General features: G+C 65.3%; 48 protein-coding genes and 3 tRNA genes (2 of these 51 running past the window's edge). 18 read left to right on the forward strand and 33 right to left on the reverse strand.

From position 1 onward, the window contains the following. The 5 genes from tdh to hemB form a co-directional block, all read right to left on the reverse strand. Nucleotides 1–913, reverse strand: the 5' portion of a protein-coding gene (gene tdh / locus ACX17K_RS07285; RefSeq protein ID WP_021478204.1) for an L-threonine 3-dehydrogenase. The gene continues 113 nt to the left of window position 1, outside the view; only the first 913 of its 1,026 coding nucleotides appear in the window; the start codon lies at nt 911–913; its stop codon lies beyond the left edge, outside the window. A 56-nt stretch (nt 914–969) separates the two neighbouring features. Then, entirely contained in the window at nt 970–2,169 is a 1,200-nt protein-coding gene (locus ACX17K_RS07290; protein ID WP_493774297.1) for a glycine C-acetyltransferase, read from the reverse strand. A gap of 15 nt (nt 2,170–2,184) precedes the next feature. Next, nucleotides 2,185–2,276: transfer RNA gene (locus ACX17K_RS07295), tRNA-Tyr, on the reverse strand. Between the two features lie 25 nt (nt 2,277–2,301). Beyond that, a complete protein-coding gene (locus tag ACX17K_RS07300; RefSeq protein ID WP_493774298.1) occupies nt 2,302–2,502 on the reverse strand; it encodes a hypothetical protein in 201 nt (66 codons plus the stop codon). A 72-nt stretch (nt 2,503–2,574) separates the two neighbouring features. After that, nucleotides 2,575–3,579, reverse strand: coding sequence for a porphobilinogen synthase (gene hemB, locus ACX17K_RS07305; protein ID WP_493774299.1), 1,005 nt, complete (start codon nt 3,577–3,579; stop codon nt 2,575–2,577). A gap of 808 nt (nt 3,580–4,387) precedes the next feature. On the opposite strand from hemB, the gene ACX17K_RS07310 reads away from it, so the two are divergent. Continuing rightward, nucleotides 4,388–5,500, forward strand: coding sequence for a porin (locus tag ACX17K_RS07310; RefSeq protein ID WP_493774300.1), 1,113 nt, complete (start codon nt 4,388–4,390; stop codon nt 5,498–5,500). Between the two features lie 119 nt (nt 5,501–5,619). Here ACX17K_RS07310 and dnaJ read toward each other — a convergent pair whose 3' ends face one another. From dnaJ to grpE, 4 genes are all read right to left on the reverse strand, one after another. After that, on the reverse strand, nt 5,620–6,744 hold the full coding sequence (gene dnaJ, locus ACX17K_RS07315; protein ID WP_231151421.1) for a molecular chaperone DnaJ: 1,125 nt from the start codon (nt 6,742–6,744) through the stop codon (nt 5,620–5,622). Between the two features lie 13 nt (nt 6,745–6,757). Further along, nucleotides 6,758–7,867 carry a fatty acid desaturase family protein gene (locus ACX17K_RS07320; RefSeq protein ID WP_493774301.1) on the reverse strand — a complete coding sequence of 370 codons (1,110 nt, stop codon included), beginning with the start codon at nt 7,865–7,867 and terminating at the stop codon, nt 6,758–6,760. Nucleotides 7,868–7,985: 118 nt separating this feature from the next. After that, nucleotides 7,986–9,914 carry a molecular chaperone DnaK gene (gene dnaK, locus ACX17K_RS07325; protein ID WP_343481673.1) on the reverse strand — a complete coding sequence of 643 codons (1,929 nt, stop codon included), beginning with the start codon at nt 9,912–9,914 and terminating at the stop codon, nt 7,986–7,988. 114 nt (nt 9,915–10,028) lie between these two features. Continuing rightward, entirely contained in the window at nt 10,029–10,574 is a 546-nt protein-coding gene (gene grpE, locus ACX17K_RS07330; RefSeq protein WP_493774302.1) for a nucleotide exchange factor GrpE, read from the reverse strand. Nucleotides 10,575–11,016: 442 nt separating this feature from the next. On the opposite strand from grpE, the gene aceA reads away from it, so the two are divergent. Both aceA and rraA read left to right on the forward strand, forming a co-directional pair. Next, nucleotides 11,017–12,315, forward strand: coding sequence for an isocitrate lyase (aceA, locus tag ACX17K_RS07335; RefSeq protein ID WP_021478195.1), 1,299 nt, complete (start codon nt 11,017–11,019; stop codon nt 12,313–12,315). Nucleotides 12,316–12,409: 94 nt separating this feature from the next. Then, nucleotides 12,410–12,889, forward strand: coding sequence for a ribonuclease E activity regulator RraA (rraA, locus tag ACX17K_RS07340; RefSeq protein WP_493774303.1), 480 nt, complete (start codon nt 12,410–12,412; stop codon nt 12,887–12,889). A gap of 61 nt (nt 12,890–12,950) precedes the next feature. Here the strand turns inward: rraA and ACX17K_RS07345 are convergent, their stop codons facing one another. Continuing rightward, nucleotides 12,951–13,358, reverse strand: a complete 408-nt coding sequence (locus ACX17K_RS07345; RefSeq protein WP_021478193.1) for a GFA family protein — start codon at nt 13,356–13,358, stop codon at nt 12,951–12,953. Nucleotides 13,359–13,524: 166 nt separating this feature from the next. Between ACX17K_RS07345 and ACX17K_RS07350 the strand changes: the two genes are divergently transcribed. Next, complete coding sequence (locus ACX17K_RS07350; protein WP_493774304.1) at nt 13,525–14,322, forward strand: substrate-binding periplasmic protein; 798 nt, start codon at nt 13,525–13,527, stop codon at nt 14,320–14,322. 70 nt (nt 14,323–14,392) lie between these two features. Here ACX17K_RS07350 and panD read toward each other — a convergent pair whose 3' ends face one another. From panD to ACX17K_RS07385, 7 genes are all read right to left on the reverse strand, one after another. Then, nucleotides 14,393–14,773, reverse strand: coding sequence for an aspartate 1-decarboxylase (gene panD, locus ACX17K_RS07355; RefSeq protein ID WP_046168240.1), 381 nt, complete (start codon nt 14,771–14,773; stop codon nt 14,393–14,395). Between the two features lie 63 nt (nt 14,774–14,836). Then, nucleotides 14,837–15,670, reverse strand: coding sequence for a pantoate--beta-alanine ligase (panC, locus tag ACX17K_RS07360; protein ID WP_493774305.1), 834 nt, complete (start codon nt 15,668–15,670; stop codon nt 14,837–14,839). 19 nt (nt 15,671–15,689) lie between these two features. After that, entirely contained in the window at nt 15,690–16,478 is a 789-nt protein-coding gene (gene panB / locus ACX17K_RS07365; RefSeq protein WP_493774306.1) for a 3-methyl-2-oxobutanoate hydroxymethyltransferase, read from the reverse strand. Nucleotides 16,479–16,538: 60 nt separating this feature from the next. Continuing rightward, nucleotides 16,539–17,174 carry a deoxynucleoside kinase gene (locus ACX17K_RS07370; RefSeq protein WP_493774307.1) on the reverse strand — a complete coding sequence of 212 codons (636 nt, stop codon included), beginning with the start codon at nt 17,172–17,174 and terminating at the stop codon, nt 16,539–16,541. After that, on the reverse strand, nt 17,171–17,683 hold the full coding sequence (gene folK / locus ACX17K_RS07375) for a 2-amino-4-hydroxy-6-hydroxymethyldihydropteridine diphosphokinase (protein ID WP_493774308.1): 513 nt from the start codon (nt 17,681–17,683) through the stop codon (nt 17,171–17,173). Before folK ends, ACX17K_RS07370 begins: the two co-directional genes overlap by 4 nt. Then, nucleotides 17,680–19,032: a polynucleotide adenylyltransferase PcnB gene (gene pcnB / locus ACX17K_RS07380; RefSeq protein ID WP_221665226.1), complete on the reverse strand. Its 1,353-nt coding sequence runs from the start codon at nt 19,030–19,032 to the stop codon at nt 17,680–17,682. Before pcnB ends, folK begins: the two co-directional genes overlap by 4 nt. Before the next feature lie 117 nt (nt 19,033–19,149). Then, on the reverse strand, nt 19,150–20,079 hold the full coding sequence (locus ACX17K_RS07385; RefSeq protein ID WP_493774309.1) for a LysR family transcriptional regulator: 930 nt from the start codon (nt 20,077–20,079) through the stop codon (nt 19,150–19,152). A gap of 122 nt (nt 20,080–20,201) precedes the next feature. On the opposite strand from ACX17K_RS07385, the gene ACX17K_RS07390 reads away from it, so the two are divergent. The 8 genes from ACX17K_RS07390 to mobA all read left to right on the forward strand — a co-directional run bounded on the left by ACX17K_RS07390 (nt 20,202) and on the right by mobA (nt 30,092). Beyond that, a complete protein-coding gene (locus ACX17K_RS07390; RefSeq protein ID WP_493774310.1) occupies nt 20,202–21,215 on the forward strand; it encodes a zinc-binding alcohol dehydrogenase family protein in 1,014 nt (337 codons plus the stop codon). Nucleotides 21,216–21,391: 176 nt separating this feature from the next. Beyond that, on the forward strand, nt 21,392–21,688 hold the full coding sequence (locus ACX17K_RS07395; RefSeq protein WP_493774311.1) for an antibiotic biosynthesis monooxygenase family protein: 297 nt from the start codon (nt 21,392–21,394) through the stop codon (nt 21,686–21,688). Next, nucleotides 21,685–22,647 carry an alpha/beta hydrolase gene (locus tag ACX17K_RS07400; protein ID WP_493774312.1) on the forward strand — a complete coding sequence of 321 codons (963 nt, stop codon included), beginning with the start codon at nt 21,685–21,687 and terminating at the stop codon, nt 22,645–22,647. The genes ACX17K_RS07395 and ACX17K_RS07400 overlap by 4 nt, the downstream gene beginning before the upstream one ends. After that, nucleotides 22,644–23,417: a glycine betaine ABC transporter substrate-binding protein gene (locus ACX17K_RS07405; RefSeq protein ID WP_493774313.1), complete on the forward strand. Its 774-nt coding sequence runs from the start codon at nt 22,644–22,646 to the stop codon at nt 23,415–23,417. The genes ACX17K_RS07400 and ACX17K_RS07405 overlap by 4 nt, the downstream gene beginning before the upstream one ends. A gap of 232 nt (nt 23,418–23,649) precedes the next feature. Beyond that, nucleotides 23,650–25,167: an efflux transporter outer membrane subunit gene (locus ACX17K_RS07410; RefSeq protein WP_493774314.1), complete on the forward strand. Its 1,518-nt coding sequence runs from the start codon at nt 23,650–23,652 to the stop codon at nt 25,165–25,167. Nucleotides 25,168–25,250: 83 nt separating this feature from the next. After that, nucleotides 25,251–26,357, forward strand: coding sequence for an efflux RND transporter periplasmic adaptor subunit (locus ACX17K_RS07415; RefSeq protein ID WP_493774315.1), 1,107 nt, complete (start codon nt 25,251–25,253; stop codon nt 26,355–26,357). 9 nt (nt 26,358–26,366) lie between these two features. Then, a complete protein-coding gene (locus ACX17K_RS07420) occupies nt 26,367–29,423 on the forward strand; it encodes an efflux RND transporter permease subunit (RefSeq protein WP_493774316.1) in 3,057 nt (1,018 codons plus the stop codon). A gap of 72 nt (nt 29,424–29,495) precedes the next feature. Continuing rightward, nucleotides 29,496–30,092 (forward strand): molybdenum cofactor guanylyltransferase MobA, encoded by a 597-nt coding sequence (mobA, locus tag ACX17K_RS07425; RefSeq protein WP_493774317.1) that lies wholly within the window; start codon nt 29,496–29,498, stop codon nt 30,090–30,092. On the opposite strand, the gene fdhD is transcribed toward mobA, so the two are convergent. Next, nucleotides 30,089–30,901: a formate dehydrogenase accessory sulfurtransferase FdhD gene (gene fdhD, locus ACX17K_RS07430; RefSeq protein WP_493774318.1), complete on the reverse strand. Its 813-nt coding sequence runs from the start codon at nt 30,899–30,901 to the stop codon at nt 30,089–30,091. The two genes, mobA and fdhD, sit on opposite strands and share 4 nt — an antisense overlap. Nucleotides 30,902–31,013: 112 nt before the next feature. On the opposite strand from fdhD, the gene ACX17K_RS07435 reads away from it, so the two are divergent. Beyond that, nucleotides 31,014–31,295 (forward strand): hypothetical protein, encoded by a 282-nt coding sequence (locus ACX17K_RS07435; protein ID WP_493774319.1) that lies wholly within the window; start codon nt 31,014–31,016, stop codon nt 31,293–31,295. A gap of 149 nt (nt 31,296–31,444) precedes the next feature. Next, nucleotides 31,445–33,748 carry an FdhF/YdeP family oxidoreductase gene (locus ACX17K_RS07440; protein WP_493774320.1) on the forward strand — a complete coding sequence of 768 codons (2,304 nt, stop codon included), beginning with the start codon at nt 31,445–31,447 and terminating at the stop codon, nt 33,746–33,748. A gap of 28 nt (nt 33,749–33,776) precedes the next feature. On the opposite strand, the gene ACX17K_RS07445 is transcribed toward ACX17K_RS07440, so the two are convergent. The 5 genes from ACX17K_RS07445 to ACX17K_RS07465 form a co-directional block, all read right to left on the reverse strand. Then, on the reverse strand, nt 33,777–38,996 hold the full coding sequence (locus ACX17K_RS07445; protein WP_493774321.1) for a PAS domain S-box protein: 5,220 nt from the start codon (nt 38,994–38,996) through the stop codon (nt 33,777–33,779). A gap of 102 nt (nt 38,997–39,098) precedes the next feature. After that, the gene (locus ACX17K_RS07450) at nt 39,099–41,549 is read right to left on the reverse strand and encodes a GGDEF/EAL-containing response regulator (RefSeq protein WP_493774322.1); all 2,451 of its coding nucleotides are present in this window, start codon (nt 41,547–41,549) and stop codon (nt 39,099–39,101) included. Between the two features lie 312 nt (nt 41,550–41,861). Next, nucleotides 41,862–42,338, reverse strand: a complete 477-nt coding sequence (locus ACX17K_RS07455; RefSeq protein WP_493774323.1) for a hypothetical protein — start codon at nt 42,336–42,338, stop codon at nt 41,862–41,864. A gap of 66 nt (nt 42,339–42,404) precedes the next feature. After that, nucleotides 42,405–43,916: a tyrosinase family protein gene (locus tag ACX17K_RS07460; protein ID WP_493774324.1), complete on the reverse strand. Its 1,512-nt coding sequence runs from the start codon at nt 43,914–43,916 to the stop codon at nt 42,405–42,407. Nucleotides 43,917–44,193: 277 nt separating this feature from the next. Further along, nucleotides 44,194–44,439 (reverse strand): hypothetical protein, encoded by a 246-nt coding sequence (locus ACX17K_RS07465; protein WP_493774325.1) that lies wholly within the window; start codon nt 44,437–44,439, stop codon nt 44,194–44,196. Nucleotides 44,440–44,491: 52 nt separating this feature from the next. On the opposite strand from ACX17K_RS07465, the gene ACX17K_RS07470 reads away from it, so the two are divergent. Then, nucleotides 44,492–44,944 (forward strand): MarR family winged helix-turn-helix transcriptional regulator, encoded by a 453-nt coding sequence (locus ACX17K_RS07470; protein WP_493774326.1) that lies wholly within the window; start codon nt 44,492–44,494, stop codon nt 44,942–44,944. 111 nt (nt 44,945–45,055) lie between these two features. Here ACX17K_RS07470 and ACX17K_RS07475 read toward each other — a convergent pair. From ACX17K_RS07475 to ACX17K_RS07485, 3 genes are all read right to left on the reverse strand, one after another. Continuing rightward, nucleotides 45,056–45,146: transfer RNA gene (locus tag ACX17K_RS07475), tRNA-Ser, on the reverse strand. Nucleotides 45,147–45,198: 52 nt separating this feature from the next. Next, nucleotides 45,199–45,289, reverse strand: a tRNA-Ser gene (locus ACX17K_RS07480). A 58-nt stretch (nt 45,290–45,347) separates the two neighbouring features. After that, the gene (locus ACX17K_RS07485) at nt 45,348–46,475 is read right to left on the reverse strand and encodes a GNAT family N-acetyltransferase (protein WP_493774327.1); all 1,128 of its coding nucleotides are present in this window, start codon (nt 46,473–46,475) and stop codon (nt 45,348–45,350) included. Between the two features lie 73 nt (nt 46,476–46,548). On the opposite strand from ACX17K_RS07485, the gene ACX17K_RS07490 reads away from it, so the two are divergent. The 3 genes from ACX17K_RS07490 (at nt 46,549) to lolA (ending at nt 50,159) form a co-directional block, all read left to right on the forward strand. After that, the gene (locus ACX17K_RS07490; protein ID WP_493774328.1) at nt 46,549–48,141 is read left to right on the forward strand and encodes an NAD+ synthase; all 1,593 of its coding nucleotides are present in this window, start codon (nt 46,549–46,551) and stop codon (nt 48,139–48,141) included. A 143-nt stretch (nt 48,142–48,284) separates the two neighbouring features. Continuing rightward, a complete protein-coding gene (locus ACX17K_RS07495; RefSeq protein ID WP_493774329.1) occupies nt 48,285–49,436 on the forward strand; it encodes a hypothetical protein in 1,152 nt (383 codons plus the stop codon). A gap of 102 nt (nt 49,437–49,538) precedes the next feature. Then, nucleotides 49,539–50,159, forward strand: a complete 621-nt coding sequence (gene lolA / locus ACX17K_RS07500; protein WP_493774330.1) for an outer membrane lipoprotein periplasmic chaperone LolA — start codon at nt 49,539–49,541, stop codon at nt 50,157–50,159. Nucleotides 50,160–50,213: 54 nt separating this feature from the next. Here the strand turns inward: lolA and ACX17K_RS07505 are convergent, their stop codons facing one another. The 7 genes from ACX17K_RS07505 to hrcA form a co-directional block, all read right to left on the reverse strand. Beyond that, nucleotides 50,214–51,014: a class I SAM-dependent methyltransferase gene (locus tag ACX17K_RS07505; protein ID WP_493774331.1), complete on the reverse strand. Its 801-nt coding sequence runs from the start codon at nt 51,012–51,014 to the stop codon at nt 50,214–50,216. 266 nt (nt 51,015–51,280) lie between these two features. Beyond that, nucleotides 51,281–51,877 carry a recombination mediator RecR gene (gene recR / locus ACX17K_RS07510; RefSeq protein WP_104946642.1) on the reverse strand — a complete coding sequence of 199 codons (597 nt, stop codon included), beginning with the start codon at nt 51,875–51,877 and terminating at the stop codon, nt 51,281–51,283. Nucleotides 51,878–51,935: 58 nt separating this feature from the next. Beyond that, entirely contained in the window at nt 51,936–52,379 is a 444-nt protein-coding gene (locus tag ACX17K_RS07515; RefSeq protein ID WP_493774332.1) for an Rv1443c family protein, read from the reverse strand. Between the two features lie 40 nt (nt 52,380–52,419). Continuing rightward, nucleotides 52,420–52,746: a YbaB/EbfC family nucleoid-associated protein gene (locus ACX17K_RS07520; RefSeq protein ID WP_046157513.1), complete on the reverse strand. Its 327-nt coding sequence runs from the start codon at nt 52,744–52,746 to the stop codon at nt 52,420–52,422. A 5-nt stretch (nt 52,747–52,751) separates the two neighbouring features. Further along, complete coding sequence (gene dnaX, locus ACX17K_RS07525) at nt 52,752–54,689, reverse strand: DNA polymerase III subunit gamma/tau (RefSeq protein WP_493774333.1); 1,938 nt, start codon at nt 54,687–54,689, stop codon at nt 52,752–52,754. Between the two features lie 97 nt (nt 54,690–54,786). Continuing rightward, nucleotides 54,787–55,827 (reverse strand): lytic murein transglycosylase B, encoded by a 1,041-nt coding sequence (gene mltB, locus ACX17K_RS07530; RefSeq protein WP_493774334.1) that lies wholly within the window; start codon nt 55,825–55,827, stop codon nt 54,787–54,789. A gap of 32 nt (nt 55,828–55,859) precedes the next feature. Beyond that, nucleotides 55,860–56,749, reverse strand: partial view of a heat-inducible transcriptional repressor HrcA gene (gene hrcA, locus ACX17K_RS07535; protein WP_231152944.1) — the 3' portion only. 133 nt of this gene lie beyond the right edge of the window; only the last 890 of its 1,023 coding nucleotides appear in the window; its start codon lies beyond the right edge, outside the window; its stop codon occupies nt 55,860–55,862.

The raw sequence follows: 56,749 nt of genomic DNA on the forward strand, positions 1-56,749 counted from the left end.
CGGACTGGATCAACGCCACCATCTTGTACCAGGTCTCGAACATCTCGCGGCCGTAGATGCCCTTGATTTCCAGGCCCTTGAAGATCACCTGGTTCCAGTCGATGGCGGTGTTGGACGGCGGAATGCCCAGCAGCGCCACCTTGCCGCCGTGGTTCATCGTTTCCAGCATCTGGCGGAAAGCCTGCGGATTGCCGGACATTTCCAGACCCACATCGAAGCCTTCGGTCATGTGCAGCTCCTGCATCACTGCCTTCAGGTCTTCGCGGGCGACGTTGACGGCGCGGGTGGCGCCCATCTTCTTCGCCAGATCCAGACGGTAGTCGTTGACGTCGGTGATCACCACGTGGCGCGCGCCGACATGCTTGGCGATGGCCACCGCCATGATGCCGATCGGGCCGGCTCCGGTGATCAGCACATCCTCGCCCACCAGGTTGAAGCTCAGCGCGGTGTGCACGGCGTTGCCGAACGGATCGAAGATGGAGGCCAGATCGTCGGAAACATCATCCGGAATCGGGAAGGCGTTGAAGGCCGGGATCACCAGGTATTCGGCGAACGCGCCTTCGCGGTTGACGCCCACGCCGGTGGTGTTGCGGCACAGGTGGCGGCGGCCGGCGCGGCAGTTGCGGCAATAACCGCAAGTGATGTGGCCTTCGCCGGACACGCGCTGGCCGATCTTGAAGCCCTGCACTTCCGAACCCATGCCGGCGACGACGCCGACATACTCGTGGCCGACGTGCATCGGCACCGGGATGGTCTTTTGCGACCATTCGTCCCAGTTCCAGATGTGGATGTCGGTACCGCAGATCGCGGTCTTGACGATCTTGATCAACAGATCGTTGTGGCCGACTTCCGGCAGCGGAACGTCGGTCATTTCCAGGCCGGGAGCGGCCTTCAGCTTGGCAAGCGCCTTCATGTCTCTATCCTTGGGCGCGCGGGCGTCTTGCCCGCGCCGCCTGTCATGCGGTCAAATCAGATTACGCCCAGCTCGCGACCGACCTTGGTGAACGCGGCCACGGCCTTCAACACCTGCTCTTCGCTGTGCGCGGCGGACATCTGGGTGCGGATGCGGGCCTTGCCCTTGGGCACCACCGGGTAGGAGAAGCCAATCACGTACACGCCTTCGGCCAGCAGCTTGGCGGACACTTCGCCGGCCAGGCGGGCGTCGCCCAGCATCACCGGGATGATCGGGTGCTCGCCCGGCACCAGGGTGAAGCCGGCGGCGGACATTTCCTTGCGGAACAGCTCGGCGTTGCGGCGCACCTTGGCGCGCAGCTCGGCGCCCTCGCCGCTCTTCAGGATGTTCAGCACTTCCACGCTGGCGGCGGCGATGGCCGGGGCCAGCGTGTTGGAGAACAGATAGGGGCGCGAGCGTTGGCGCAGCAAGTCGACGATAGGCTTGTGCGCGGCGACGTAGCCGCCGGACGCGCCGCCCAGCGCCTTGCCCAGCGTGCCGGTGTAGATGTCGACGCGGTCGGACACGCCGCAGTATTCCGGGGTGCCGGCGCCGGTTTCGCCGATGAAGCCGACCGCATGCGAATCGTCCACCATCACCAGCGCGTCATGACGCTCGGCCAGATCGCAGATGCCCTTCAGGTCGGCGATGATGCCGTCCATCGAAAACACGCCGTCGGTGACGATCAGCTTGAAGCGGGCGCCGGCGGCTTCAGCCGCCACCAGTTGCGCCTCGAGATCGGCCATGTCGTTGTTCTTGTAGCGGAAACGCTTGGCCTTGGACAGGCGCACGCCGTCGATGATGGACGCGTGGTTCAGCTCGTCCGAGATCACCGCGTCCTCTTCGGTCAGCAGGGTTTCGAACACGCCGCCGTTGGCGTCGAAACAGCTGGAATACAGAATGGTGTCGTCGGTGCCCAGGAAATCGGAAATCGACTTTTCCAGTTGCTTGTGGATGGACTGGGTGCCGCAGATGAAACGCACCGATGCGCAACCGTAGCCGTACTGGTCCATGCCGGATTTGGCCGCCAGCACCAGGCGCTTGTCGTCGGCCAGGCCCAGGTAGTTGTTGGCGCAGAAATTCAGCACCTGCTCGCCGCCGGCCAGCGCGATGCCGGAACTTTGCGGCGTGGCGATCACGCGTTCCGGCTTCTCGAAGCCGTCGGCCTTGATCTGGGCCAGCGTCGCCTGCAGGTGGGCAAGATAAGTGTGGTTCATGGCAGTCCTTTGGATTGGCGGGACGCGGGAATCGAACCCGCGTCCGCAGGCACCGCGCGCCGCTTATGGCGGCTGCGCGCCGAAACTGTCGCCATTTTAGCCCAGCCGCATGCGCGCTAGCAGTGACAGTTATCAGTGTTTTGGCGGCTCTCTGTCACCGTCATGTAACTTTTCCGAGGCATCGTCCTCCTCGTCCCAGTTCAGCGGCTTGACGCCAGGCGGCAGCTTGACCGGTGGCTCGCGTCTGGCCAGCCTGGCCAGCACGCCGGCCGCGGTGATGGCCGGCGCGGCGATCACCGCCAGCCAGAACCAGGTGGAGTGCAGCACATCCATATATCGCCCTTATATAGACAAACACCCCTCGCCGCTGTCTTGGCAAGGGGTGCGGCTCATCTATTCATGATATCAGCGCTGGCGCAGCAAGCGAGCCGCATCCATCGCGAAATAGGTGAGGATGCCGTCGGCGCCGGCGCGCTTGAAGGCGAGCAGGCTTTCCATCATGCACTTCTCTTCGTTGAGCCAGCCATTCTGGAACGCCGCCTTCAGCATCGCGTACTCGCCGGACACCTGATAGGCGAAGGTAGGTACATGGAAGGTGTCCTTGACGCGGCGGATCACGTCCAAGTAAGGCATGCCGGGCTTGATCATCACCATGTCGGCACCCTCCTCCAGATCCTGCGCCACTTCCTGGATCGCCTCTTCGATATTGGCCGGGTCCATCTGGTAGCTGTTCTTGTCGGCCTTGCCCAAGTTGGCGGACGAGCCCAGCGCGTCGCGGAACGGGCCGTAGAAGCCGGACGAATACTTGGCGGAGTACGCCAGAATCTTGGTGTGGATGAAGCCCTCTTCCTCAAACGCCTCGCGGAGGGCGCCGATGCGGCCGTCCATCATGTCGGACGGACCGAACACATCGACGCCGGCCTCGGCATGGCACAGGCCCTGCTTGATCAGGATTTCGGTGGTCTCGTCGTTCAGCACGTAGCCGTTGGCGTCAATCACGCCATCCTGGCCGTGGATGGTGTAGGGGTCCAGCGCGCCGTCAGTCATCACCCCCAGCTCCGGAAAGCGCTTTTTCAGCTCGCGCACCACGCGCGGGATCAAACCGTCCGGGTTGTAGGCCTCGCTGCCTTCATTGTCCTTGTTGCCGGTGATCACAGGAAACAGCGACAGCATCGGGATGCCCAGTTCCAGCGCCTCTTCGGCCACCGGCAGCAGCCTGTCCAGCGTCAGGCGCGGCGCGCCCGGCATCGACGGCACGTCCACCACCTGATTGCTGCCCTCCATCACGAAGACCGGGTAGATCAGGTCGTTGGTGGTCAGCACGTTCTCGCGCATCAACCGGCGGCTGAACTCGTCCTTGCGCATTCTGCGCATGCGGGTCACCGGGAAATAGCGATTAGCAAAAATCATGACGACAGCCCCTTAAAAAAGACATCGGCAATTGTACGCCCAATCCCCACGATGCGGCAGCGGGCTTTACGCATCGCCCCGATGCGTCCGCGCAGCGGCGGCCTTTCCGCCACGCGCCACCCGTGACGGCGCAGGACATCCTCGACTCGTTATCATGGCGAAAAAGCGAAACCGCCCATTTTTCAAATTCATTTAAGCATCCATCAGTTTTCCCAATGCCTGCCCTCACACTTCCGCATTCCACGCCGCAGGCCGACTCCAGCCTCTCCTCCCGGCGCAAGCGCTTGATCAAGCGACAACCATGATCAAGACAGACCCGTTCAACCATAGACGACATCCTTGATGACAAGCCTCCGCAGCGCATATCCGGCCACCCGCTGGCACTCATGCGCAGCGGAGCCTGGCTGCCATCAGCCCTGCCCTCATTCCCGAGCCATGGCTCTGCATGAACAAAACTCAATCATCATTAATTGTGCAATTGCAGCAAAATGCAAAAAAGCAACAAGCATTATCATTATTAACTAAAATTTTTATATTCCATACAAATCAATTCTTGCCAAAAATGCCATCCCCAGCATTAAAAACAAAAATAAATCACTGAATAGAAAGAAAATACCAATAAAGATTGAAATAAAGGCCTAAAAAATACACACGTCATTACAGCAAGCCATCCTGATATGTTAAGAAGTATGTCTTGACGGAAAACTCATCCCTCCCACACACTGCCGAACCTATCACGGCGGAATAAAAACAACACCGTCGGAAGGCGCCCCAGGGCAAAAAATCGAAACAAAGGGTTTTAGAGAAAATGAAGAAAATCGTACTCGCCGCCGCCGTGGCAGCGGCCATCCCGGCATTCGCCCAAGCCGATGTCAACATCTACGGCTCGCTGCGCACCGGCGTCTCCATCACCAAGAACAGCACCAACAACTACAGCTCCACTTTCGGCGTCGACGATTTCGGCAGCCGTATCGGCTTCCGCGGCAATGAAGATCTGGGCAATGGCCTGAAAACCATCTGGCAGGTAGAGACCGGCTTCTCAACCGACGGAACCAATGGCTTTGCCAGCACCGATTCCGGCACGCTGGCCAATCGCCAGACCTTCGTCGGCCTGGAAGGCGGCTTCGGCAAGATCCGCATGGGTTACATCACCGATGTGCTGGGCGACACCGAATCCACCGACAACCTGTACGGCCCGTACCGCGACAACATGGGCGCCGGCTTCCCGCTGTACGAAGCCACCGACGTGTTCGGCGCCTATGGCGACTCCCGCTTCAAGAACAGCGTCCGCTACGACTCCCCGGATTTCTACGGCTTCAACGCCTCTCTGCAATACGGCGCGGGCGAAAACAGCACCGCCGGCCAGATGAAGCAAGGCGATAAATACGGCCTGCGCCTCGCCTACCAGAATTCCGGCTTCTTCGGCGCCTGGGCTTATGCCGGCGCGATGAACACCAAGGGCGGCAGCAACAGCTCGACCAACCGTCTGGAAGGCGGCTACACCAGCGACGCGCTGTACCTGGCGGCGAGCTATCAGTGGGTTACGCTGTATGGCGACGCCCACGCCGCCAACAAGGACGGCTCGCTGAAACTGCCCGGCGTCGCCAGCCTGAGCCCCATCATCAATACCGGCATCAACAAGCTGGAAAACACCGGCTGGGCACTGAACGCCGCTTACACCATCGGCAACTTCAAGCCTTCGATACTCTACTCGAAGCGCAACGACGCCAAAGTGGACGGCATCCGCTACAGCCTGGGCGCCACCCAATGGGCCATCGGTCTGGACTACACGCTCAGCAAGCGCACGCTGCTGGAAGCCGGCTACGGCCAGGTGAAGGAAAACCGCGACGCTCAAACCATCAACAAGCACGCCAAGGACACTTCGTCCACCATCTGGGCGATGATGAAGCACAACTTCTAAGTCATCCCGGTTTCAGGAATGTGCGAACGGCCGCCCAATGGGCGGCCGTTTTGCTTTGCTGCGGCCAAACAAAAACGCCAGCCTGAGGCTGGCGTTTGGCACCGCTGGCCAACAGCGGCTTATTCGAAGAAATCGCGCAGCTTGTCCATGAAGGACTTGGAACGCGGGTTGTGGGTGGCCACATCGCCCTGGCTGATTGCCTCGAACTCGCGCAGCAGCTCTTTCTGGCGTTCGGTCAGCTTGACCGGAGTCTCCACCACCACATGGCAATGCAGATCGCCGAATTCAGCGCCGCGCACCGCCTTCACGCCCTTGCCGCGCAGACGGTAGACGCGCCCGCTCTGGGTTTCCGGCGAGATCTTCACCTTGGCCATGCCGTCCAGCGTCGGAATTTCCACCTCGCCGCCCAATGCCGCGGTGGAGAAGGAAATCGGCATCTCGCAATGCAGGTCCATGCCGTCGCGCTGGAACACCGCGTGCTGCTTGATGTGGGTGACCACATACAGATCGCCTGCCGGGCCGCCATTCTGGCCTGGTTCGCCCTCGCCGCCCAGACGGATGCGGTCGCCCTCGTCGACGCCGGCCGGGATCTTCACGTTCAGCGTCTTGGTGGTCTTCTTCTGCCCCGCGCCGTGGCAGCTGGTGCATGGATCGGTGATCTGCTTGCCGCTGCCGTGGCAGGTCGGGCAGGTCTGCTGGATCGAGAAGAAGCCCTGGCTCATCCGCACCTGGCCGTGGCCGCCGCAGGTGGCGCAGGTCTTGGGCTGGGTGCCCGGCTTGGCGCCGGTGCCGCTGCAGGTTGTGCAGGACTCGTGCGACGGAATGCGGATCTGTTTCTCGCAGCCGCGCGCCGCTTCTTCCAGCGAGATCTCCATGTTGTAGCGCAGATCGGCTCCGCGGTAGACATTGGAGCGCCCGCCGCCGTTGCCGCCCCGGCCGCCGCCGAAGATGTCGCTGAAGATGTCGGCGAAATCGCCGAAGCCGCCGAAGCCCTGGCCGCCGCCCGCGCCGGCCTGCGGGTCAACCCCGGCATGGCCGAACTGGTCGTAGGCGCCGCGCTTCTGGCTGTCGGACAGGATCTCGTAGGCTTCCTTCACCTCCTTGAACTTGTCCTCCGCTTCCTTGCTGTCCGGATTGCGGTCCGGATGGTACTTCATCGCCAGCTTGCGGTAGGCTTTCTTGATGTCGTCGTCGGAGGCGTCGCGGTTGACGCCGAGCACGTCGTAATAGTCTCGTTTGGACATCTTGCTGTCACTCTCAAATTCTGGTTGCCGCAGCAACAGGACCCACGCTCAGCGCGGCCGGTTGTCGCCCCATCTGTTTTAAAAAGCGGAAATGCGCCCTCATCGCCGACCACACCGACTGGAACGACTGGTAGGGCATGCCATGCTCGCGACAGGCTTCGGCGACTATCCTGCTCAGCGCCGGATAGTGGACATGGCTGGTCTTGCGGAACAAATGATGCTCGACCTGGAAATTCAGGCCGCCCATGTAAAAAGTCACCAGGCGGTTACCGCAAGCGAAATTGGCCGTGGTTTTCAACTGATGCACCGCCCACTCGTCCGCCATCTTGCCGTCGTCGCCCGGCAGCGGAAACGCCGCGCCTTCCACCGTGTGGGCCAGCTGGAACACCACCGACAAGGTCAGGCCGAACAGCAGGTGCACGCCCAGGAAGGCCAGCAGCACATGCGAAAACGGATGGTACAAAGCAGGCAAAACCAGCGCATAGCCGATATACAGCAACTTGGTGGCCACGAAATAAGGCCATTCCCACCATGCCCGCTTCGGCAGCGGCGTGTCGCCGATCTTGCCGCGTATCATCTTGTGCCAATCGCTGAACAGCAACCAGAACAGCGTCAACAGGCTATACAGGACCACCGCGTACCAATGCTGCAGCCGGTGCCAGGGCCGCCACGGCGTGGCGGGCGACAAGCGCATCAGGCTGCCCAGCGCGATGTCGTCGTCCTTGCCGTCGACATTGGTGTAAGTGTGGTGCAACACATTATGTTTCTGCTGCCACATGCTCTGGCTGCCGCCCAGCACTTCCATGCTGGAACCCATCAGCCAATTCACCCAGCGCTTGCGCGAATAGCTGCCGTGCGCGCCGTCGTGCATCACGTTGAAGGCGATCAGCACCAAGCCTTGCGTCAGGCCGAAACCGGCCAGCAGCGCCGTCCACAAATGCTCCGCGCCCCACACCAGCATCGCGTAGCTGAAACCAGCCAGCGCGTAGGAAAACACAGTCTTGAAATGCAATAGCCGGTTGCCGGTGTGGCGCTGGCCGGTTTGCTGAAAATAGGCATCAACCCGGGACTTCAGCGTTTCGAAAAACGGCCCGCGGGCCGAAAAGGTGATACGGGACGACATGCACTCTCCAAAAGACCGGACCTGAAGGCGTCACGCAAACGCCGATGACCGGAGCAAGCCCCGGGGCTTCCCGGAGGGCTTGGCCCGGTCATCTGGCGCCTTCATGACAAGACGGCTATCAGGCCTTGTCTTTCTTCACTTCTTCGAACTCGGCGTCAACCACGTTGCCTTCGTCCTTCTTGTCGCCAGCGGCGGCCTGCGCGCCTTCGGCGCCGCCTTCCGCCTGAGCAGCCTGGGCATACATGATCTCGCCCAGCTTCTGGCTGGCCTTGGCCAGTTCTTCAGCCTTGGCTTCGATGGCTTCCTTGTCGTCGCCCTTCACCACTTCCTCGGCCGCCTTGATGGCGTCTTCGATCTTGGCCTTTTCATCGGCGCCGATCTTGTCGCCGTGCTCGGACAGCGACTTCTTGATGCTGTGGATCAAGCCTTCGGCGTGGTTGCGCGCGGTCACCAGCTCGTGCAGCTTCTTGTCTTCCTCGGCGTTGGCTTCGGCATCCTGCACCATGCGCTCGATCTCGGCTTCGGACAGACCGGAAGAGGCTTGGATGGTGATGTTGGCCTGCTTGCCGGAAGCCTTGTCCTTGGCGGACACGTGCAGAATGCCGTTGGCGTCGATGTTGAACTCGACCTCGATCTGCGGAATGCCGCGCGGCGCCGGCGGGATGTCGCCCAGATTGAACTGGCCCAGCGACTTGTTGGCGGCGGCCTTCTCGCGCTCGCCCTGCAGCACGTGGATGGTCACCGCGGTCTGGTTGTCGTCGGCGGTGGAGAAGGTTTGCGAAGCCTTGGTCGGGATCGTGGTGTTCTTCTGGATCAGCTTGGTCATCACGCCGCCCAGGGTTTCAATGCCCAGCGACAGCGGGGTCACGTCCAGCAGCAGCACGTCCTTGCGGTCGCCCGACAGCACGGAGCCCTGGATCGCGGCGCCGACGGCCACGGCTTCGTCCGGGTTCACGTCCTTGCGCGGCTCCTTGCCGAAGAATTCCTTGACCGCGTCCTGCACCTTGGGCATGCGGCTCTGGCCGCCGACCAGGATCACGTCGGTGATGTCGGACAGCGACACGCCGGCGTCCTTCAGCGCCACGCGGCACGGTTCGATCGAGCGGGCGATCAGGTCGTCGACCAGGCTTTCGAACTTGGCGCGGGTGATCTTCATCGCCAAGTGCTTCGGACCGGTCGCGTCCATGGTGATGTACGGCAGGTTCACTTCGGTCTGGGTGGCGCTGGACAGCTCGATCTTGGCCTTTTCAGCGGCTTCCTTCAGGCGTTGCAGCGCCATCACGTCCTGCTTCAGATCGACGCCTTGCTCTTTCTTGAACTCGGTGACGATGTAGTCGATCAGGCGCTGGTCGAAGTCTTCGCCGCCCAGGAAGGTGTCGCCGTTGGTCGACAGCACTTCGAACTGGTGCTCGCCGTCCACGTCGGCGATTTCAATGATGGACACGTCGAAGGTGCCGCCGCCCAGGTCGTATACCGCGATCTTGCGGTCGCCTTCCTGCTTGGCCAGGCCGAAGGCCAGCGCGGCCGCGGTCGGCTCGTTGATGATGCGCTTCACTTCCAGGCCGGCGATGCGGCCGGCGTCCTTGGTCGCCTGGCGCTGGCTGTCGTTGAAGTAGGCCGGCACGGTGATCACCGCTTCGGTCACTTCTTCGCCCAGGTAGTCTTCGGCGGCCTTCTTCATCTTGCGCAGCACTTCGGCGGAGATTTGCGGCGGAGCCAGTTCCTGGTCGCGCGCCTTCACCCAGGCGTCGCCGTTCTTGGCTTTCAGGATTTCGAAAGGCATCAGGTCGATGTCCTTCTGCACTTCCTTATCCTCGAAGCGGCGGCCGATCAGGCGCTTGGCGGCATAAATGGTGTTCTTCGGGTTGGTCACCGCCTGGCGCTTGGCCGGCGCGCCCACCAGGATCTCGCCGTCTTCGACGTAGGCGATGATGGACGGGGTGGTGCGGTTGCCTTCGGCGTTTTCGATGACTTTCGGGTTGCCGCCTTCCACCACTGCCACGCAGGAGTTGGTGGTGCCCAGGTCGATACCGATGATTTTACCCATGATGTATTCCTTTTCTCTATTCGTTCCGGCTTTGGCTGGTTTGATAGCCAGAGCCTGTTGTCTCAATAAATATTGGCTATGCCGCGCTTTTCAAGAGGGCGGCATCCGCCTTTTTTATGCTTTGGCCTTCGCCACCACCACCATGGCCGGGCGCAGCACGCGGTCGGCCAGCAAATAGCCCTTCTGCATCACGCGCACCACGGTGTTCGGCTCGGCGTCGGACTCTTCCGCGCTCATCGCCTGGTGCTGGTGCGGATCCAGCTTGTCGCCGGCCTTGGGCGCGATGTCCTTGATCTGCGCCTTGTCGAAGGCGGAGACCAGCTGCTTCAGCGTCATGTCCACACCCATCTTCAGGGTGTCGATCTGGCCGCTCTGGTCCAGCAGCGCCATTTCCAGATAATCCTTGACCGTCACCAGCTCGCCGGCAAACTTGCCGATCGCATATTTATGCGCGGCCGCCACCTCGTCCTGCGCGCGGCGGCGCTGGTTGTCCAGCTCGGCGCGGGCGCGCAGCAGGGTGTCGTTCAGTTCGGCGATTTCGGCTTCCAGCCCGGCGATATGCTGCTCGGGGGTCTGCTCCAGCTCGGTATGCGCCGCGCTGGCGGTATCGGTCATTTCGTTTTCCACGGCTTCCGCCGCCTGGTTTTGGTTCTCTTGCATGACGTTTCCTCGGAATTGCACCGGCTAAATTGATGTCCAGACCCAAGGTAGGGACTTTCGCAGCGATTTCAAGCCCTGACTCGCATATCTCTACATCAAGAAAAAAATAGTCAATGCGCGTATTTCTACGGCTGATTTTTCGCAAACAATGCATTTGCCGCACTGAAATATTCGTTTGAAGCAGCACATTGTTAGCTAATGAAAATATTGGATTTTTTCTGTGCTGCACTGCACACAATGCGATTTTTTTGTGCTTATAATGGCCGCACACCAAGGAGAAAACCGTTGCGGCGGCGCAAAAAACGCAGCCCCGCTCGGCCAAGAAAAATCAGGTCGAACAGACCCGGTTTCGACAAAAATCCGGCACACCGGATACGCCGTACAGCCATCGAGGACGCCGGTTCGCCGGCGAGCACAGAAACGTTTCGAGAAGGGTTTCAACATGACGACTCGCGAACAACGCATTGCAGCGATCCAGAAAGACTGGGACGAAAACCCGCGCTGGAAGGGAATCAAGCGTGGCTACAGCGCCGCCGACGTCGAGCGCCTGCGCGGCTCGCTGCAGGTGGAGCACAGCCTGGCGCGCCACGGCGCGGAAAAGCTGTGGAAGCTGGTCAACAACGAACCGTACGTCAACTGTCTGGGCGCGCTGACCGGCGGCCAGGCCATGCAGCAGGTGAAAGCCGGCGTCAAGGCCATCTACCTGTCGGGCTGGCAGGTGGCGGCGGACAACAACGAATACTCGGCGATGTACCCGGACCAGTCGCTGTATCCGGTGGACTCGGTGCCCAAGGTGGTGGAACGCATCAACAACACCTTCACCCGCGCCGACGAAATCCAGCACGCCAAAAACATCGAACAAGGCGACAAGGGCTATGTCGACTACTTCGCGCCCATCGTCGCCGACGCCGAAGCCGGCTTCGGCGGCGTGCTGAACGCCTATGAGCTGATGAAGTCGATGATCCGCGCCGGCGCAGCCGGCGTGCACTTCGAAGACCAGCTGGCTTCGGTGAAGAAATGCGGCCACATGGGCGGCAAGGTGCTGGTGCCGACCCAGGAAGCGATCCAGAAGCTGATCGCCGCCCGCCTGGCGGCTGACGTCTACGGCGTGCCTACGCTGGTGATCGCCCGCACCGACGCCGAAGCGGCCGACCTGCTGACCAGCGACGTGGACCCCAACGACGAGCCCTTCCTGACCGGAGAGCGCACCGCCGAAGGCTTCTACAAGACCAAGAAGGGTCTGGAGCAGGCGATCAGCCGCGCGGTGGCCTACGCCGACTACGCCGACCTGGTATGGTGCGAGACCGGCACGCCGGACCTGGAGTTCGCCCGCAAGTTCGCCGAAGCCGTGCATGCCAAGCATCCGGGCAAGCTGCTGGCCTACAACTGCTCGCCGTCGTTCAACTGGAGAAAGAATCTGGACGACGCCACCATCGCCAAGTTCCAGCGCGAGCTGGGCGCGATGGGCTACAAGTATCAGTTCATCACCCTGGCCGGCATCCACAGCATGTGGTTCAACATGTACGACCTGGCGCAGGACTACGTGGCGCGCGGCATGTCCGCCTACGTCGAAAAAGTGCAGGAGCCCGAGTTCGCCGCCCGCGACCGCGGCTACAGCTTCGTGTCCCACCAGCAAGAAGTGGGCACCGGCTACTTCGACGACGTCACCACCGTGATCCAGGGCGGAACCTCTAGCGTCACCGCGCTGACCGGCTCCACCGAGGAAGAACAGTTCCATTAAGCCGCCACAAGCGGCGCACCCAAAGCCCGCGTACCCCGCGGGCGATGCCGCCCACCCTCACCGGTGGGCGGCATTTTCATATCCGGGAGACGACATGAGCTTGGCCACTACCGACCTGTGCGACGCTTTCGACGCGGAAATCCAGGTTCTGGACCCGATCTTTCAATCGTTCGGCGGCAACATCCGCTTTCACGGCCCGATCGCCACGCTGAAACTGTTCGAGGACAACAGCCTGGTGCGCGAGACGCTGGGCGAAGCCGGAAACGGCCGGGTGCTGGTGGTGGATGGCGGCGGCTCGCGCCGTTGCGCGCTATTGGGCGACCAGCTTGGCGAACTGGCGGTGAAGAACGGCTGGGCCGGCCTGGTGATAGACGGCTGCGTGCGCGACAGCGCGGCGCTGGGCAAACTGCCGCTGGGCGTCAAGGCGCTAGCCGCGCATCCGCGCAAGTCGGTAAAGCTGGGAAGCGGCCAGAAGGAACTGCCGGTGCGCATCGCCGGGGGGGACCTCTCGCCCGGCCAATGGCTGTACGCCGACGAAGACGGCGTGGTCGTCAGCCCCAGGCAGCTAGCTTAACGCCCACCCGGGCCCAAGAAGCCGCTTTTCAGTCCGCCCCGCGCAAGAAAGGGCTAATCGCTCAGCCGCCGCAGCGCTGATGCACGGGCAGCGCGCTCTGCGCGTTGGCGGTGCCCCACTCCAGCCGCTGCTCCCACCAGGTATGGTGCTCCGGCACCAGCACCTCGGGCGTGTCCAGCGAGGCGGCGGTGACGTCGATCTCTTCCGGGTCGGACTCGTGGAAATAGGTGAGCGTGGAGCCGCAATGCGGGCAGAAGCCGCGCGACACCGCCGCCGACGAGTGATACTGCATCGGCCGCTCGCCGCGCCACTCCAGCTCGTGCACCCGGATGGTGAACCAGGTGACGAAGGCGGCGCCGCTGGCCCGGCGGCAACTGCGGCAATGGCAATGGGTGATGTGGCATGGCGTGCCGCGCAAGCGATAGCGCACCGCGCCGCACAGACAGCCTCCGGTCAGGCCTACGCTCATCGACGCTCCTTCGCAGGATTGGAATGCGGCATCCGCCGCCTCTCCATTTCACTATGCCTCAGCCATGCTGCAAGTGCAAAAAAACCATTGCGCCAATGCCTTCAGACATCCCGGACAGATGGCAAACGCCGCATACAATGGAATATGCACTTCTCGGGAAACCGCCATGCGCCGCATCCTCTCCGCCGTCCTGCTCTGCCTGGCGCTGCCGCATGCGCCCGCTTCCGCTCAGGAGCCCGACCGCTCGCCGGTGCGCATCTGCGACGACGGCGATGAGTGGCCGCCGTACACCTATTACCGCCGGGCCGAGGGCAAGCCGACGACCGAAATCACCGGCTTCTCGGTCGAAGTGATAAGCGCCATTCTCGGCAAGCACGGCATTCCGTTCTCCATTGTCCTGCCGCCATGGAAGCGCTGTCTGGCATCGATAGAGGCTGGGGAGAACTACGTGATGGCGCTCAGCGCCAGCAAGAACCCGGATCGGGAGAAGCGCTTCCTGTTTTCAGCGCCCTACTACCAGACTCACTATTACGTGTTCTACGCGAAAGACCGTTTTCCCCAGGGGCTGAAGCTGGACAGCCAGGCCGACCTCAACCGCTATCGGCTGGGCGGCGTCAAAGGCTATGCCTACGCCAGCCTGGATAGCGTGGACAAGAGCAGAATGATACTCGCCGCCAGCTATACCGAACTGGTGAAGATGATGAAGGCCGGCCGACTAGACGTGTTCGCGGAAGACTATGAAGTGATGGCCGGCCTGGCCAGCGTCGGCACGCTGGACGTGATCGGCGACTCGGCGATAGGGCACGCGCCGCTGCCCGGCACCCACCCCAACCCCTTCCATATGATTTTCAGCCGCAAAAATCCGCGCGGCGAGGCATTGAGGCAGCTGGTCGACGAAGAGCTGGAATCGATGCGCCGCTCCGGCCAGTTGGCCCGCCTGCTGGCCAAGTACGTCAAACGCTAGCAAAAAAGCAAATCGCCGCGGGCGGCCCTTTCGGACTGCCGCGCGGCGACAAGGCGAAACAAATGGAAGATCAGGCCGGCTGGGTCGGCGTGGCGCCCTTCACTTCGGTGAGGCGGTTTTCGCCGTCGACGAACACCAGCTTGGGCGAGTGCCCCTTCAGCTCGGCGTCCTCGTACTGCGCGAACGAGGCGATGATCAGCAGGTCGCCCGGCGCGGCGCGGCGCGCGGCCGAACCGTTGACCGAGATCACGCCGGAGCCGCGCTCGGCCTTGATCGCGTAGGTGGCGAAACGCTCGCCGTTGGTCACGTTCCAGATCTGCACCTCTTCGTACTCGAGAATGTCCGCCGCTTCCAGCAGGTTCTCGTCGATGGCGCAGGAGCCGATGTAATGCAGCTCCGCGTGCGTGGTGGTCACGCGGTGGAGCTTGGACTTGAGCATATTGCGTTGCATGGCAGTTTTCCTTCTCGTTCCGTTTCGGAGCGCCCGGCGCGGCGTCAGCCGCGCCGACGGCTCTCAGCGGAATACCTCGATATTGTCGATCAGACGGGTCTTGCCCAGCCGCGCGGCGGCCAGCGCCACCAGCCGTTTCTCGCCGGCATGGGCGATTTCCAGCGTATCGGCCTGACGCACCTCCACGTAATCCACGGTCCAGCCGGCAGCGGCCAGATCGTCGCGCGCGGCGTTCTCCAGCGCGGCGTAGTCCTGGCTCCCGGACAACAGGCCGTCGCGGATCATGGACAGGTTGCGGTACAGACGCGGCGCCTCGGCGCGCTCTTCGGCAGACAAGTAGCCGTTGCGCGACGACAACGCCAGGCCGTCGGCGGCTCGGCCGGTGTCCACCGGGACGATTTCGATCGGCGAGTTCAGGTCGGCGATCATCGCCTGGATCACGTGCAGCTGCTGGTAGTCCTTCTTGCCGAAACAGGCCAGGTCAGGCTGCACGATGTTGAACAGCTTGGTGACCACGGTGGCCACGCCGCGGAAGTGCCCGGGACGGAAGGCGCCGCACAGCTCGTCCTGGATATGCGGCGGCTCGACGTTGAAGTCCTGCCGCACGCGCGGATACAGCTCGCGCTCGGTCGGGAAGAACAGCGCGTCCACGCCGGCGGCGGCCAGCTTGGCGCAATCGGCGTCGAAAGTGCGCGGGTAAGCGTCGAAGTCCTCGCCCTGGCCGAACTGCAGTCGGTTGACGAAGATGCTGACCACCACTTTTTCGGCGCGTTCTCGCGCCGCGGCCACCAGCTTCAGGTGCCCCTCATGCAGATTGCCCATCGTGGGCACGAAAGCCAGCTTGCCCGCCTGCTTGCGCCAGGCGCGCATCTCGGCCACGGTACGGATGATTTCCATCTCTCGTTCTCTTCCGGGCTCAGTAAGTGTGTTCCGCCGCCGGGAAGGATTGGTCCTTCACCGCCTTGACGTAGGCTTGGACAGCGCCCTGGATGCTGTCCGCCTCTTCCATGAAATTCTTGACGAACTTGGCCTTCTTGCCCGGATACACGCCCAGCATGTCGTGCAGCACCAGCACCTGGCCGGAAGTATCCGCGCCGGCGCCTATGCCTATGGTCGGCACCTTGACGGTTTCGGTGATCTCTTTGGCCAGCGGCGCCGGCACGCATTCCATCAACACCAGGCTGGCGCCGGCTTCGGCCAGCGCCTTGGCGTCGTTCAGGATGCGCTGCGCGTCCTCGCCCCTGCCCTGCACGCGGTAGCCGCCGAACATGTTGACGTACTGCGGCGTCAGGCCGATGTGGGAGCACACCGGAATGCCGCGCTCCACCAGGAAGCGGGTGGTCTCGGCCATATAGGCGCCGCCTTCCAGCTTCACCATGTGGGCGCCGGCTTGCAGCAGGCGCGCGGCGTGGGCGAACGCTTGCTGCGGGCTTTCCTGGTAGGCGCCGAAAGTCATGTCGCCGAGGATCAGCGCGTTCTTGCTGCCGCGGGCCACGCAGCGGATGTGGTAGAGCATGTCCTCCTCGCTGACCGGCAGCGTGGAGTCCACGCCTTGCATCACCGGCCCCAGCGAGTCGCCGACCAGCAGGATTTCCACGCCGGCTTCATCCAGCAGGCTGGCGAAGCTGGCGTCGTAGCAGGTCAGCATGCTGATCTTCTGGCCTTCCGCGGCCAGCTTGTGCAGGGTATTGACGGTTATTTTCATTTCTCGACTTCCTCGTGTTCCATCTGCGGCGTCCAGGGGGACGATGCAACCGGTCCCCGGTCAGACGCTCTTGTTGAAATAACTGCGCTGGCCGCGCATTTCTGCAATGCAGCGGATCAATAACTCGAAGTCCTCGCCGTCGTCCACCAGATTGAGATGGTCTGTGTTGACGATCAGCAACGGCGCCGACTCGTACTGATGGAAAAACTCGCTGTAGCCGGCATGGACGCGCTTGAGGTAGCCCTCGGGGAAGTTCACCTCGTAGTCCACCGCGCGCGCGGCCACCCGCTGCAGCAGGATGTCCTCGGACGCCTGCAGATAAATCACCAGGTCCGGCACCGGATGCTCCGGCAGCGACAGCCGCGCCAAACGCTGGTAAACCGCCAGCTCGTTCTCGTCCAGATTAAGGCGGGCGAACAGCGCGTCCTTCTCGAACAGGAAGTCCGACACCAGCGGTGCGGCCTGCAGCTCGCCGCTGATCATCTCGCGCGCGATGTCCGCCCGCTGCAGCAGAAAGCTCAGCTGGGTGGACAGCGCGTGGGCCGGCATATTGCGATAGAAGCGCGGCAGGAAGGGATTGGCGGCCGGGTCCTCGGCCTTCAGTTGCACGCCCCAGTACTCTGACAGCCGGCGGGCCAGCGAAGATTTGCCCGAGCCTATCGGCCCCTCCACCACCACGTATCGCAATTGACTCATGCTTGTTCCTGTTTGTTCGGGTTGGCCTCGTCGTCCAGGCGCTCCACGCCGTCGCCGGCCAGCGCCGCCGACAGCGCGGCTACGTCGCCGACGCCCGGCAGCGTCGATCCGCCGGCGATCTCGGCCAGCGGCGCCATCACGAAGGCGCGCTCATGCATCCGGGGATGAGGCAGGATCAGCCGCGGATCCTCGAGAAAGACGCCATCGTAATACAACAAGTCAAGATCCAGCACCCTTGGCGCGTTGCGGAAGCTGCGTTCGCGGCCGAAGCGTTGCTCCAGCGCCAGCAATTCGTCCAGCAGCCGGTGGGGCGGAAGCGCGGTGTCCAGCAGGGCCACCGCGTTGATGAAATCGGGCTGGTCGGCGTAACCGACCGGCGCGGTGCGGTACAGCGAGGAGTGGCGGACCATCTCGGTCCCGGCCAAATGGCCAAGGGCCGCGAGAGCGGCCCTGACCTGCTGTTCCGGCTGCTCCAGATTGCTGCCCAGAGCCACGTAGGCCAGCGTCACTCGGCGCTCTCCCCCGCGCCCTCGGGCTTGCGGCGGCCACTGCGCCGGCGGCGGCGCTTCTTGGCGGGTTCTTCCGCCCCGCCCTCTTTCGCCTCGGCGATCAGGCGCTCGCACTCATCGCCGTCGGCGCGCTGGAAGCGCTCCCACCACTCGACCAGGGCGCTCGGCACTTCGCCGGCCTCGCTGCGCAGCGCCAGGAAGTCATAGGCGGCGCGGAAGCGTGGCTGCTCAAGGAAACGGTACGGACGGCCGCCGGTGCGGCTGTCGAAACGCGCCTGCAGCGTCCAGATTTCGCGCATGGTCACGCTGAAGCGGCGCGGAATGGCGAAATCGTTGTCCTGCTCGTTCTCGACATCGGAAATGGCGTCCAGCAACGCCGGCAGGCTCTTCTCGCCGGCCTCGCAGCGGCGCTGCCAGCCCTGGGCCACCTGGCGCCACAACAAGGTGGCCAACAGGAAACCTACGGAAATCGGCTTGTCGGCGCGCAGACGGGCGTCAGTGCTGTCCAGACTCAGCTTCAGGAAGGCGTCTTCGCCGCCCTTGTCGTCCATCACCGCGTCCAGCAGCGGGAACACGCCGCGCGCCAGGCCTTCTTCGCGCAGCTTTTTCAGGCAGGCGTAGGCATGGCCGGACATCAGCAGCTTGAGCAATTCATCGAACAAGCGGGCCGGCGGCTCCTTCTTCAACAGATGGGCGTGGGAACGGATCGGCTTCTTGGTGTCCTCGTCGATCTCGAAGCCCAGCTTGGCCGCCAGGCGCACCGCGCGCAGCATGCGCACTGGGTCTTCCTGATAGCGGCGCGCCGGCTGGCCTATCATCACCAGCTTCTTGGCGTGCAGGTCCCTGACGCCGTTGTGGTAATCGATGACGGTTTCGTTGGACGGATCGTAGAACAGCGCGTTGACGGTGAAGTCGCGGCGGTGCGCATCCTCTTCCTGGCTGCCGAAGCTGTTGTCGGCCATGATGCGGCCGGTTTCATTGGTGTCGTCGACGCTGCCGCCGCGGAAGGTGGTCACCTCGATGGTTTCCGGGCCCATCATCACGTGGACGATGCGGAAACGGCGGCCGATGATGCGGGAGCGGCGGAACAGATGATGCACCTGCTCCGGCGTGGCGTTGGTGGCCACGTCGAAGTCTTTGGGCGACACGTCCAGCATCAGGTCGCGCACCGCGCCGCCCACCACGAAGGCGGAGAAGCCGGCCTCCTGCAGACGGGAGGTCACGCGCAGCGCGGCGTGGCTGAGCTGGTCGCGGCGAACGCCGTGCTGCGGCAGCGGATAGACGCGCGGCTTGCCGCGGCGCTTGCCCATGGGCAATTCCAGAACTTTACGGATGAGCTTGCGGATCATTTGGAAGATAGTGGCTTGGAATGCTGGATTCGCAAGGTTAGAGATTCAAGGTCGCGATTATAGCCCGAATCCCCGCGGAAAATACACATCGGCCCTTCCCTCCCCAGGAAACTTGTTTCAATCGGCGCGGTCGGCACCGGGTTCCGCCAGATACTGTTCTAGGCAATGTTGCAGATGCGCGCGCAGCGCCGCCACTGCCGGCGACAGCATCAAGCGGTGCGGGGTCACCAGGCACAAGGGCGTCGCCTCGGTTTCATAGCCGGGCAGCAAGCGCGCCAGCCGTCCGGCGCGCAGATCGGCCAGCACGTCCAGCCGGGATTTGTAGGCGATGCCGCAGCCATCCACCGCCCAGCGCCGCACGACCTCCCCATCGTCGCTGAGCCAGCGCCCTCCCACCGCCACCGTCTGCCGCTGGCCATCGCGCTCGAAGCTCCAGCGCTCGTGCACCGCCGTTCCCAACACCATCCGCAGGCACTGGTGGCCGCGCAAATCCTGCGGCGTCTCCGGCGCGCCATGGCGGGCCAGATAGTCCGGCGACGCGCACAGCACGCGGCGGTTGTCCGGCATCAGCGGCAACGCCACCAGGCTGGAATCTTCGGGCACGCCATAGCGCAGCGCCACGTCCACCGGCTGGCGGTAGAGATCGGCCACGCGGTCGCTGATCCGCAATTGGAGGCCCAGCCCGGGATGCGATCGCAAAAAATCGTCCAGCCAAGGCCTAAGCAGGTTGCGTCCCAGATCCGACGGCATCGACAGCGACAGGCTGCCGGACAGTTCGCTCCGATCCTGCTCCAGCGCCAGCCTGCCCGCCTGCAGCGCGTCCAGCGCGCCGCGGGCGTGCTCCAGATAGCGCTCTCCGGCCAGCGTCAGCCTCAGGCTGCGGGTGGAGCGCGCCAGCAGCTGCGCGCCCAGCGCCTGCTCCAGCCGCTTCAAGGCGGCGCTGGCCACCGCCGGGCTGAGATCCAGCTGCCGCGCGGCCGCCGACAGGCTGCCATTGTCCGCGGCGCGGATGAATACCTGCAAATCGTCTACTCGAACCATTTTCATCAAAATTTTTTTGAAACTGATTCATATATTAGCCGGATTTTCTTTAAATCAAACCACAATACCATGCGAGGCATCACGAAGGCGGACCCTGCGCCGCCCGGATAGCAAACAAGGAAACCGAAATGAAAGCCGTCGCCTACTACCAAAGCCTGCCCATCTCCCACCCAGAAGCGCTGCAGGACGTGCAGCTGCCCGAGCCGGCCATCGGCGAGCATGACTTGCTGGTGGAAGTGAAAGCCATCTCCGTCAACCCGGTGGATGTCAAAGTGCGCGCCAATATGGCGCCGGAGGCCGGCCAAGCCCGCGTGCTGGGCTGGGACGCCGCCGGCGTGGTGAAGGCCGTCGGAGCCAAGGCCAGCCTGTTCCAGCCGGGCGACCGCGTCTGGTACGCCGGCGCGCTGCAACGGCCCGGCGCCAACAGCGAACTGCACGCGGTGGACGAGCGCATCGTCGGCAAGATGCCGGACAGCCTGGATTTCGAAACCGCCGCCGCGCTGCCGCTGACCGCCATCACCGCCTGGGAATTGCTGTTCGACCGCCTTCAGGTGCTGGCCAACAAGCAGCCATCCGGCAAGAAGCTGCTGGTGGTCGGCGCGGCCGGCGGCGTCGGCTCCATCCTGGTCCAGCTGGCGCGCCAGCTGACCGGCCTCACTATCATCGGCACCGCCTCGCGGCCGGAAACCCAGGCCTGGGTCAAAGAACTGGGCGCCCATCACGTCATCGACCACCGCCAGCCGCTGAGCCGGGAGCTCAAGCGCATCGGCGTCGACCAAGTCGATTACGTCGCCAGCCTGAACCAGACGGATGCCCACTTCTCCGAGATCGTCGAATCGCTGGCGCCGCAGGGCAAGCTCGCGCTGATCGACGACCCGGCCGCGCTGGACATTGCCCAGCTGAAGCGCAAGAGCCTCTCGCTGCACTGGGAGTTCATGTACACCCGCTCGATGTTCGCCACCGACGACCAGATCGAACAACACAAGCTGCTGACCGAGCTGGCGCGGCTGGTGGACGCCGGCATCGTCAAGAGCACGGTCGCCGAGCGCTTCGGCGCGATCAATGCCGCCAATCTCAAGCGCGCCCACGCGCTGCTGGAAAGCAATACCGCCAAAGGCAAGATCGTGCTGGCCGGCTTCTGAGAACCTGCTTGCGATCTGCCGCGCGTCGGCGATACGGCGTTGAAATGTCTTCAGAACGCTCATGCACCCCCATATGCATATTCCGCTTCTTCAGCCATTTTCGCCTTGTCGCGCCCTAGCTCGCGAGATCGTACACAGGTTCTGAGCCCCCCCTCATCCACCAGGACTCATGTGAAATGATCGTTGAAATCGTCCGCCTGCGCGTCAAGCCGGGCCAACTGCAAGACTTCGAAACCGCCTGGGCCGAAGCGTCGGCCCGCTACCTGCGCGGCAAACCGGGCTATCAGGCGCATAAGCTGGGCCGCCAGCTCGAGACCGAGCGCGACTATCTGCTAGCGGTGCAGTGGGATAGTCTGGACGCCCACCGGGCTTTCATGGCCCACGAGGATTTCCAGCCGTTCGCCCAAAGCTTCTGGCGCTACTTCGACGGCGAGCCGGAACTAGTCCACTTCCAGCCGGACCCGGCGCTGTGAGCCAGCGGGCCGATGCGCCGATGGCGGCCTTCCTGGCGCAGGCCCGCGCCGCCGGCGCGCTGGACATCGAGCCCGAGAGCCTGGAACGGGCGCGGGCCTCCGCCGAGGCCTTGCGCCGCTGGCAGGCGCCGCCGGAACCGGTGGACGCGGTGACGACGCTGGCGATACCGGTCGCCGACGGCTTTTCCCTGCCGGCGCGGCTGTACCGCCCGGCGGACAGCGGATCGACGCAGCTGCCGCTGGCGGTATTCGCCCACGGCGGCGGCTGGACGCGCGGCTCGCTGGGTTTGTACGACGCCCCGGCGCGGGCGCTGGCCAATGCCGGCCGCTGCCTGCTGCTAGTGCCGGACTACCGGCTGGCGCCGGAGCACCGCTTCCCTACGCCGCTGCTGGACATGGTCGCCGCCGTTCAGTGGGCCGTTACCCATGCCCGCGAGCTGGGCGCCGACGCCGAGGCTCCGGCGTTGGCCGGCGACAGTGCCGGCGGCAACCTGGCCGCGGCGGCCTGCCTGTGGCTGCGCGACCACGGCGGCCCGGCGATCCGCCACCAGCTATTGATCTACCCCGCCACCGATTGCCGTTTCGACACCGAATCCTACCGGCGCTACGCTGACGGCCACCTGCTGACCCGCGAAGCGATGCAGGCCTGCTGGCATATGTATCTGCCCGACGAAGCCGCCGCCGCGTCGCCCTATGCCTCGCCGCTGCGCGCAAACCTGGCCGGCTTGCCGCCGGCCACGGTGATCGTCTGCGGACAGGATCCCTTGCGCGACGACGGACTGGATTACGCCGCCCAGCTGCGAACGGCCGGCGTGCCGGCCGAAACCATCCTGCTGCCGGATTTGATTCATGCCAGCCTTCACCTGGACGGTGTCGCGCCCGCCGCGCGCGCCATCCTGCTGCATGCCGGCCGCGCGCTGCGGCAGGCATCCGCCAATTCAGCCAAGGAACTGCGATGACAACTGACCGCATCACCCTGATCACGATAGACCTGTCCTTCCATGCCGCCAGCGCCGCCGCGGTGGCCGCCGTTCTGGAACGGCACGGCGTGGCGGTCGAAGAGCGTCGCGCGCCGCACGAGCGCGCGTTCGAGCTGCTGGCGGCTGGCCAGGGCGACATGCTGTGCAGCGCCTGGCTGCCCGGCAGCCACGGCGCCTATCTCGCGCCGATAGCGGACGAAATCGAAAAGCTGGCCGCGCTGTATTCCCCCTACGCGCTGTGGGGCGTGCCCGACTATGTGCCGGCGGAAGCGGTGGCCGAAATCGCCGATCTGAAAAAACCGGACGTCTCGGCGCGGATGGTCAAGAAGATACAAGGCATCAATCCCGGCGCCGGCATCAGCCGCTTCTCCCGCGAAATCGTCGCCCGCTACCGGCTGGACGAGGATGGCTACCATTTCGAAAACGGCAGCCTGGAAGATTGCGTCTCCGCGTTCGAACACGCCGTCGCGCGGCGCGACTGGATGGTAGTGCCGCTGTGGCAACCACAATTCCTGCACTGGCGCCACCGCATCCGCGAACTGGCGGACCCGGACAAGCTGTTGCGCGGCCAAGATCAGGCGACGCTGCTCATCCGCAAGGCCGCGCTGGCCCGCCTGCCGCCAGCTGCCGTAGACAACTTGCGCGCGCTGCGGCTGGGCAACCGGACCGTCGCCTGGCTGGACCATCTGATCAGCCGCGAGGGCATGGCGCCGGCCGCGGCCGCTCGGCAATGGCTGTCGTCCATCTGACTCTCCGCCCCCTCCCCCGCGTTCGGCCAAACGGGAGCGACAGTCATGTTCAACAAGACGACATTCACAAAACCACACCATCAACCCAGTAGACATATGAACGAAATCCAGAGAGCATACGGGATTCATTCCCTTGCTCCGTCCAAGAGAGCCCTCGCAAGGGAAGAAATCGGGGAAGGCCGCAGATCCGGATGATGGCCGCGCGGCATTCCTGCACATTCAGGAGCACGCTGTGTATTCCAGATCCAATTCTCCATCCGCCCGTCCGCGGCAGGCCGCCGCCGGCAGGCCGTCCTGGCGCCGCCTCGCGCTGCTTGCCCTGGTCCTGTCCCAGGCCGGCTGCGCGGTCGGCCCCGACTTCAAATCCCCCATCCTGCCGGACGCCGCCAAACGCGGTTATTCGGAAACGCCGCTGCCGGCAGCCACCGCCAGCACCGAACGGGCCGGTTCCGCCGGCGCCGGCCAGCGGCTGGTCAACGGCGGCGAACTGCCCGCGCAATGGTGGACGCTGTTCCGCTCTCCAGAGCTGGACCAGCTGATCCGCGCCGCGCTGGAGCACAACCCCACGCTGGAAGCCGCCCAGGCGGCGCTGGTCCAGACCCGCGAGAGCTACAACGCGGCCTCGGGCAGCCTGCTGTTCCCCAATGTCAACGCCCAGCTGGGCGGCGGCCGCCAGCGCGCGATCCTGACCGGCACCACGCCCAGCGAGTTCAACGTCTATAGCGCCACCCTCAATGTGTCCTACACGCTGGACCTGTTCGGCGGCTCCCGCCGCCAGCTGGAAGGCCTGATGGCCGCCGCCGACTACCAGCGCTTCCAGACCGAGGCCGCCTACCAGACGCTGGTCGCCAACGTGGTCACCGCCGCGGTTCAGGAAGCTTCGCTGCGCGGCCAGTTGCAGTCCACGCGGGAATTGCTGAAGGCTCAGGAAGCCCAGCTGGCCATCGTCGACAAGCAGGTGGCGCTCGGCGCCCAGGCCCGCTCCGCGGCGCTGAGCCAGGGCACGCTGGTGGCGCAGACCCGCGCCCAACTGCCGCCGCTGGAAAAAGCGCTGGCGCAAACCCGCAACCTGCTGGCGACGCTGGCGGGCCGCTTCCCCGGCGAAGGCGGCCTGCCGGAATTCCGGCTGGAATCGCTGAAGCTGCCGGACGAGCTGCCGGTGTCGCTGCCGTCCGACCTTGCCCGCCAGCGCCCGGACATCCGCGCCAGCGAGGCGCTGTTGCATCAGGCCAGCGCCAATGTCGGCGTCGCCACCGCGAACCAGTATCCGCAGATCACCCTCAGCGGCAGCTACGGCACTCAGCACACGGTGCTGCCCAACATGGATGTCGGCAACACCTTGTGGAACGTCACCGGCGGGCTGCTGCAGCCGCTGTTCAACGGCGGCGCGCTCAGCGCCAAGCGCCGCGCGGCCGAGGCGGCCTACCGGCAAGCCGAGGCGCAATACCGGGCAACCGTGCTGAAGGGTTTCCAGGACGTCGCCGACAGCCTGCGCGCGGTGGACGCCGACGCCATGGCGTTGAAAGCCCAGGCCGACGCCGAATCCCAGGCGCGCGAATCGCTGACGGTGCACGAGCGGCAATACAAGCTGGGCGGCATCAGCTACCTGGCCCTGCTGGACGCCGAACGCAGCTACCAGCAGGCCAAGATCGGCCTGATCCAGGCCCAGGCCGCCCGTTACAGCGACACCGCGGCGCTGTTCGTGGCGCTGGGCGGCGGCTGGTGGAAGCAGCCGGCAGCCGCCGACTGACCGACAGGACACACACACATCGCCCGCCGCGAGCGGCGGGCCGGCCAATACGAATCGCCATTAAATCAAAGAGAAGACGAATCATGACCAAGCGAATGTTGATCATGCTGGGCTGCGTGCTGGCGCTGGTGGTGGCGCTGGGCGTGGGCTTTTTCCTCCACATCCAGAAGCTGATCGCCAGCTCGCCCAAGCCGGGACCGCAGACGGTGTCCACCGCGGTGGCCAAGATGCAGGAATGGCAGCCGCAGCTGGGCTCGGTGGGCACGTTGTCCGCCGTGCACGGCGTGGATGTCAGCAGCGAAGTGGCCGGCCAGGTGCGCAGCCTGCACTTCAAGTCCGGCGAAGACGTGAAAGCCGGCGAGGTGCTGGTGCAGCTGAACGCCGACGCCGACGTCGCCCAGCTGCGCGCGCTGCAGGCCGCGGCCGAGCTGGCGGCCACCACGCTGAAGCGCGACCGTGCGCAGCTGGCGGTGCAGGGCGTCAGCCAGGCCCAGGTGGACGCCGACGAGGCCGACCTGAAGAGCAAGAAGGCCCAGGTGGCGCAGCAGGAGGCGCTGGTGGCCAAGAAGACGATACGCGCGCCGTTCGCCGGCCGCGTCGGCATCACCCCGGTCAATCCCGGCCAGTACCTGAATCCGGGCGACAAGATCGTCACGCTGCAGACCATCGATCCGGTCTACATTGACTTCTACCTGCCGCAACGCCAGATCGCCCAGATCCGCCCGGGCCAGCCGGTCAAGGTGAAAAGCGACGCCTTCGGCGCCCAGCAGTTCCACGGCCGGATCAACGCGATCAGCCCCAAGATCGACCCGGCTACCCGCAACGTCCAGATCCAGGCCACCATCGCCAATCCGAAACGCCAGCTGCTGCCCGGCATGTTCGGCAACGCCACCGTGGATGTGGGCAGCAAGCAGAACCGCCTGACGCTGCCGCAGACCGCGATCACCTACAACCCGTACGGCTCGACCGTATTCATCGTCCAGAAGGGCAAGAACGGCCCCGAGGCGCAGCAGGTCTTCGTCACCACCGGCGACACCCGCGGCGATCAGGTGGCGATCACCGGCGGCCTGAAAGAAGGCCAGGAAGTGGTGACCAGCGGCCAGCTGAAGCTGAAGACCGGCACGCCGATCACGGTCAACAACTCGGTGCGCCCGTCGGACAATCCGAACCCGACGCCGCAAGAACACTAAGGCCGCGCCATGAACTTTACCGACATCTTCATCAAGCGGCCGGTGCTGGCCACGACCATCAGCCTGCTGATCGTCGTGCTGGGCCTGCGCTCGCTGTTCGGCCTGCCGATCAACCAGTACCCGCAGACGCAGAACGCGGTGGTGACGATTTCCACCACCTACTACGGCGCAGACGCCAAGACCGTGGCCGGCTTCATCACCCAGCCGCTGGAGTCGGCGATCGCCCAGGCCCAGGGCATCGACTACCTGTCGTCCTCCAGCAGCAACGGCGTGTCCACCATCACCGCCACTTTGCGGCTCAACTACGACGCCAACCGCGCGCTGACCGAGATCAACACCCAGGTCAACTCGGTGAAGAACCAGTTGCCGGCCCAGGCGCAGCAGCCGGTGCTGACGGTGCAGACCGGCCAGACCACCGACGCGATGTACATGGGCTTCTACAGCGACACGCTGCCGACCAACAACGTCACCGATTACCTGGTGCGCGTGGTCAAGCCCAAGCTGGACTCGGTGCCCGGGGTGCAAACCGCCGAAATCCTGGGCGCGCGCCAGTTCGCGCTGCGCGCCTGGCTGGATTCGGCCAAGATGGCGGCCTACGGCGTCACCGCGGCCGACGTCAGCGTCGCGCTGGCCAGCAACAACGCGCTGAGCGCGCCGGGCTCCAGCAAGGGCCAGATGGTCACCATCCCGCTGACCGCCGACACCGACCTGCACACGGTCGCCGAATTCAAGCAACTGGCGATCAAGCGCAACGGCGACGCCATCGTGCGCCTGGAAGATGTGGCCACGGTGACGCTGGGCTCGGAAAACTACGACTTCAACGTCGCCTTCAGCGGCGTGCGCTCGGTGTTCATCGGCATCAAGGTGGCGCCGGAGGCCAACATCCTCGACGTGGCGGCGCGGGTGCGCAAGGCCTTCCCTGCCGTCCAGCAGCAATTGCCCACCGGCCTGACCGGCCAGATCGTCTACGACTCCACCGACTTCATCAACACCTCCATCCATGAGGTGGTGAAGACGCTGCTGGAAGCGCTGGTGATCGTGACCGTGGTGATCTTCCTGTTCCTGGGCAGCTTCCGCGCGGTGGTGGTGCCGGTGATCGCGATGCCGCTGTCGCTGATCGGCACCTTCTTCATCATGCTGATGCTGGGCTACTCGATCAACCTGCTGACCCTGCTGGCGCTCGTGCTGGCCATCGGCCTGGTGGTGGACGACGCCATCATCGTGGTGGAGAACGTGGACCGCCACATGCGCGAGGGCAAGACGCCGTTCGAGGCTTCCATCATCGCCGCCCGCGAGCTGGGCGGCCCCATCCTGGCGATGACGGTGGTGCTGGTGGCGGTGTACGTGCCGATCGGCTTCCAGGGCGGCCTGACCGGCGCGCTGTTCACCGAGTTCGCCTTCACGCTGGCGGCGGCGGTGACGGTGTCCGGCGTGGTGGCGCTGACGCTGTCGCCGATGATGTGCTCGCGCTTTTTCAACGCTGACATGGACAACAGCCCCTTCGTCCACGCCATCGACCGCACCTTCGAGCGCGTGCGCCACGGCTATCGCCGCATCCTGCATAGCCTGCTGGAAACCTGGCCGGTGCTGATCGTGATGGGGGCCATCCTGATCGCGCTGCTGGCGGTGATGTTCAAGATGTCCAAGTCGGAGCTGGCGCCGGAAGAGGACCAGGGCATCGTGCTGTCCCAGGTGGTGGGCGCGCCGACGGCCACCTCGGACCAGATGCAGACCTACGCCAACCAGGTGTTCCAGGTGGCCAAGGGCATGCCGGAATACCAGCAGATGTTCCAGATCACCGGCGTGCCCACCGTCAACGCCGGCATAGGCGGCGTGCTGTTCAAGCCGTGGGATCAGCGCTCGCGCAGCGCGCACGAGATCCAGATGGACCTGCAATCGCGCTGGAACAAGATCGCCGGCGCGCGCGTGGCGGCGTTCCAGTTCCCGCCGCTGCCGGGCGCCTCCGGCCTGCCGGTGCAGTTCGTGATCAACACCACTGAACCGTTCGAGAACCTGAACCAAGTGGCGCAGCAAGTGATGGACAAGGCGCGCGCGTCCGGCAAATTCTACTTCCTGGACGCCGACCTGAAGATCGACAAGCCGCAGGCCACGGTGGTGATGGACCGCGACAAGATCACCGCGCTGGGCCTGAGCCAGCAGGATGTCGGCAACGCGTTGAGCGCGGCGCTGGGCGGAGGCTACGTCAACTACTTCTCGATCGAGGGCCGTTCCTACAAGGTGATCCCGCAGGTGCAGCAGGTCGACCGGCTCAATCCTTCGCAGCTGCTGGACTACTACATCAAGACGCCCAACAACGGCGTGATTCCGGTCGGCACCGTGGCCACGCTGAAGTACGACGTGGTGCCTCAGTCCATCACCCGCTTCCAGCAGCTCAACTCTGTGACCATTTCCGGCGTGCCGGGCGTGTCCCAGGGCGAAGTGCTGCAATACCTGCGCGACACGGTGCAGCAAGTGGCGCCGACCGGCTATTCGGTCGACTACTCCGGCCAGTCGCGCCAGTTCATGCAGGAATCGGGCGGTTTCCTGGTGACCATGCTGTTCGCGGTGATCATCGTGTTCCTGGCGCTGTCGGCGCTGTTCGAAAGCTTCCGCGATCCGGTGGTGATCCTGGTGTCGGTGCCGCTGGCGCTGTTCGGGGCGATGATCTTCATCTTCCTGGGCTTCTCCTCGCTCAACATCTACACCGAGGTGGGCCTGGTGACGCTGATGGGCCTGATCAGCAAACACGGCATCCTGATCGTCGAAGTAGCCAACGAGCTGCGCAAGACCGGCCTGTCCAAGCGCGAGGCGATCGAGGAGGCGGCGTCCATCCGGCTGCGCCCCATCCTGATGACCACCGCGGCGATGGTGTTCGGCGTGATCCCGCTGGTGATCGCCTCCGGCGCCGGCGCGGCCGGCCGCTACGCGATGGGCCTGGTGATCTTCACCGGCCTGTCCATCGGCACGCTGTTCACGCTGTTCGTGGTGCCGGCGATGTATATGTTCATCGCCTCGCGCCGCGAAGAGAAGGCTCAGCCGGCGCTGGAAGAAGCCGCCCAGCACTGACCCTCGCTCCTGCGCTATGATCCGACAGGCGGCTCCGGCCGCCTGTTTTCATTCCAGCCACGGGAAAATCGCATGCCAAGCAATCGCTCCGCCGAATTCGTCACCGCCCTCTTGCTCGCCGGCGGCGAGGGCCGGCGCATGGGCGGCGTAGACAAGGGATGGGTGGCGCTCGACGGCGTGCCGCTGGCCGAGCGGGCGGCGGCGCGGCTGCGGCCGCAGGCCGACGCTTTGATTATCAGCGCCAACCGCAATCTTGAGCGCTACGCCGCGCTGGGACAGGTGGCGGCGGACGCGCCGGAATTCGCCGGCGGCGGGCCGCTGGCGGGGCTGGAGGCCGGCCTTTCAGCCATCCAGACCGAATGGCTGGTCACCGCGCCCTGCGACCTGCCCTTCCTGCCCGACGATCTGGCCGAGCGGCTGCTGGCGCCGCTGCTGCGCGGCGAGGCCCTGCTCAGCGTGGCTCGCTGCGATGGACATCCGCACCCGGTGTGCATGGCGGTTTCCGCCAAGCTGCTGCCCTCGCTGCGCGACTATCTGCGCGGCGGCGGACGCAAGGTCAGGGAATGGCAGGCCCAGGCCGGCGCGGCGATGGTGGATTTCGACGACGTGCCGCAAGCCTTCCGCAATCTCAATACCCCGGACGACCTGGCCGCCGCCTCGCGGCGCTAGCCGGTGTACTCGACGAAGCCGTTCTGCCGGCAGAAGCTGGCGAGCGCCACGCCGGCTCGGCGCGCGATGTCCACCGCCAGCGAAGTGGGGGCGGAAATGGTAGCCAAAAGCGGAATGTCCGCCCGGGCGCATTTGCGAGCCAACTCGTAGCTGGCGCGGCTGGACATGAAGACGAAGCCGTCGCTGGGATCCACACCCTCTAACGCCTGCCAACCTATCAGCTTGTCCAGCGCATTGTGCCGCCCCACATCCTCGAACACCGCCCTCACTCCCCCATCGCGGCTGCACCAAGCCGCCGCGTGCGCGCAGCCCGTCGCCTTCATCAGCCGCTGATGAGCGGGCAATTCGGCCGCCGCGCGCGCGATCGCCGCCGCCTCCGCGACCACGGGGCGGGCCGGCTTCGCCATCGCCTCGGGCGCCAGATCCAGCAAGGCCAGGCTCTCGATGCCGCACACGCCGCAACCGGTGCGGCCCTCCAGCGAACGGCGCCGGTCCTTCAACGCCAGGAAAGCCGGCTGGGCGATCTCCAGCCTGACCTCGGCGCCGCCGGCGACGAAATCGGCTTCGACGTCGAAAATCTCCGCCCGCCGCGCGACGATGCCCTCGCTCAGCGCGAAGCCCACCGCCAACCGCTCCAGATCCAGTGGCGTGGCCATCATCACCGCGTGCGAGATGCCGTTGAACACCAGCGCCACCGGCGTCTCTTCCGCCACCCGGTCCAGGTCCGGCAGGCTTTTCCCATCGCGATGGCGCACCACCGCCAGCGATGTCATGCCCTCTTCCGTCCCGTCATTGTCTTGCTTGCCCATCCGTCCGCCTCGTCTTCGCGCCCTCGAAGAAGGTCGCCGTGAAAAACCGTCATTCATCCATCGGCCGCGCCGCCATCGGTTACACTGGCGCGCCCGACACTGCGCGACCGCCATGACCGACCTGCCGCCCATAGCCCAACTGGACCCCAATATCGCCGCCCTGCTCGCGCAGCTATGGCGGGCCGCCGCCGCTGGCGGCCATCCCTGGTCGCTGGCGCGGCTCGCCAAGCAATCCGGCCTGGGAATGAGCACGCTGCTGCGCTGCCTGCATCAATTGGCCGAACTGGAACTGGCCCGCATGGAGATCCAGGACAACGGCCGCGGCCGCGCCTGGCTCAGCGAGGAAGGCCTGGCCTGCTGCCAGGAGTGGTTCGGCGCGCCGGGACAAAGCTGACATTATCCCGCCCGCGCCGCCCCGCGCGCCAGCGCCGGGCGGATCCGCCGACAAGGAATTTCCCGCAAGCCGCCGCCATCCTTTATCCTTGCATCTCTTGACCCAAAGCAAAACCGGAACCACACCTTTCCTGCAGGAGCCGCCCCGACATGAGCCATTCCAAGACCAGCGAACGCATCCAGCCGTACGCGCAACCCGCCGGCGGGCTGGACTCCCTCAAGAGCACCACGGTTTCGCTGATCAAGGAAAAAGTGCCCGGCAGCCGCTACAAAACGCTGTTCCACCAGAACCAGCCCGACGGCTTCGATTGCCCGGGCTGCGCCTGGCCGGACAGGGAGCATACCTCCACCTTCGAGTTCTGCGAAAACGGCGTCAAGGCGGTGGCTGCCGAGGCGACCTCCAAGCGCATCGGCGCCGATTTCTTCGCGCGGCATACCGTCGCCGAGCTCTTGGAACAGAGCGATTACGAGCTGGAACAGCACGGCCGCCTGACCGAACCGCTGGCCTACGACGCCGCCAGCGACCGCTACCTGCCGATAAGCTGGGATGACGCCTACGCGCGGGTCGCTCGCCATCTGAAGGCGCTGCCGCACCCGGACCAGGCCTCGTTCTACGTCTCCGGCCGCACCAGCAACGAAACCGCCTTCCTGTTCCAGCTGTTCGTGCGCATGTACGGCACCAACAATTTCCCGGACTGCTCCAACCTCTGCCACGAATCGTCCAGCCGCGCGCTGCCGCAGACGGTGGGCGTGGGCAAGGCCACGGTGGTGCTGGACGACTTCGAGCACGCCGACACCATCATGGTCTTCGGCCAGAACCCGGCCACCAATCACCCGCGGATGCTGAACGAGCTGCGCGCCGCCGCCAAGCGCGGCGCGACCATCGTGTCGATCAACCCGCTGAAGGAAAAGGGGCTGGACCGCTTCGCCAGCCCGCAGCATCCGCTGGACCTGGTCAACGGCGGCGCCCGCATCAGCTCGCTGTTCATCCGCCCGACGCTGGGCGGCGACTTCGCGCTGATCAAGGGCGTGGCCAAGCGGGTGCTGGAACTGGACGACGCGGCCGTCGCCGCCGGCGGCGAGCGGGTGCTGGACGCGGCCTTCCTGGCCGAACATTGCGCCGGCTTCGACGCCTTCGCCGCCGACCTGCGCGCCGAAAGCTGGCCGGACCTGGCCGCCGCCGCCGGCGTGCCTTACCAGGATATCGACACGCTGGCCCAGACATACGCGAAAGGCAAGGCGGTGATCGCCACCTGGGGCATGGGCCTGACCCAGCACCGCGACTCCGTCGCGGCGATCCAGATGCTGTCCAATCTGATGATGATGCGCGGCAACATCGGCCGCCTCGGCGCCGGCTTGTGCCCGGTGCGCGGCCACTCCAACGTGCAGGGCGACCGCACCATGGGCATCGAGGACAAGCCGGCCCAAGCCTTCCTCGACCGCCTGCGCGACGTCTACGGCTTCGAGCCGCCGCGCGAGCACGGCCTGGACGCGGTCGACACCATCAAGGCGATGCTGGATGGCCGGGTCAAGGTGTTCTTCGGCCTGGGCGGCAATTTCGCCATGGCGACGCCGGACACGCCGCGCACCTTCGAGGCGCTGCGCAACTGCGAGCTGACGGTGCAGATCTCCACCAAGCTGAACCGCAGCCACCTGGTCCACGGCCGCGACGCGCTGATCCTGCCGACGCTGGGCCGCACCGAGATCGACCAGCAGCAATCCGGCCCGCAGGGGGTGACGGTGGAAGATTCGATGTGCATGGTGCATCTGTCCTACGGCATCAATCCGCCGGCCTCGACGCAGCTGCGCTCGGAAACCGACATCGTCGCCGGCATCGCCGACGCGACGCTGGGCGCCGGCAAGGTGGACTGGCTGGGCTATGTCGGCGACTATGCGCGGATCCGCGACGAGATCGCCAAGGTGTTCGACGCCTTCCACGACTTCAATGCCCGCGTCGCCAAACCCGGCGGCTTCCACCTGACCCCAGCCTCGCGCGAGCGGCGCTGGCTGACGCCCAGCGGCAAGGCGCAATTCATCGTCAACGCTCTGGAGAAGGACACGCCGATCGCCCGCGCCCGCGCGCTGCACGGCGACCAGTTGATGGTGTTGATGACCGCCCGCTCGCACGACCAGTACAACACCACCATCTACGCGCTGGACGACCGCTACCGCGGCGTCTACGGCCAGCGCCGGGTGCTGCTGATCAACCGGGAGGACATGGCCAGGCTGGGCTTCGCCGACGGCGAGCGGGTAGACATCTTCACCGTCTGGCACGACGGCATCGAACGCCGCGCCGACGGCTTCCGGCTGGTGGAATACGACATCCCGCGCGGCTGCCTGGGCGCCTACTTCCCGGAAACCAATCCGCTGATCCCGCTGGACAGCGTGGCCGACGTGTCCAACACGCCGACCTCCAAATCGGTGCCGGTGCTGCTGAGGCGCGCAGCGGCCTGAATGCGGACCGGCCGCCTGCGCGGACCGGTCAGCTCGCCTCCGCCAGCAATTCCCTAACAATGGCGATCGCCTGCTCGAACTGCAGGCGCTGCACGCAGGACGCCACTTCGCGCACCGAGTCCTCCTGGTCGCCCAGCGGCTGGTCCAGCAGCTCGTCCACCAGATCCACCGCCGCCAGATTGCTGTCCTCCAGCAAGGCCAGAATATCCCGCAGCTGCCCCAGCCAATCAGCCGCCGGCAGCGGCTTCGACGCTTTTCTGGCCTCTTCCGCCGGCAGGCTGTCGAACAGCTGCGCCACGCTGTCATCCAGCAGCCCGCGCAAGCGCTCCAGATCCTCGCCGCCTATCGCCTCTCCCGCGCGCGCGCGCTTCTCCAGCGCGGCGGCCTGCAGGCTCAACGCCTGCGCGCCGAGCGTGACCGACAAGCCTTTCAGAGTGTGCAGCCCCGAGGCCAGCTCCGGCTGCGCGCCCAGCCGTCCGTTTTCGGCGATGCCGGTCAGCAGCGCGTCGCACTCGGGACGGAAGGTGGACAACGCGGCCCGGTAGACCCGCAGCTTGTTGCCGAAACGGCGCAGCCGGGAAGGCAGCGACTCGACCAGCGCGCCCGCTTCTCCCGCCTCGGCGGCCCGCGCCGGCGCTTGTCCGCCGCCCGCCCCGGCGTCCCTGCCGCCCAGCTCCAACAGCTTCAACACCAGTTCGTCGATGTCTATCGGCTTGCCGACATGGTCGTTCATACCCGCCTGCAGGCAGGCGGCGCGATCGGTCTGGGAGGCGTTGGCGGTCATCGCCAGGATGGGCAGGCTCCGGCAGCGCGGATCGGCGCGGATTCTCCGCGTGGCTTCCAGCCCGTCGATGTCCGGCATTTGCACATCCATGATCACGATGTCGAACAGCGGATCCGCCCCCACCGCCTGGGACACTCCCGATAGCCCGCCCTCCGCCAGGCTGATCCGCGCGCCCTCCTCCTGCAGCAGCTCCGACGCCACCAGCCGGTTGAGCGCGTTGTCCTCCACCAGCAGGATGCGCATGCCGGCCAGGCGGCGGACCGACGCCGGTCGCGACTCCTCCCTTCCGGCCCCGACCTCGCCGCTCACCGAACGGACCACCGCGTCCACCAGCTGCTGGGGCGTGATCGGCTTGGTCAGGAAATCGCTGAACGGCGGGTTGGGCCTGTCCGCCGCCTCGGCCAGCACCTCGCGCCCGAAGGCCGTCACCATGATGATCACCGGCGGCTTGTCGCTCGACAGCTGCTGCCGCATCATTTCAGCAACGCCGATGCCGTCCAGGCCGGGCATCCGCCAGTCCATCAGCACCACGTCGTAGAGCCGCCCCGCCTCCTCGGCCCGATGCACTTTCTCCAGCGCATCCTCGCCGCCGTCGGCGTATTCGGCCTGCCAGCCTACTGTGGAAATGGTGTCCATCAGAATCTCGCCGGCCAGCGGATTGTCATCCACCACCAGGACGGCCAGCGGCCCCAGCTGCTCGACCGGAACCTGGGCCAGCGGTTCGTCCGCGGCCATTCCCAGGGTCAGGTCGAACCAGAAGCGGCTGCCGCAGCCGAACTGGCTCTCCACCTGCAATTGGCCGCCCATCAGCTCCACCAGCCGCCTGCTGATCACCAGGCCCAGGCCGGTGCCGCCGAAACGCCGGGTGGTGGACGCCTCGGCCTGGGTAAAGCCTTCGAAGATGCGCGCCAGTTGCTCCGGCGCGATGCCGATGCCGGTATCACTGACCTCGATGCGAAGGCTGACCTCGCCGCCGCCGCGCGACGATTCGCGCACCGAGATCACGACTTGGCCCTGGTTGGTGAACTTCAGCGCGTTGCCTGCCAGGTTGATCAGGATCTGCTGCAGCCGCAGCCGGTCGCCCAGCAACACGGAAGGCAGCGTCGGCTCCATGCGGAACAGCACCTCGACATCCTTGTCGCTGGTATTGCCCGACAGCACCACCGCCAGTTCGCGCATCAACCCTTCCAGCTCGAATGGATGCAGATCCAGCTGCAGCTTGCCGGCATCCATCTTGGAAAAATCCAGGATGTCGTTCAGCAGACCCAGCAGCGACTTGGCCGCTGCCTGGATCTTGTCCACATAGTCGAGCTGGCGCTCGTCCAGCCGGGTGTGCTGCATCAATTGCAGCAAGCCCAGCACCGCGTTCATCGGCGTGCGGATCTCATGGCTCATATTGGCGAGGAACTGGCTCTTGGCCACGCTGGCCTGCTCGGCCAGGCTCTTGGACTCCAACAGATTCTGCTCGTAAGCGCGGCTCTCGCTGATGTCGCGGTTGATGCCGGTGATCCTCACTCCGTCGCCGTGGCGCTCCAGACGGGCGCCCACTTGCACATGGCGGATCTCGCCGTCTGGATGCACCACCCGGAACACCCGATCCATCGTCTCGCCGCCCGCCAGCAGCTCGCGCAGGCCGGCCTCCATGTCGTCCACGTCCTCCGGATGCAGCCGGTCGCGCCAATGCCGGTACTCCAGCCCGCCCAACGCCAGCTCTGGGGGCTGGCTGTAGATTTCGAACATCCGCGCGTTCCAGCTCAGCTGGTTGTCGGCGGGAGACCAGCTCCAGATGCCCAACTGCGCCACCTCAGAAGCCAGCTGCATCTGGTCTCTGGCGGCGACCAGTTCCCGCTGCTGCCGCTGCTGGACGGTGATGTCTGCGGCGATGGCCAGGTAGCCGACCACCAGCTCATCGCTGTCCCGCATCGCGGTCACCATCAAGGACACCTGCAGATGGGTGCCGTCCTTGCGGACATAGGTCCACTCCCGCGTTTCCGCGCCTGCGGCCTCCGGCTCCTGCACCAGGGCGCGCAGCCCTTCCACCCGGCGCTCATAGCGCGCGCTCAGCTCCTCGCCGTGCTCGCTCAGTTCTTCCGCCAGATGGAAGCGGGTCAACATCGCCTGCCCCACCAGCTCGTCTTCCGAATAGCCGAGCATGCGCTGCGCGCCGCTGTTGAACAGCGAAACCACGCCGCGCACGTCGGCTGCGATGATGGCCACTTCCGACGCCGCGCGCAGCACATTGGTCAGCAGCCGGTGCACCCGGGCGAGTTCGGCGTCGGCCAGCCTCCGCTCTGTGATGTCGATGCGCAACGCGATGTAGCGCTCGATGCGGCCGCTATCGCCGGCATGGGGCACGATCACCGTGTCGAACCAGCGCAGCCTGCCGTCCCGGGTCCGGTTGCAGAGCTCGCCGCGCCAGACCCGGCCCGAGCCTATCGTATGCCACAGCGATTGCCAGAACAGCACCGGGTGCACGCCGGCGTTCAACTTGCGGTGGTCCTGCCCCAGCAGTTCGTCGCGGCTGTAGCCGTGGGCCAGGCAGAACAGGTCGTTGGCTTCCAGAATGCGGCCGTCGGTGTCGGTCGCCGAATACAGCAGCTGCTGGTTGATGGTGTTCAGCAGCAGGTCGCGCTCCCGCAGCGCCGAGGTCATGCGGCTGCGGCTCTCCACCTGCTCGGAAATATCCTGCACCGTGGCGTAAAAACCTTTGATCCCGCCATCCACCACATCGGGCAGGTACTGGATCAGCGAATGGCGCACCACGCCGTCCGGCCCTGGAATCCTCCGCTCGAAAACCTGCGGCTCGCCGCGCAGCGCGGCCTCCGCGTGGGGAAGGTTGGCCTGGTACAGCTCATCGCCCAGCAAGGACTTCATCGACCGCCCGGGCAGCTCGCCATGATCCACGCCGAACCAGGTCTGGTACGCTCGATTGGCCACGCGGTTGATCTGGTTGCGGTCCCAATAGCCGATGATGAACGGCACCGCGTCCAGCACCGTCTGCAAGGTGCGCCAGGCCTTGTCCAGCTCCGCCGTGCGGTCGGCTACCTGTTGTTCCAGGTTGTCGCTAAGGGTCTGCAGCTCGGTCTTGATCCGCTTCTGCTCGCTGAGGTCCCTCAGCACCTTGGATGCGCCGACGACTTGCCCGGTCTCGTTCCGCACCGGCGACACCGATACCGATACATTCAGCAAGACGCCATCCTTGCGCTGGCGCACCGTCTCGAAGTGCTCGATCCGCTCGCCGTTCGCGATCCGCATCAGGATGTCCGTCTCCTCCCCCTTCCGGCCCGCCGGAACGATCAGGTCGGCCAGCAGCCGGCCTATCGCCTCGTTGGCCCGATAACCGAACAGGCGCTCGGCGCTGTGGTTCCAGCTGGTGACCACGCCCGTCAGCGTCTTGCTGATGATGGCATCCACCGAACCCTCGACAATGGCCGCCAACCTGTTCTGCGCCGCCAGCAGCTGAAGGCGGCGCTGGCGGTTGCGCCCCACCACCAGCGCCAACAGGCTGGCCAGAATGCTCGCGCCCAGACCGTCCAGCGCGGCCTGGGTAGCGCTGGGCAGCCGCAGGCTATCGACAAAGGCTGGGCCCGCCTTCAGCGTCAGTTGCCAATCGCGGCCGAACAGTTGCTGCCGCGCCGAAGCGGTCGCCATCGTCCGGGACACGCTGGCGCCGCCATTGAAAAAGACCGCCGCCGCGCCGCCGGTCACATCCGCCAGCTCCACGGCCACGCCCGGCAGATCATCCATCACTCCCGCCATCGCATCATGGGCGCTGATGGGCGAGAACACCCAGCCAAAACCAGTCCGCAGCCGCTCCTCCTCGGTTGCGGGCGTCACGCCGCCGCTGTACACCGGCAGCAGCAGCAGAAAAGCTTGCGCCTTGCCTTCCGGACGCGGCATCAAGGCGATGGGTCCGCTCAGCCGAGCCTGTCCGCCGCGCAGCGAAGACTCCGCCGCCGCCCGCCTGCCGGGTTCGGAAGCGATGTCCAGGCCAATGGCAGGGCGGCTGTCTTGATCCGGTTCGAAATAGACGACGACCGCGCGCTCGCCGTCATGGGGCCGCAATTGATGGACGGTGAAATCCGGCACGCCATCCTGACGCTCGCGCCGCTCGAAACCGGCCACTTGCGGCTGCGGCACCCGGCGGATATAGCCGAAGCCCAGCAAGCCGGGGTATTCGATGGAAGCATCCTGGCTCCGGACATAGGTCCGGAAACGCGCGCGGCTGATGCCATTTTCGCCATTGCTGGCGATGACGCCCCGCGCGCCGCTCAAGCCGTACTGGTAAAGCCCGATGCGGGCCGCCACCTCCGCTCCCAGCTGCCGCGCCTCCCGCTGCAGCTCGGACGCCACCCGCGCGCGGTTGTCGAGCGCGACCTTCCACCCCAGCAACAAGCTCAGCACGGCGCCCAGCAACAACAACAGCAATGCGGCGGCCGGCATCGGCAACAACGGTTTTTTCATCCAGACAGACGAGTCGCAATGTCCGCTCAAGGCATGCTCCCAGGGGTATCGTCAAATCAGGCCACTCCAGCCGCGCGCGGAAAACCTCGGGAATGCCGGCCGTCAGGCGAAGCACCTGTCGATTTCGGCGACTGGCTCCGGCCTGCCGTAGAGAAAGCCCTGCATGATGTGGCAACCCAGCCGGAGGAGCTCGCTGGCCTGCTCCTCCCGCTCCACGCCCTCGGCCACCAGGCGCAGCCTCATGCCCTGCGCCATGCTGACGATGGCGGCGACGATAGCCGCGCTGTGGCGGTCATCCAGCATGTCGCGGATGAAGCTCTGATCTATCTTCAGCACATCCAGCGGGAACAGCTTCAGATAGGACAGACTGGAATAGCCGGTGCCGAAATCGTCGATGGCGATGGAAACGCCCAGGCTTTTGAGCTCGGCCAGCACGCTCATCGTCCGCTCGACGTCCTGAGCCAGCACACCTTCGGTGATTTCCAGCTCCAGCAGTTCGGCCGGCATGCCGGTTTCCTTCAGCGTCCGCCTCACCGTATCGCAGAAGTCCGATTCGGTCACCTGCACCGCCGACACGTTGACCGCTATCCGCAAGCTCCGCCCGGCATCCAGCCAGCGCTTTCCGTCCAGACAGGCCTGCCGCAGCACGAACAAGCCCAGCGGCACGATCAGGCCCGTTTCCTCCGCCAGCGGTATGAAATGGGCCGGGGACACGATCTCGTCCCTGTCGTTGCGCCAGCGCAGCAACGCCTCGAGGCCAACCACGCTGCCGTCGCGCGCGTCCACTTTGGGCTGGTAGTAGACCAGGAAGCCGCCCTGCTCGGCGCCCATCCGGATATGCCGCTCCAGCGCCTGCCGCGTCAGCAGTGCCTCTTCGATCTCGGCGGAGAAGAAGCGGTAGCGGTTGCGCCCCTCCTGCTTCGCTCGGTACATCGCGGCGTCGGCGTGGCGGTACAGTTCCTCCTGGTCCTTGCTGTCGTCCGGATACAGGCCGACGCCTATGCTGCCGGAAAGATCATAGCGGCTGCCATCCAGCAGGTAAGGCTCGGCGATGGCCTTCAGCATCTTGTCCGCCATCGCGCCCGCCTGCTCGATTCCCCCCAAGCCCGGCACCAGGACGATGAACTCGTCGCCGCCCTGGCGGCTGACGGTGTCGCAGGGGCGCAGCACGGCCTGCAGGCGGAGGGCGACCTGCTGCAGCAGCTGGTCGCCGACCGTATGCCCCATCGAGTCGTTGATCACCTTGAAATGATCGAGGTCCAGGATGTACAGCCCCAGCCGGTCTCCCGCGCGGGCCGCCTGCTGCAGCGCCTGTTGCGTGCGATCCTGCAGCAGCATCCGGTTCGGCAGATTGGTCAGCGCGTCATGGTGGGCCAGATGGGTCATCTTCACCGCCATCGCCCGGGCCTCGCTGACGTCGTGGAACACGATGATGGCGCCGGTCAGCTTGCCCGCGTGATCCAGGATGGGGGAGGCGGAATCCTCCAGCTCCAGCAGCTGGCCGTCCCGGCGCATCAGCGCGCAGTTCATCGCCATGCCTACCGAGCGCTGCTCGGACAGCACCAGCCGGATCGGATTGAACATCGCATGCCCCTGGGAGCTTTCCCTGAGCGGCATGATCTTTTCCACCGGCTCGCCCAGCGCCTCCTTGGCCTGCCAGCCCGTCATGTCCTCGGCGATGGGGTTGAGGAAAGTGATGTTGCCGCTGGCGTCGGTGGCGATGACCGCGTCGCCGATGGAATTCAGCGTGATGCGGATGCGCTCTTTTTCGTCGCGCAGCGCCAGTTCCGCGCGTTTGCGCTCGGTGACGTCGGTGATCAGCATCAGAAAGCCCGGCTGACCGTCCTCGTCCGGGCGGAACACCAGCGACACCTGGCCGAACAGCAGGCCGCCCTCGCGCCGGACGAAGCTCAGATCGAATGACGGGCAGTTGCCGCGCATCACGTCCTTCAAATGATCCTCGATGGCGGCGTAATTGGACTCGCCCAGCACCTTGCGCACGTGCATGCCGCGCATGGTGGCGGCGGCGACGCCGAACCACTGTCCAGCGATGTCGTTGCAGAACTGGCAGCACAGATCGCGGTTCCAGTGCGCGACGAAAGCCGGCAGATGCTGCAGCACGTCAGCCAGGTCCTTCTTGACCCGCGCCAGCTGCCGGGTCCGCATCTGCAGCGCCAGGTGGGTCTGGATCCGCGCCCGCGCCACCGGCACGTTCAGCGGCTTGTGCAGGAAGTCCACGCCGCCCAGGCTCAGCGCCTGCAGCTCATGCTCGCGCTGATCGTGGGACGTGACGAAGATCACCGGAATATCCCGCAGCCGGGAGGATTCCTTGATCGCCCGGCACACCTCGTAGCCATCCATGCCCGGCATCTCGATGTCGAGCAGGATCACGTCCGGCGCGCTCTTCTGGGCGATTTCCAAAGCCGCCTTGCCGCTGGTGGCAAAACGCACCTCCCCCAGGCCTTGCACCGCCTCCCTGATCACATGAATATTGCTTGCCACATCGTCGACGATCAGGATGCTCGCCTGCTCGCGTCGCAAGTCGTTGAACATCTCTTTTCCCTGTGACGGCGGCAGCTGGATGCGGACATCGGCGCCCCGCATCCGGCATGCCGGCTTGCTGGTCAAATTTCCCGCTTTACGAAATCCATTGTAGTTATGCTATGGGGCTAAGGTTAGGAGAAAGTCCAATCCGGCCCAGTATTGCCGCCTGCGGGCGCGCGCAAAACCTTGGCTCGCGCCAAGCCGCCATCCTGATACGTACTATTACGGAAGAGAGAGCCCGCAGGCAGAATCGGTGCCGGAACGCAAGCGCCGACCAGTCAGGCAGGCGGTCCGCGCCGCCAAGCCGGACTCCTCGACGGCTCATTCGCGCCATATTTCCAGGCTGTCGATGGCGGCCCTGCCGGCCTTATCCACCGGCCCCGCAGCTTGCAGCAACAGATGAACGACGCATGGCTCCCGGCGGGTTGCCAGGAGCTTGGGCGCCAGCTCGAAACTGACATCCCGACGAACGCCGGGCCCGCTGCCGTAAAAATTGAACTCGCCGACCGGATCGCCAGGCGGGCGCGCGCCGTGCTGGAGCAGCAGCACGCGATAGCCGGGATGCGGCCCCTCGTCCGCCCTCAACCCCCTGAGATACAATGTGACGCGCCTTCCCGCCCCACGGCAGGCCCGCGCATCCAGCGAAATCGACACGCGAACCGCATCGGCGCCTATCTCCACCCCGCGACCGCCGCCATCGTACTTCCCCAGCAAGCGCATGCCCGCCGCGTCGCCCTGCGACGGGCCGGACAAGGCCAATGCCAGCGCGGCGCAAGCGAAACGCGCCCTAGACCCCATATACTCGCCCTCCCGGCGCTCGGCGGCGGCGCGGCCTGCCCAGAGTCCAGGCCGCGCCGCGCCTCGTCACGACGCCACCAGCGCTATCTTGTCTATCGTCGGCATCGCCTCGTCATTGCCGTCGGGAATCGTGGGCACCAGCGTGACCTGGGGTTCGCCTCCGCCGTTCTTCTGCAGCCAGGCGCGCGTCTCCGCCCTCAACAGGAAGCTGAACGCCTTCTTGTCCGGGCTGTTGCCGGCATCCTCGCCGTCATGTTGATGGGTGCCGGCCGCGCTGAAGAAATTGATCTGCCCCACGAAGCCCGGCCCCCGCTCATCCGCCGTCGGCACGCCGCCGGTGTGGACATAGACGCTGTAAACGCCGTTGACGGCGCCATGAGCGGACAAGCCTTCAAAACGCAGGAACAGGCTGGACTGCTTGCCGAGCGTGCTCAGCCGGCTCGACAGCATCTCCACCCGCGGTGCGGACGCGGACGTAGACTTCGCGTCGCCCAGGCTGACGGTGACCGGCGCGTTCCCCAGCCTCACCAGACCCGCGGCTTCGCTCGCGAAACTCTCCAGGCGCATGGCCAGCGCGGCCTTGGGCAATGCCAGCCTGAGCGGGAACGGCAGGCTGCCCGGTGGCCGCGAGACATAGCTGGAATAAGCATCTTTGGGAAGCGACAGGTAGTTTTTGACCGTCGCGACCACCGCGGCGCCAGTCGGCGACGCGAAAACGAACTGCTGGTTGAGGAAAGGCGAGTCGGACGGATTCTTGCCGCCGGCAAGGTTCCAACTGGCCCAGATCCGGTCGATATTGCAATGGTGAATCCAGAAAATAGGATCGTTCGCCGCCCACGGCACCTGGGCCATGCCCTGGCTGTTGCCGACATCGACATGCAGCGCGCCATGCGGATTCATGTCCGTGTTCGCGCAGAAGCCCGCGTCGCCGGCCGAGCCGGAATACAGATTGGACTTCATGCAGTCCAAAGTCAGCGCGCTGCGCCCATCGGTGACATTCTTGCCCGCATTGGTGCCAGGCCAGCGGGTCTCGCGATACAACGAGCCCCAGACCGGATCGCCGGGCCGGCGGAACTCGATCGGCAGCACTTGCTGATTGGGATCGGTATAGTCCCAATATGGCAGCGTGAAATCATGCCTGCCAGACACCTGGCGGATGATGTCCTCGAAATAGGTGATGAACATCCGGTGCCAAGGCAGGAAGAAATCCTCGCGCTGTCCCGAGCTATGGGCCTGACAGGTATTCCACATCTTTTCCGCCAGCGTCCGGTTAGCCGATGACGACGGATACACCCGGTTCAATTCCTGCAGCTTGGTCCGGTCCCCCCGCACGAAATGGGTGTACCACTGGAATATCCAGTTCAGCGGATTGCCCTCCGGATACAGCGCGGGGTCCATCATTTTCTTGACCGCGCCCGCGTAGATCTGCAGCATCGCCTTGCCTTGCGGGCTGGCGACGTTGTAGCGGGTGCCCCGGCTCAGGCGCAGCAAGCGCGCCATCGAGGGATCGGACAAGGCGAGGCTGCCGAAGACGATGGCTCCGCCCTTCAGCAATTGACGACGATTCAAATCGGACATGTTTCCTCCCAGATGCGGATCATGGTCACGGATCCGTGCTCGTGCGTTCGTGAGCGACGCCGCTTTGCCGCGGCGGGAAAATGGATGAGATTGCAAGGGATGCCAGGCGAAATATGAGCCGCGCTGGGCAAACGGGCTGTATTGTTTTCGATTGGCATTATTTTGGTTAGATGCTTGCCGATCGGCTCGCAATCCGGAGCAACACTTAAAACCGCTCCAGGCATCGCCCATTACCTCCCGCAAGCGACAACCCGCCCAGCCGCCATTCACGCCGCGCTTATCGCGCCGCGATATCCTGAAACCGGAAATCCAAATAAAAGAACGCTCTATTTACCGCTACTCCACACGACAGATGGCCGGAAATGGAATTCTCGCCGCCCGATTGATTGCCGCTCCGCGATTTATTTTCCTGCGCGGTTTCAACCGCAGCTTTAGCATCCGGATAACGACGCTTCATTTTGGAGAACAGAATAAGCGGTTTGAATCCTTGCGGCTGGCGATGAGCTTCGACAAGGCTTGGCATCGGCAGGCGGATTCATGTATAAGCAATAATCTGGTTTATTATTTATGGCGTTATGAAACTGCGACTCACCGAACGCTTCGGCTTTCTCGTCAGCGACACCGGCCGCCTGTACGGCCGCCTTTTCGATCTGCGCGCGCGGCAACAGCTGGGACTGTCGCTGGCGCAATGCCGGCTGCTGGGCGCGCTGGCGGCGCATGAGGGGGACGGCGGCCTGTCGCAAGTGGAGCTGGCAGACCGGCTGGATCTGACGCCGATGGGCGTGGCGACCCTGTGCGACCGGATGCAAACCGCCGGCTGGCTGAAGCGCGTGCCCTGCCTCAACGACCGCCGCGTCAACCGCATCGAGCTGCTGCCGCCGGCCTACGACGCGCTCAAATCGGCGATGGCCTTGGGAGACGAATTGCAGCGCCAGGCCCAGCAAGGCCTGGACGCCGGCGAGGCCAAGCAGCTGCAAGCGTTGCTGCGAAAGGTGCACGGCAATCTGAGCGAACTGCTATCCAAATGAATGGGCCGCGCCGCGGCATGATCGCCGCCGCCATTGCCGTCATGAAGAAAGCCGGCTGGTTTTCTTGCCGCGGAAAAGAGAAAAGCCCCGACATGTCGGGGCTTTTCAATTTGGCGGAGAGGGGGGGATTCGAACCCCCGTTAGGCTATTAACCTAAACACGCTTTCCAGGCGTGCGACTTAAACCACTCATCCACCTCTCCGGAGGTGTCTTGCTAAATTGTCGAAACCGCCAGGCGATTCCGTAATGAATTCTGGCGGAGAGGGGGGGATTCGAACCCCCGTTAGGCTATTAACCTAAACACGCTTTCCAGGCGTGCGACTTAAACCACTCATCCACCTCTCCAGACCCTGGATCGATACGCTGGGCGTTTCGTTCACAGAGGCTGCGCAGTATATAAGCCCTACTCATCCCGCGCAAGTGTTTTATAAGCCGAATGGGAAAATAACTGATCGACATAATCAGCCACCCCGTCGCGCTCGCGCAGCAGCCAATCGGCAATGGCGGAGCGAAAGCGCGGATCGGCGATATAGTGGGCGGAAACCGTCGGCTCCGGCTCGAAGCCGCGGGCTTGCTTGTGCTCGCCCTGGGCGCCGCCCTCGAATGTCCCCAGCCCTTGGCGGATGGCGTACTCCAGCCCCTGGTAATAGCACAGTTCGAAGTGCAGGCAGGGCACGTCCTCCAGCGCCCCCCAGTAGCGGCCGTACAGCGTGTCGCCGTCGCGCACGCATAGGCTGGCGGCGATGTCCCGCCCCTCCCGGCTGGCGACAAACATCACGCAATGGCCCGGCAGCCTTTCGCCTATCCGCTGGAAGAAATCCAGGTTCAGGTAGGGCAAAGAACCGTGCTCCAGATAGGTCTGCCGGTAGCAACGGAAAAACAGCTTCCAATCCGTCGCGGCGATATCGCCGCCATCCAGCGCCCGCACCGTCACGCCGACATCCGCCACCTTGCGCCGCTCCTGGCGTATCTTCTTGCGCTTGTCGCGGCTCAGCGTGGCGAGAAAATCGTCGAAATCGGCGTAAGCCCGGTTGCGCCAATGGAACTGCACGCCGTCGCGCAACAGCCAGCCGGCTTCCCGCAGTCGACTCGCCTCGTCCACCGTCGGAAACAACACATGGGCCGACGACAAGCCATTGTCGTCCACCAGCTGCCGCAAGCCGGCGATCAGCTGCGCCTGCTCGTCCGCGCCGCCCAGCAGCCGGCTGCCGGTCACCGGCGTGAACGGCGAAGCCACCACCAGCTTCGGGTAGTAATCCAGCCCGGCGCGGGCATACGCCTCAGCCCAGGACCAGTCGAACACATACTCGCCGCGGTTGTGCTGTTTCAGATAGGCCGGCGCCAGTCCCACCGTCCGCCCGTCGCGCTCCAAGGCCAGCGGCAATGGCCGCCAGCCCGTCTCGCCGCCGACGCAGCCGGTTTCCTCCAGCGCCGCCAGCCATTCGCGGCCGACGAACACTCCCGCGCCCTCGCCGGCCGGCCACGCTGGTTGCGCGATGGCGGCCACGCCGTCATACAGTTGCAGCTGCAATGCTTTTCCTTTCTGGGCAGACGCCATCTTCAGGTAAAATCGAACGATCAAGAATCATCGGTGCCCTCTCAAGATGCGTATCGCACTCGCCCAGTTCAACCCCGTGGTCGGCGACATCGCCGGCAATGCCAAAAAAATCGTCGACCTCGCCAACGCGGCCATGGCCCAGGGAGCGGACATCCTGCTGACGCCGGAACTGGCGCTGACCGGTTACAGCCCGGAAGACCTGCTGCTGCGCGACAGTTTCTACCGCGAGGTGGCCAAGGGCCTGGACGTCATCGAGCAGTTGGACGGCATCACCGTGATCGTCGGCCATCCTGCCCGGATAGGCAATGAGCGCTTCAACGCCGCTACCGTGCTGCGCGACGGCCACCGGCTGGGCCAGTATCACAAGATGCAGCTGCCCAATAATGAAGTATTCGACGAATGCCGCTACTTCACGCCGGGCGCCGCGCCGCTGGTGTTCGAGCAGAATGGCGTCAAGGTGGGCGTGCTGATTTGCGAGGACATCTGGCATCTGGAGCCCGCCGCGGAAACCGCCGACGCCGGAGCCGAGCTGATCGTGGCGCTCAACGCCTCGCCCTTCCACCGCGACAAGATCGAAACCCGCCAGCAGATGGCGCGTTTCCGCGTCGAGGAAACCGGCTTGCCCATCGCCTATGTCCAGCTGGTGGGCGGCCAGGACGAACTGGTATTCGACGGCGCTTCGTTCGCGCTGAACAAGGCGGGCGACGTGGTCGCCCAGGCCGCGGCCTACGACGACGAGCTGCTGCTGGTCGACTACGCCGACGGCGACTTCCAGCCCGGCAAGCGCGCCGCGCTGCCGGACATGCTGGAAAGCGTCTACCGCGCGCTGGTGGTCGGCGTGCGCGACTACATCGGCAAGAACGGCTTCCCCGGCGCGCTCTTGGGCCTGTCCGGCGGCATCGACTCCGCGCTGACGCTGGCGGTGGCGGTGGACGCGCTGGGCGCCGACAAGGTGCACGCGGTGATGATGCCCTCGCGCTACACCGCCGAAATTTCCGTGACCGACAGCCGCGACATGATCGCCCGCCTGGGCGTCAAGTACGACGAAATCGAGATCTGGCCGATGTACGAAAGCTTCATGGCCGGGCTGGCGCCATCGTTCGCCGGCCTGGAGATGGACACCACCGAGGAGAACCTGCAGGCCCGCATCCGCGGCACGCTGTTGATGGCGCTGTCCAACAAGAGCGGCAAGCTGGTGCTGACCACCGGCAACAAGTCCGAGATGACCACCGGCTACTGCACGCTGTACGGCGACATGGCAGGCGGCTTCGCCGTGCTGAAGGACGTGGCCAAGACCCTGGTGTTCGAGCTCTGCCGCTGGCGCAACACCGTGTCCGACGTGATCCCCGAGCGCATCATCACCCGCCCCCCGTCGGCCGAGCTGCGTCCGGACCAGAAAGACCAGGACAGCCTGCCGCCGTACGAGGTGCTGGACGCCATCATGGCGCGCTACGTAGAGGACAACCAGTCGGCCGCCGACATCATCGCCGCCGGCTACGCCGAGGCGGACGTGAACCGTGTGGTTCGGCTGTTGAAGATCAACGAGTACAAACGCCGCCAAGCGCCGGTGGGCCCGCGCGTCACCCCGCGCGGCTTCGGCAAGGACTGGCGCTACCCGATCACCAACAAGTTCAGCTGACGCTCGCCCGGACGGCTGCCCGGCCGCCGCCCCCCGCGCACTCAGGTCAAACGCATAGCCATTGCAGCTGCGATATAATCCCGGAATACCCAGACGATCCGCCAAGATCGCGCACCATGGACATTAACAGGACCTTGACGACAATGACCCGCATGAAACTGGCGGCCGCCGCCGCCCTTTCCTCCCTCGCCCTGCTCACTGGCTGCGCCACGCCGCTGGCCGGCAAGACGCCCGACGAAGCCACCCGCAAGGTGATGCTGCAAAACTGGCAGAACGCCAGCTACAACTTCGACGCCCAGATCGGTTTCGACAAGCTGGCCTTCTCGGACGCCGACTCCGACGGCGGCGCCAAATCGGCCAAACCGGACATCGCCGACATTATCGACCAGGTGGGCCGCTCCATCCGCGTCAACGTCAGCGGCGCGGTCGACGTGCCGACCGGCCGGGTGGAAGCCATTCCCGAGCTGCGCTTCGAGCGCCGCAACCTGATGTCCAGCATCAAGGTCCCGCTGCAATTCCACGCCCAGGACATGTCGCTGCTGGTGGATCCGTCCGCCGTCGACTTGTTCCTGCCTTCGCTGCGCAAACAGTCCGGCAAATTCATCCGCGCCAAGCTGCCAGCCGAGATGGCCAGCCAGATTCCGCTGAAGGCCATGTACCAGGCGATGCCGAAGATCATCGACGACGCCTACGCCCAGGCGGACAAGCAGGCATTCAGCTTCCAGCCGCTGGACGCCTACGCCGGCGAAATCGGCGCGCATTACAAGCTGCGGATGGATCTGAGCCGGGAACAGGAGCAAAAGCTGACCCTGCAAATGCTGGAAGGTCTGGCCAAAGTGGCGCGCGAGCAGGCCAAGCCATCGACAGACAAATCCGGCGAAGACAAGTCCGGCGCCGAGGCGATGATTCGCCTGGTGCAGGGTCTGATCAAGCTCGACCCGGTCAGCGGCGACAAGAGCCGCACCGTCAGCGACATCTACGCCAGCCGCGGCGGCGACCTGCTGGCCCTGCGCCAGAAAGTCCACATCGAAGCGCCCGAGTTCAGCGCCGACGCCTACGTCAATGTGCGCTACAGCCACTACGGCAAGCCGCAATTCGTCTACCAGCTGAGCGAAAACGACATCGTCGACTTCGACAAGCTTGACCTGCCGGACTGGCTGAAGGACACCGACAAGCTGCTGCCCGGCGAGCACGCCGAAGCCCCGGCGGCCGCGGCGCCGGCCGAGCCTCAGGCTCAAGCGGCGCAGCCCCAGGCCAAGCCCAAGAAGAAGCGCAAGGCCCGCCGCGCGCAATAATCGCCAACACAATCGCCCGGCCCGGCGATGAACCGGGCCGGCGCCATGCCGGTCTTATCCTTTTTCATTCCGGCCTGCACCGCCCGCGAGGACATTGACGCCATGAAACCGTTTTTCCCGATGCTGGCCGCCGCCGCCATCGCCGCCAGCCTGGCCGCGCCGGTCCAGGCTTCCGCCGTCGCCCAGCTCAAAGCCTTCGTCTCCGGCAGCAAGACGCTGTCCGCCGACTTCAGCCAGACCGTAAGCAACAAGGGCAAGCGCGAGGAAGCCAGCGGCCGGCTGGAAATCGCCCGCCCCGGCAAATTCCGCTGGGAATACAGCAAGCCCTACTCGCAGCTGATCATCGGCGACGGCAAGACGCTGTGGATCTACGACCAGGACCTGGCCCAGGCGACGCGCAAGGCCCAGGGCGCCGCGCTGGGCTCCAGCCCGGCCGCGCTGTTGGCCGGCAGCAACGAAATCGAGCGCAGCTACAAGCTGAACGAGGCCGGCAAGCAGGGCGAGCTGGAATGGCTGGCCGCCAGCCCGAAAAAGCAGGACAACACCTTCAGCGCCATCCGCATGGGCTTCAAGAACAATATGCTGGTGGAAATGCAGCTGACCGACAGCTTCGGCAACGACACCCGCATCGTGTTCAGCAAGCCGCAGCAGAACTCCGCGCTGCCGGCCTCCCGCTTCGCCTTCGTTCCGCCCAAGGGCGTGGATGTGGTCAGCGGCGACTGACCCCGCGCCCCTCGTGAAAAAGCCCGCCGTTTCCGGCGGGCTTTTTTTCGCGCGTCACGCCGGCTTGAGCGCCCAGGTGGCGATGAAGGTGGGCAGATAGCGATCGATCAGGAAACGCGGCCGCGGCTGCCAATCCTCGTGAAAACCAGCGATCAGAAAGCCGGCCGCCGCCTGCCCGCCGATCAGCTCGGCCAGGCTGTGGCCGAATACCAGCGCCTCGCCCCTCGTCCGCTTCGCCTCCAGCTCGGCCTCGGACAAATGCGCGGGATCGGCGTATGGAATGGCGAACCGCGGCCGGATCAGGCCCTGCTCCATCAGCGCCGGATCGCGGTCGGCGACGAACACCGCCGGGTTGTAGAAGCTGGCCAGCAAGCGTCCGCCCGGCCTCAGCACGCGATGGCACTCGCGCCACACCGGCGCCACATCCGGCACATAGAGATTGGAGATCGGATGGAACACGCAGTCGAAGCTCGCGTCGGCGAAGCGCGACAGATCGCGCATATCGCCCTGCTCCAGCCGCAGATCCAGGCTCTCGCGCTCGGCCACCTCGCGGTCGCGCGCCAGCTGCTCGGCGGACGCGTCCAATACCGTCGCCCGCGCGCCCGCGGCGGCGAGCAGCGGCGCCTGCTGGCCGCCGCCGCCCGCCAGGCACAAGACGTCCAGACCGCGCGCATCGTCCAGCCAGCCGGCCGGCAGCGCGCCGGGCGTCAGTCTTGCCAGCACGCGGCCCTGGCGGGCTTCGGCGATGGCGGCGGCGTCCACCGGCCGCGACCACTCGCAATCGGCGCGCGCCTGGCGGTCCCAGGCGGCCTGGTTGTAATGAAAAACATCATGTTGTTGAACGGCATCGGGCATCTTGTCCTCCATCAAGGGAAAGGAAAGCAATGCCGGCGCGCGCGCTGCGCGAAAGTCGCCTCCCATCAGGCTCAAGGGACGGGAAGGATTCGGAAGGATTGTCGAAAACAAGCAATGCGCACGCTCGCACGCGCCGGACGGCGGAACGAATCGGGGATGCGGAGGCATCCGGGCATCACTTGTTCATTTCGACAGGACTCCTGAGGATGAAATCGGGGCGGAAAGAGCCGATTCTAGCGAAACGGCCATGACGGGACAATGCCGGCCTACACGCCGCGGCGCTCGTACACCGCCTGCGCCAGCGTGCCCAAGTCGACATACTCCAGCTCGCCGCCCACCGGCATGCCCCGCGCGATGCGTGTCACCGTCAGGCCGCGCTCCTTGAACAGCTCGCTGAGCATGTGGGAAGTCACCTCGCCTTCGGCAGTGAAGTTGGTGGCGATGACGATCTCGCTCACCCGCCCGTCCAGCGCCCGCGTCAGCAGCTTGTCCAGATGCAGGTCCTTGGGGCCGATGTTGTCCAGCGGCGATATCCGCCCCATCAGCACGAAATACAGGCCTTCGAAACACTTGGCCTGCTCCAGCATCATCAGGTCGGCCGGCATCTCGACGATGCACAGCTGGTCCTGCCGGCGCGCCTCGTCGGCGCAGATGGCGCACAGCTCGGCCTCGCTGAAGGTATTGCAGCGCTGGCAATGAGTAAGCTGGGTCAGCGCCCGGTCCAGCGCGCGCGCCAGCTTGTCGGCGCCCTGCTTGTCCCGCTGCAGCAGATGGAACGCCATCCGCTGCGCGGTTTTCGGCCCCACGCCCGGCAACACTTTCAACGCGGAGATCAATTGCTCCAGCGCGGGAGGATTCTTCATCGACACGGCATCAACCTGGAAAAAGCGGCCAGACGGCCGCGATCGGAAATCATCAAAATCAGCGGTAGCGCCGCCGCAGCCGATAATGGCGCCAGGCGAACACCAGCCGGAACAAGGGCCGGCACACCGGCAGCATCCAGACACAACGCGGCTGAAACGCCACCCGGTCCACCACCTCGCAGCCGCCGGCCGCCGCCCTCACGCGGCGGCGATGCCACCAGACGCGCTGCCCCAGCATGCTCGAGCGCTCGTCGAAAGCGCCGGGCTCGAGGCGCAGCAGCGTCAGCTCGTCGCACTCCACCGGCAGGCAGCCCAGCAACAGCATCCAGCAGCGGCCTATGCTCGCCGGCTGATCCAGGCGCGCGGGCAGATCGCCCGGCGGCAGCCGCATGCGCAGCCACGGGAAGAACTCGTCGTTGATGCCGCGCCGGCTGACCGCGTCGGCCCACACCGCCTCCGGCGGGCGCGGCAGACGGCTGCGCAAGGTGAAGTGTCCGAACACGGCGGCTCCGACAAAAAAGGCCCGTCGCCGGGCCCTGGGATCAGAACGGGAGTTTCATCCCGGCCGGAAGGTTCAGGCCGTTGGTGAAGCCGGACATCCGCTCCTGGGTGGTGGACTCGACCTTGCGCACCGCGTCGTTGAACGCGGCGGCGATCAGGTCTTCCAGCATCTCCTTGTCGTCGAGCACGCTGTCGTCGATGGCGACGCGCTTGACGTCGTGGGAGCAGGTCATCAGAACCTTCACCATGCCGGCGCCGGACTGGCCTTCCACTTCCACCAGGGCCAGCTCTTCCTGGGCCTTCTTCATGTTTTCCTGCATTTGCTGGGCCTGTTTCATCAGGCCGGCGATACCAGCTTTACCGAACATCGCGGTCACTCCTGTACGGGTTGAATGGTCTCGATGAGCAACGTGGCGCCGAATTCGCGCACCATCTGCTGCACCACCGGATCGTTTTGCATGCATTCGCGGGCGACGGCCAGTTGCTCTTGGCGCAGCCTGGCGTCGGTCATCGCCGGGGTTTCCATCCCCAGCTCTTCCACCGTCACCGCGAGATCCACCGCGTGGCCGAAACGTTCGGCCAGCGCGGCTTTGAGTTTTTCCTGATAGTCGCGTCCGCTCATGTGGCGGAAGCTCTCGGGCACCGCCAGCTCCAGGCGGTCCTGGCTCCAACTCTTCAGCACGGCGTTATGCGCCAGCATCCGCGCGGCGCCAAGCTTGATGCCCAGATCGGCGACCAGCCGCTGCCAATCGCCGTCGAAGCTGTAGCTGGACGGCTCATCCTCCAGCGGCGGTTGCTGCATGTAGGCCGGCATCGCGTCGTCGTCGGACCACGGCGCGTCGACGATCTCTTCCTCGTCGCGCTCGTCCTCCGCCTCCTGAACGGCAGCCGCGGGCGCGGCTTGAACCGGCGCCGGCTGCAAACGCGGCTCAGGCTGGATTTCCGGCTTGGGCTGCGCCGGCGGAGTCGGCTCTACCGCAACCGGCTGCGGCCGGGGCGCGGGCTCGGGTTCCGGCTCGGCGGCCGGGGTGGGCTCCGCCGCGCGGGGCTTGCCTTGCGGCTGCCCGCCGAGACCGGCTGCCTGCAACGCGCGGGCGGCCGGCGACATGCCCCGCTCCGCCGGCACCGAGGCGCTGGCGACCGATGCCGCCGACGCGGAGGCCGGCGCCGGGCGCGGCTGGGACGGAGCGGCCGGGCGCGCGGGCGCGGCGCTCTCCGCCGGCGCGTTGACCGGGTGGAAGGCCAGCATCCGCAACAGCGCCATATTGAAGCCGGCGTGCTCGTCCGGCGCCAGCGCCAGGTCCTTGCGGCCATGGATGGCGATTTGATAGTACAGCTGCACGTCCTGCGGCGCGATGGCGTCGGCCAGCGCGAACAAGGTTTCGCGCTCGGGCTCATCGTCAGCCAGCGCCGCCGGCACCGTCTGCGCCAGCGCCAGTTGCTGCAGCAGCACCGCCAGTTCGGACAGCGCGGAATCGAAACTGACGCCGCGCTCGGCCAGGCGATCGGCCTCGGCCATCAGCGCCGGGCCGTCGGCGGCGGCCAGCGCCTGCAGCAGGGTGAACAGGTAGCGGCGATCCACCGCGCCCAGCATCGCGCGCACGCCGTCTTCCTTGACCTCGCCCAGTCCGTAGGCGATGGCCTGGTCCAGCAGCGACTGCGCGTCGCGCATCGAGCCGGACGCGGCGCGGCCCAGCAGCGCCAAAGCCGGCGCCTCGTACTGAATGCCCTCGACGTCCAGCATGTGGGCCAGATGGGTCGACACCTGTTGCGGCGTCATGTTGCGCAAGGAAAACTGCAGACAGCGCGACAACACCGTCACCGGCACCTTCTGCGGATCGGTGGTGGCCAGGATGAACTTGACGTGGCCCGGCGGCTCTTCCAGCGTCTTCAGCATCGCGTTGAACGCGCTCTTCGACAGCATGTGCACTTCGTCGATGATGTAGACCTTGAAGCGGCCCATCGTCGGCGCGTACTGGGCGTTTTCCAGCACTTCGCGGATGTTGTCGATGCCGGTGTTGGACGCGGCGTCGATTTCCAAGAGGTCGACGAAGCGGCCGGTGTCGATCTGGCGACAGGCCTGGCATTCGCCGCAGGGCTCGGCCGTTGTGCCGGTTTCGCAGTTCAGGCTCTTGGCCAGAATCCGGGCGATGGTGGTCTTGCCTACGCCCCGGGTGCCGGTCAGCAGGTAGGCGTGGTGAAGCCGCTGCTCTTTCAGGGCGTTGGAGAGGGCGCGCACCACGTGCTCCTGGCCGACCAGGTCGGCGAAGCGTTTGGGGCGCCACTTGCGGGCAAGGACTTGATAGCTCATGGGGGCGGATTTTAATGGCAATTGCCGCGCAAGGCGACAGGTTTCACCGGCGCGGCCTCCCAGGCGGCGCCGGCGTCTTGTTGCGAAAGCCCGCGCCTTACTGCGCGGCGGAGGCCGGGTCCGGCCGCTGCGCCAGCGACGCGTAGTAGCGCTGCCGCAGCTGGCCGGCGATTTCCTGCACCGCCTTGGCGTACAGCGTGCTGCGGTTGTAGCGGGTGATCGCGTAGAAATTGTTCAGGCCCAGCCAGTATTCGGTGACGCCGGGCGCGGTTTCCAGCGAGAACAGCACCGCCGGCACGTCGTCCGCCAGCGGCGTTTGCGGCGCCACGCCCATCTTGCGCAGATCGCCCACCGTGTAGTGCAGATTGAATTTGTCAGCCAGCAGCTTGTCGACCTGGGCTTCCGGCGCCACGCTGGCCGGCGCCACGATGTCGTCGCCGCGCTTCCAGCCGTGCAGCTGGAAGTAATGGGCGACGCTGCCGATCGCGTCGTGCGGGTTGCTCCAGATGTCGCGGTGGCCGCTGCCGTCGAAATCCACCGCCCACTTGCGGTAGCTGGACGGCATGAACTGCGGCAGGCCCATCGCCCCGGCGTAGGAGCCTTTCAGCGTCAGCGGGTCCTTGCCCTCCTCCTTGGCCAGCAGCAGAAACTGGGTCAATTCGCCGCGGAAGTACTCGGCGCGGCGCGGGTAGTCGAAGCCGATGGTGGACAGCGAGTCCACCAGCCGGAAGCTGCCGGTGTTGCGGCCGTAATGGGTTTCCACGCCCAGAATGGCGACGATCACTTCCGGCGCCACGCCATACTCGCGCTCGGCGCGCGCCAGCGCGTCGGCGTTGTCCTGCCAGAACGCCGCTCCGTCCACGATCAGCTTGTCGTTGACGGTCGTCGCGCGGAACTGGTACCACGGCCGCGAGGTGGACGGCTTGTCCAGGATGCGGATGATGTTGGGCTTCAGTTCCACATTGGCGAACACCGCCTCCAGCTCGGGGCGGTTGAACTGGCCTGTGGCCACCTGCTCGTCGATGTAGCGCTGCACGTCGGGGCGCGCCAGAAAGGCGGCGTCGGCCTGGGCTTGCGGAGCGGTGAAGGCCGCGCCGGCCAAAGCGGCGGCGATGGCCAGTTTCAACATCGATTTCATGATTCTGCTTTCTTTTTCGGTATGGCTCGAGTTCATTCGCGGAAGGACAGCGCGTTGCTGACCAGGCGGGCGGTGATGTCGACGATGGGAATCACCCGCTCGTAGGCCATGCGGGTGGGGCCGACCACGCCCAGCGTGCCGACCACCTGGCCGTTGATGCAGTAGGGCGCGGTCACCACCGAGCATTCGTCCAGCGTTATGACTCCTGACTCCTCGCCGATGAAAATGTTCACGCCCTGCGCCTCGCGCCCTTGCGCCAGCAGCTTCAGGAGCTCGGTCTTGCGCTCGAACACGCCGAACAGCTCCCGCAGCCGCGACAGGTCGTCGGACAGGTCGTGCACCTGCAGCAGCCGCGAGCCGCCGCTGACCACCACGTCCTCGTTGCGCTTGGCCAGGGTCTGCTGGCCCAGCCTCACCGCGGCGGCCATCAATTCGGCGATGTCGCCCTGCAGCTGCCGCAGCTCGCCCTCCACCCGCGACGTGACGGCGCTCAGGCCTTGTCCGGCGTAATGCTGGTTGATGAAGTTGCCGGCCTCCACCAGTTCGGACGGCGTATAGTCGCGCTCGGTGTTCAACAGGTGGTTCTGCACGTCGCCGTCCAGCGTCACCAATATCATCAGTACCCGCCGTTCGGACAGGCGCAGGAATTCGATCTGGCGGAAGGCGACATCGCTGCGCTCTGGCGTCAGCACCACGCCGGCGAAGCTGGTCAGCTCGGACAGCAGCGACGACGCCGCCTGGGCGATGCGCTGCGGGCTGTCCGGCTGCAGATTGGCCTCCAGCTCGTGACGCGACAGCTCGTCCAGCGGCCGTATCGTCAGCAGCCGGTCGACGAACAGCCGGTAGCCGCGCGCGGTGGGAATCCGGCCCGCCGAAGTGTGCGGCGAGGCGATCAGGCCCATGTTTTCCAGATCGGCCAGCA

Source organism: Chromobacterium sp. INPA-IVC, assembly GCF_059047085.1.

What these genes read in the sequence shown, in the direction of transcription:
- ACX17K_RS07290 (WP_493774297.1), bottom strand. Translation starts at nt 2,169, where the DNA reads ATGAACCACACTTATCTTGCCCACCTGCAGGCGACGCTGGCCCAGATC.
- ACX17K_RS07300 (WP_493774298.1), bottom strand. Translation starts at nt 2,502, where the DNA reads ATGGATGTGCTGCACTCCACCTGGTTCTGGCTGGCGGTGATCGCCGCG.
- hemB (WP_493774299.1), bottom strand. Translation starts at nt 3,579, where the DNA reads ATGATTTTTGCTAATCGCTATTTCCCGGTGACCCGCATGCGCAGAATG.
- ACX17K_RS07310 (WP_493774300.1), top strand. Translation starts at nt 4,388, where the DNA reads ATGAAGAAAATCGTACTCGCCGCCGCCGTGGCAGCGGCCATCCCGGCA.
- dnaJ (WP_231151421.1), bottom strand. Translation starts at nt 6,744, where the DNA reads ATGTCCAAACGAGACTATTACGACGTGCTCGGCGTCAACCGCGACGCC.
- ACX17K_RS07320 (WP_493774301.1), bottom strand. Translation starts at nt 7,867, where the DNA reads ATGTCGTCCCGTATCACCTTTTCGGCCCGCGGGCCGTTTTTCGAAACG.
- dnaK (WP_343481673.1), bottom strand. Translation starts at nt 9,914, where the DNA reads ATGGGTAAAATCATCGGTATCGACCTGGGCACCACCAACTCCTGCGTG.
- grpE (WP_493774302.1), bottom strand. Translation starts at nt 10,574, where the DNA reads ATGCAAGAGAACCAAAACCAGGCGGCGGAAGCCGTGGAAAACGAAATG.
- aceA (WP_021478195.1), top strand. Translation starts at nt 11,017, where the DNA reads ATGACGACTCGCGAACAACGCATTGCAGCGATCCAGAAAGACTGGGAC.
- rraA (WP_493774303.1), top strand. Translation starts at nt 12,410, where the DNA reads ATGAGCTTGGCCACTACCGACCTGTGCGACGCTTTCGACGCGGAAATC.
- ACX17K_RS07345 (WP_021478193.1), bottom strand. Translation starts at nt 13,358, where the DNA reads ATGAGCGTAGGCCTGACCGGAGGCTGTCTGTGCGGCGCGGTGCGCTAT.
- ACX17K_RS07350 (WP_493774304.1), top strand. Translation starts at nt 13,525, where the DNA reads ATGCGCCGCATCCTCTCCGCCGTCCTGCTCTGCCTGGCGCTGCCGCAT.
- panD (WP_046168240.1), bottom strand. Translation starts at nt 14,773, where the DNA reads ATGCAACGCAATATGCTCAAGTCCAAGCTCCACCGCGTGACCACCACG.
- panC (WP_493774305.1), bottom strand. Translation starts at nt 15,670, where the DNA reads ATGGAAATCATCCGTACCGTGGCCGAGATGCGCGCCTGGCGCAAGCAG.
- panB (WP_493774306.1), bottom strand. Translation starts at nt 16,478, where the DNA reads ATGAAAATAACCGTCAATACCCTGCACAAGCTGGCCGCGGAAGGCCAG.
- ACX17K_RS07370 (WP_493774307.1), bottom strand. Translation starts at nt 17,174, where the DNA reads ATGAGTCAATTGCGATACGTGGTGGTGGAGGGGCCGATAGGCTCGGGC.
- pcnB (WP_221665226.1), bottom strand. Translation starts at nt 19,032, where the DNA reads ATGATCCGCAAGCTCATCCGTAAAGTTCTGGAATTGCCCATGGGCAAG.
- ACX17K_RS07385 (WP_493774309.1), bottom strand. Translation starts at nt 20,079, where the DNA reads ATGAAAATGGTTCGAGTAGACGATTTGCAGGTATTCATCCGCGCCGCG.
- ACX17K_RS07390 (WP_493774310.1), top strand. Translation starts at nt 20,202, where the DNA reads ATGAAAGCCGTCGCCTACTACCAAAGCCTGCCCATCTCCCACCCAGAA.
- ACX17K_RS07395 (WP_493774311.1), top strand. Translation starts at nt 21,392, where the DNA reads ATGATCGTTGAAATCGTCCGCCTGCGCGTCAAGCCGGGCCAACTGCAA.
- ACX17K_RS07405 (WP_493774313.1), top strand. Translation starts at nt 22,644, where the DNA reads ATGACAACTGACCGCATCACCCTGATCACGATAGACCTGTCCTTCCAT.
- ACX17K_RS07415 (WP_493774315.1), top strand. Translation starts at nt 25,251, where the DNA reads ATGACCAAGCGAATGTTGATCATGCTGGGCTGCGTGCTGGCGCTGGTG.
- ACX17K_RS07420 (WP_493774316.1), top strand. Translation starts at nt 26,367, where the DNA reads ATGAACTTTACCGACATCTTCATCAAGCGGCCGGTGCTGGCCACGACC.
- mobA (WP_493774317.1), top strand. Translation starts at nt 29,496, where the DNA reads ATGCCAAGCAATCGCTCCGCCGAATTCGTCACCGCCCTCTTGCTCGCC.
- fdhD (WP_493774318.1), bottom strand. Translation starts at nt 30,901, where the DNA reads ATGGGCAAGCAAGACAATGACGGGACGGAAGAGGGCATGACATCGCTG.
- ACX17K_RS07435 (WP_493774319.1), top strand. Translation starts at nt 31,014, where the DNA reads ATGACCGACCTGCCGCCCATAGCCCAACTGGACCCCAATATCGCCGCC.
- ACX17K_RS07440 (WP_493774320.1), top strand. Translation starts at nt 31,445, where the DNA reads ATGAGCCATTCCAAGACCAGCGAACGCATCCAGCCGTACGCGCAACCC.
- ACX17K_RS07445 (WP_493774321.1), bottom strand. Translation starts at nt 38,996, where the DNA reads ATGAAAAAACCGTTGTTGCCGATGCCGGCCGCCGCATTGCTGTTGTTG.
- ACX17K_RS07450 (WP_493774322.1), bottom strand. Translation starts at nt 41,549, where the DNA reads ATGTTCAACGACTTGCGACGCGAGCAGGCGAGCATCCTGATCGTCGAC.
- ACX17K_RS07455 (WP_493774323.1), bottom strand. Translation starts at nt 42,338, where the DNA reads ATGGGGTCTAGGGCGCGTTTCGCTTGCGCCGCGCTGGCATTGGCCTTG.
- ACX17K_RS07460 (WP_493774324.1), bottom strand. Translation starts at nt 43,916, where the DNA reads ATGTCCGATTTGAATCGTCGTCAATTGCTGAAGGGCGGAGCCATCGTC.
- ACX17K_RS07465 (WP_493774325.1), bottom strand. Translation starts at nt 44,439, where the DNA reads ATGCCAAGCCTTGTCGAAGCTCATCGCCAGCCGCAAGGATTCAAACCG.
- ACX17K_RS07470 (WP_493774326.1), top strand. Translation starts at nt 44,492, where the DNA reads ATGAAACTGCGACTCACCGAACGCTTCGGCTTTCTCGTCAGCGACACC.
- ACX17K_RS07490 (WP_493774328.1), top strand. Translation starts at nt 46,549, where the DNA reads ATGCGTATCGCACTCGCCCAGTTCAACCCCGTGGTCGGCGACATCGCC.
- ACX17K_RS07495 (WP_493774329.1), top strand. Translation starts at nt 48,285, where the DNA reads ATGACCCGCATGAAACTGGCGGCCGCCGCCGCCCTTTCCTCCCTCGCC.
- lolA (WP_493774330.1), top strand. Translation starts at nt 49,539, where the DNA reads ATGAAACCGTTTTTCCCGATGCTGGCCGCCGCCGCCATCGCCGCCAGC.
- ACX17K_RS07505 (WP_493774331.1), bottom strand. Translation starts at nt 51,014, where the DNA reads ATGCCCGATGCCGTTCAACAACATGATGTTTTTCATTACAACCAGGCC.
- recR (WP_104946642.1), bottom strand. Translation starts at nt 51,877, where the DNA reads ATGAAGAATCCTCCCGCGCTGGAGCAATTGATCTCCGCGTTGAAAGTG.
- ACX17K_RS07520 (WP_046157513.1), bottom strand. Translation starts at nt 52,746, where the DNA reads ATGTTCGGTAAAGCTGGTATCGCCGGCCTGATGAAACAGGCCCAGCAA.
- dnaX (WP_493774333.1), bottom strand. Translation starts at nt 54,689, where the DNA reads ATGAGCTATCAAGTCCTTGCCCGCAAGTGGCGCCCCAAACGCTTCGCC.
- mltB (WP_493774334.1), bottom strand. Translation starts at nt 55,827, where the DNA reads ATGAAATCGATGTTGAAACTGGCCATCGCCGCCGCTTTGGCCGGCGCG.